Origin of the sequence: Arthrobacter castelli DSM 16402, from assembly GCF_000430705.1 — a bacterium.
GTDB classification, from domain to species: Bacteria; Actinomycetota; Actinomycetes; order Actinomycetales; family Micrococcaceae; genus Arthrobacter_C; species Arthrobacter_C castelli.
Window position 1 is genome coordinate 1 of the sequence record NZ_AUMN01000022.1, and the last position, 56533, is coordinate 56533.

Genomic DNA, 56533 nt, shown 5'->3' on the forward strand with positions numbered 1-56533 from the left:
GGAGTGCTGGTTATCGGGATCAACAAGGCCACCCGGCTGCTGACCTACATCGTCGGCGTGGATAAAACCTACCGGGCCACCATCCGGCTGGGACAGAGCACCATCACCGACGACGCCGAAGGCGAAGTCACCGGCGGAGCGGACACCTCAGGCGTTGACGAGGCGGCTGTACGCGCCGCCATCGGGGATCTCACCGGCGATCTGCAGCAGGTCCCCAGCAGCGTCAGCGCGATCAAGGTCGACGGCAAGCGTTCCTACGCGCAGGTGCGCTCCGGCGAAGAGGTGAAGCTGGCACCGCGGCCGGTGACGGTCAGCAGGTTCGAGGTGCACGACATCCGCCGGGTGGATGCCGGCAGCAGCAGAGACGGCGGTGCCGGCGGTGCTGGTCAACTGATCGACGTGGATGCCACGGTCGAATGCTCGTCGGGAACCTACATCCGCGCGCTGGCTCGGGATGCCGGAGAGTCGCTGCACACCGGTGGGCACCTGACGGCACTGCGCCGCACCCGGGTGGGACCATACACTCTCGATCAAGCGGCCACCTTGGAGCAGCTGGCCGAAGAACTGCAGGTATTGGACCTCTCGGAGGCCGCCGGTGCCATGTTCGACGGCCGCGAGCTGAGCGCTGACGAGGCGGCCGATCTGTCTTTCGGCCGCCGGATAGCTCCCGGATCCGGCGATGGCGTGTCGGCGGCCTTCGCCCCCGATGGCACCTTGATGGCCCTGCTGCAGAACAAGGACGATGCCGCGAAGCCGGTTCTGGTCTTCGCGCCGGCGTCAGAGCAGCGCGGGTAATGGACGGCTACTTCTGGGCGGTGCTTGCGGTCGGCGTGGCCTCGACCCTTGTCTGCGTTGCCGCAGGCGCCAAGGGATACGGGCCCAACGACATCACCATTTTGTCCGTGGCTGCCGTGGAGCTGACGCTGCTGGTGTACCTGGGCGGTTCAATCGTCAGTGCCGTGGCCGGTGGCGGGCCCGCCGGGCCGGCGTGGGAGTTCTGGGGCTACCTGCTCACCGCTCTGGTGATCCCGTTCGCCGCGGTCTACTGGTCGCTGCTGGAACGCAGCCGATGGAGCAACTTCGTGCTGGCCGCCGTCGGGCTGGTCGCCCTGGTGATGACGGCACGGATGAACCAGCTCTGGTACGGGCCGGACCTGATGAATGCCCTCGGCTGGCCGGGCTAGGAAGGACGCTATGGCGCCGCAGCGCACCAAACCCCCGACGCCGGGCAAGTCGGCACGCTCGAGTGGCCCGGGCCGGCTGATCGTCGCCGTCTACGCGGTGTTCGCCATCGCCGCCACCGCGCGGGCGGGGTTCCAGATAGCGGTCGGGTTCTCCCATGCGCCGGTGGCCTACAGCCTGTCGGCGTTTGCCGCCGTCGTCTATATTCTTGCCGCCGTGTCGCTGGCCAGGGCAGGGACACGGTGGTTCTGGACCTCGGTGGCGGCCGTCGGCGTGGAACTGGCCGGGGTGCTCGCCGTCGGCGCCTACAGCGTGTTCCGCTCCGTGCCGCTGCCGGATGCGACCGTGTGGTCAGGCTTCGGGCAAGGGTACGGGTATGTGCCGCTGGTACTGCCGCTGGTCGGTCTATGGTGGCTGTACCACAACCGTGCGGAGCGGAAACATTAAGAAGGGGACCATGAAGGACGACGGCGTCATCACCCTGCGCCGGCTTCGTGTCGACGACGCCGAGGCATTCGCGGCGCTGGCAGCCGACGCGGATGCCTCAGCGCCGGTCAGCCGTCCCAACGGCCGCCCGGATTATTCCGCTGCCGACGCTGCGCTGTTCATCGCCTCGGAAGTGGCCGAGGGATGGCGCACGGGCCATACCCTGCGCTGGGCCGTGGTGGATCGCGCCTGCGACCGGCTGCTAGGCACGGTGGCGTTGCACAAGGTGGACACCAGCGGTGCCGAGATGGGCATCCGGATGTCCGCCGCCGCCCGCGGCCAGGGCCACGGGCACCGGGCAGTTGAGCTGGTGCTGGAATACGCCTTTGACCATCTCCGCCTGTCGGTGGTGCATTGGTACGCCAAGGTGGGCAACTGGGCCAGCCGGAACCTCGCCCACCGTGCCGGTTTCGTGCTCGAGGGCACCGTCCGTGCCCTGGCGTCGGCGGACGGGCCGCGGGCCGACTGCTGGATCCTGACACTGACGGCCGCCGATTACAGGATCGTCACTGCCGCGGCCGGCGCGCCGGCCGACGGTGGGGACTTGGCGGCCGGGATACCCGCCGTCGTCCCGGTGCTTTGTGACGGCACAATCCGGCTGCGCCAGCTGGCAGGGGCGGACGTGATGCCCCTGACCGCTAATTGCCAGGACCCGGCAGCGGTGCGGTGGACAACGATTCCAGAGAACTACACCGAAGAGGACGCGCGGAACTATATCTTCGGCCACGTCCCGGCATGCTGGGCCAACGGTTCTGAACAGAATTTCGCGGTGGCCGATGCCGCCTCGGACCAACTGCTGGGCACGATCGGCCTGCACCGGTTCCAGGCGGGCACCGCCGAGGTCGGGATCAACATTGGAGCCGGCGCGCGGGGGAGCGGAGCCGCCGAACGGGCGGGGAGGCTGCTCATCGACTATGCGTTCGAACAGCTGAACCTGCAGTACCTGTACTGGCAGGCCGCAGTATCCAATTGGGCCAGCCGTAAACTGGCATGGAAGCTGGGTTTCCGGCACGAAGGCACTATCCGCGGGTACTTCGTCCAGCGCGGGGTTCCCACCGACGTGTGGCTGCTCTCGCTCGCTTCGACTGACCCGCGGCACCGGCGCGCACCGTGGGACGGTGCGCATCTGCCCCGCCTGGATCAGCCATAATGTAAAAGGCCCCTCCCAACGACGGGCCGCGGCAGAAGCTTGCAAGGAGATACGTGCACTACTGGAAAGATCCGGCCGAGGTTCCGGATGGCTTCGGTCCATCGGTGGTAACGATTGGCAATTTCGACGGCGTCCACCAGGGGCACCAGCAGGTCCTGGCTCAGCTGATAGCTGCTGCCCGGGGCGCCGATGCCGCCGCCGTCGCCGTGACCTTTGAACCGCATCCGGCCCAAGTGCACCGGCCGGAGACCGCCCCGGAGCTGATCATGGGGCTCGAAGACCGGTTGGAAACGCTTCAGGCCACCGGGCTCGATGGTGTGCTGGTAATGAACTACACGCTGGAATTGGCGGCCCAGACTCCCGAGGAATTTGTCCGTTCGGTATTTGTCGACACCCTCGCGGCTTCCCAGGTCTTCATCGGCCACGACGTGCGTTTCGGCAAGGACAACAGCGGCGACCTGGCCACCATGCAGCAGTTGGGCACCCAGTACGGTTTCGACGTCGTCGTCATCGATGAGTTCGGTTCGGGAGCCACCGGGGCAGAGGTGGGGGCCATATCCCCGCAGAGCGGATCGGCCAATCGGCGCTGTTCGTCCACTTGGCTGCGTGAACTGCTGCGCGAAGGCGACGTCAAGACTGCCGCACGCATTCTGGGCCGTCCCCACCGGGTCCGCGGCGAGGTGGTCCGCGGCGCAGCCCGGGGACGCGCCCTGGGCTTTCCCACGGCCAACCTGGCGCCGGCGGCCACGGGTTTCATCCCCGCCGACGGCGTATATGCCGGCTGGATGACCGATGCATCCGGACGACGGTGGCCGGCTGCCATATCGGTCGGTTCCAATCCGACCTTCGAGCACGTGCCGCGGCAGGTGGAAGCACATGTGATCGACCGCCCGGACGAGGAACCGGAGGATTTCGATCTCTACGACGAGCAGGTGGTTGTCGAATTCCGTGAGCGGCTGCGGGGCATGGTTGCCTACCAGGGCCCCGAGGCACTGGTCGAGCAGATGCGGCTGGACGTCGTGCAGGCCCGCGACGTGCTGGGGATTTAGCAGCGCTGCATCGGACGCCCGGGCAGTGCTGCATCGGGCGCCTGATCAAGCAGCGCCCGATGGGCAGCCGCTGACAGACGACGGGCGTATTTCGACATATGAGTCTGCCTGCACGTAAACTAGGCAAGGATCCGGCGGCAGTCCGTGGCGGCTGGATTTTGTTATGCATATTGACACGGCACAACTCTAGGAGTTTCTGTGGCCCTTGACGCCGCTGAAAAGCAGGAAATCATCAGGCAGTTCGCCACCAGCGAGTCGGATACCGGCTCCTCAGAGGTACAGATCGCGATGCTCACCAAGCGCATCAGCGGTTTGACCGAACACCTCAAGGAGCACACGCACGACCATCACACTCGTCGCGGACTGATGGGCTTGGTCGGCCGCCGCAAGCGCCTTCTGACCTACCTGAAGAAGACTGACATCGAAGGCTACCGCGCGCTCATCGAGCGCCTTGGCATCCGCCGGTAGCCAGCGTGAGGGCGGCGCTTCGACCGCCGGTATGAACTGACGGTTCCATCGCCCCCATGGGCGAGCCGACGGGCCGGTCAGGTTTTCGGAGGGCCGCCTTCGAGCATTACAACTACACACATATGGAGCGGTAACAGGCACCGTGCATTCGCGGTCCTCGGTAGTGGCCTCCGGGACGTCGGCGCAGGCATTGCGCCGAGCGGCCCGTGGGCCTCGATCGAAGACCGGGTGAAGCATCAAGTGTTGTGCTTTCCGCCTCCATCAGCATGAATGGAGGTGACTCTCTTGGAGGGTCCCGAGGTTAAATACTCCGAAGCAATTATCGACAACGGGCGTTTCGGCAAGCGGACTATCCGGTTCGAAACCGGCCGTGTCGCCAAGCAGGCCGCCGGTGCGGCAATGGTCTACGTCGATGAAGAAACATCCCTGCTGTCGGCCACCGCAGCCGGCAAGCAGCCCCGCGAAGGGCTCGACTTCTTCCCGCTGACGGTCGACGTCGAAGAGCGCATGTACGCCGCCGGTCGGATTCCCGGCTCTTTCTTCCGGCGTGAGGGCCGTCCTTCCACGGACGCCGTGCTGGCATGCCGTTTGATCGACCGCCCGCTGCGTCCCTCGTTTGTCAGCGGGTTGCGCAACGAGGTCCAGGTCGTCATCACCGTGCTGACGATCAACCCGGACGAGCTCTACGACGTGGTGGCCATCAACGCCGCTTCGATGTCCACGCAGATTTCCGGTCTGCCCTTCTCCGGCCCCATTGGCGGTGTCCGGGTGGCACTGGTGGATGGCCAGTGGGTTGCCTTCCCGAAGCATTCTGAGCTGGAACGCGCCGTCTTCGACATGGTTGTCGCCGGTCGCGCCGTCACCAACGCCGACGGATCCGAAGACATCGCGATCATGATGGTCGAGGCCGAGGCGACGGATAATTCCTGGAACCTGATCAAGGACGAAGGCGCCACCGCCCCGACCGAGGCCATTGTTGCCGAAGGCCTGGAAGCGGCCAAGCCGTTCATCAAGACCCTGGTCGATGCCCAGGCCGATCTGGCCGCCCAGGCCGCCAAGCCGGTCGCCGAATACCCGCGCTTCCTCGACTACGAGGATGACGCCTACGCAGCCGTTGAGTCCGCGGCGTCGGCGAAGCTGGCCCAGGTCTTTTCGATTGCAGACAAGCAGGAGCGCGACGACGCCTCCGACGCGCTCAAGAACGAAGTGCTGGAGAACCTGGCCGCTGAATTCGAGGGCCGCGAACGGGAACTGTCGGCCGCATTCCGGTCACTGACCAAGCAGGTCGTGAGGCAGCGCATCCTGACCGAGCAGGTCCGCATTGACGGACGTGGCCTGGCCGACATCCGCCAGCTGACCAGCGAGGTCGAAGTGCTGCCGCGCGTGCACGGATCGGCCATCTTCGAGCGTGGGGAAACCCAGATCATGGGCGTGACCACCTTGAACATGCTCAAGCTCGAACAGCAGATCGATTCGCTGTCGCCGGAGAAGTCCAAGCGGTACATGCACCACTACAACTTCCCGCCGTACTCCACCGGAGAGACCGGCCGCGTGGGCTCGCCCAAGCGCCGCGAAATTGGCCATGGCGCACTTGCCGAACGCGCCCTGGTGCCGGTGCTGCCCAGCCGCGAGGAATTCCCCTATGCGATCCGGCAGGTGTCCGAGGCGCTGGGCTCCAACGGCTCGACGTCGATGGGCTCGGTCTGCGCGTCGACGCTGTCGTTGCTCAACGCCGGTGTGCCGCTGCGCGCCCCGGTGGCAGGCATCGCCATGGGCCTGGTGTCCGACGAAGTCGATGGCCAGACCCGGTACGCCGCGCTGACTGACATCCTCGGCGCCGAAGATGCCTTCGGCGACATGGACTTCAAGGTCGCCGGAACCGAAGAGTTCGTCACGGCCATCCAGCTCGACACCAAGCTCGACGGCATTCCAGCCTCCGTGCTCGGTGCGGCCCTGACGCAGGCACGTGAGGCACGGCTGCACATCCTCGGCGTGATCAACGCCGCCATCGAGGCACCGGACGAACTGTCCGAGTTCGCCCCGCGGGTGATCAGCGTCAACGTGCCCGTGGACAAGATCGGCGAGGTCATCGGCCCGAAGGGCAAGATGATCAACCAGATCCAGGAGGACACCGGAGCCGACATCTCCATCGAGGATGACGGCACCGTGTACATCGGCGCCACCGATGGGCCGTCGGCCGAGGCCGCGCGCTCCTCGATCAACGCCATCGCCAACCCGACCGTCCCCGAGGCCGGCGAACGCTACCTGGGCACCGTCGTCAAGACGACCACCTTCGGCGCATTCGTCTCCCTGACTCCGGGCAAGGACGGTCTGCTGCACATCTCCGAGCTGCGCAAGCTCGCCGGCGGCAAGCGGGTGGACAGCGTTGACGACGTCGTCTCCGTCGGCCAGAAGATCCAGGTGGAGATCACCAAGATCGACGACCGGGGCAAGCTGTCGCTCTCGCCGGTGGTGGCCGAAGAATCCGCCACCGACGAGGACCGGGTGCACAGCGAGGAACCTGCAGAGGGTCCTGTCAGCTAAATGCCGGTTGTTCCGTTGCCATTGGCCGCTGCAGGCAGCCAGGCTCCCGCGGGCGGGGCGGTGGACTCTTCCACCGCCCCGCCCATTGCGGGCTCCGAGCTCGACATCGTCATTGGCTCCGCAGACGGCGCCCAGGTCCGCCGGTCCGTGCTGCCCGGCGGCGTGCGGGTGCTGACCGAATCCATGCCCGGGCAGCGCTCGGCGACTATCGGATTCTGGCTGGGCGTCGGGTCCCGCGACGAGCTCGACGGCGAACACGGCTCCACCCACTTCCTGGAGCACCTGCTGTTCAAGGGCACCTCAAGCCGCAGCGCCTTGGACATCGCCTCGGCCTTTGACGAGGTGGGCGGCGAGTCGAATGCCGCCACCGCAAAAGAAAACACCTGCTACTACGCCCGGGTGCTGGACAGCGACCTGCCCATGGCCATCGACACCATCGCCGATATGGTGACCTCTGCGGTGCTGGATCCTCAGGAGCTGGAGGCCGAGCGCGGCGTCATCGAAGAGGAAATCGCGATGGACCGCGATGACCCGGCCGATGTGGCCCATGAGTCGTTTGTGAAAGCCGTGTTCGGCGACCATCCGCTGGGCCGACCCATCGGCGGAACCGAGGAAGCCATCGCCTCCATCACCCGCGACGCGGTGATGCGCCACTACAAGCGTTACTACCGCCCGGACGAACTGGTGGTCACCGCTGCCGGCGGGCTGGACCACGACGAGGTCTGTGCCCGGGTGATGGAAGCGCTGCGCCGTTCCGGATGGGAACTGGCCGAAGGGGCCGCTCCGGTTTCGCGGCGCACCGCCATCGAGGCCGCACGCGAGCCTCAGACCACCGTCGAAGTGGTCGAACGGGCTGTGGAGCAGGCCAACATCATCGTCGGGTGCCCCTCGCTGGTTGCCACCGATGACCGAAAATTCGTGATGAGCGTGCTGAACGCCATCCTCGGCGGCGGAATGTCCTCCCGGCTGTTCCAGGAGATCCGCGAAAAGCGGGGCCTGGCGTACGCCACCTATTCGTTCTCCGTCGGATACGCCGACGCCGGCTACTTCGCCATGTATGCCGGGTGCGCGCCGGCCAAGGCCAGGCAGGTCATCGACCTGCTGAACGCGGAGCTGGAGAAGCTCGCCGCGGAAGAAGTTTCGCCCACCGAACTGAAGAAAGCCGTCGGGCAGTTGTCCGGCGGCATCGTGCTGGCCCTGGAGGATTCCGGATCCAGGATGTCGAGACTGGGACGAGCCGAACTGGTCACCGGCGAATTCGTCGACATCGATGAAACCCTTGCCCGGATCGATGCGGTCACCCCCGCACAGATCCGTGAACTGGCGGCAGAACTGGCGGCCGCGCCACGGACCACCACAGTCGTCGGCCCGTTTCCGGACGCCGGCGAGTTCACCAACTAAGCGCCGTCCGTAACCGGACGCGGAGTCCCGGTGGTCCGGCCGCCGGCAGGAAGGAGCCAAGAATGAGCCAAGCCCCTGATGCCTTCGGCGAACTGACCCGGGACGGGGATGCGGTCGATGTCCGCCTCACGATGAACTACGACGTCGCCGCCGAGAACCTGTGGCAGGCCATCACCACCGCCAGTCATCTGGCCAGCTGGTTCGCCACCGTCGAAGGCGAGCTGACCGAAGGTGGACGCTGCCATGTGGTCTTCAACGAGGACAATCCCGAGCAGCGGATCAACGGCACCATCGAAGAATGCGTGACGGCCCAGCGGCTGGTCCTCGGCTGGGAAATGGAGAGCCACCCTGATTCGACGGTTATTGCCGAATTGTCAGATGCCGGATCGCCAGGCTCCGGACCCGGCACCACGCTGGTCCTGGAACACCTGCGGATGCGCGATGACACCGCCGCAGCCTACGCTGCCGGGTGGCAGGCATACCTGGAGGCGTTGGAAGGACATCTGGCCGGGCGCACGGACATCAAGGACCGCTGGGAAACGCGCTGGCAGGCACTGCTGCCGGTCTACCTGCACAGTGTCAGCGAACTGCAGCACTGAAGTCCAGTACTGCACCGCTCCCTACCCTCCGGCGAACGGGGGCAGGATGTCGATCACGTCGTCGTCGGCCAGCGGCGCCGTGCGATCCCTGAGCGCCACCTCATTGCGCAGGAAGCTGCTGCGCGCCACGACAGAAGCCATGGCCGGTTGGCCGTTCCCCGCGTCCGGATGCAGGGATTTCAATGTGTCCACTACATCGTTCAGGCTGGTGCCCGGCTGCACGTCAAGCTTTTCCTGATCCATTCCGGCCGCGGCACGCGCGGCCCCGAAGTACCTGACCATCATCGGGCGTTCCCAACCTCCATCGGCATCGGGCGTAAGCTCGTCACATTCAGGCTATCCCACCACTGACAGAGGCCACGACCGCTCGCGTTGGCTCATGGCAAACCTCCGGTTTGAACCAATCCGCGCGTACCGTCGGCAACGAATGAAACTATGCTGGATGTATGCCTCGCAGAAGGCATGCGCGTCGATGAGGAATGCGGGGAAAACCCAATGACCAGGACGCAGGGCTGGGCGGCCGTCGCCGGCGTCGTCGCGGTCGCTGTCACTGCCGTGGCCGGTCAGTTGCTTGCCGCTCTTTTCAGCCCGGAGGCTTCGCCGATCTCCGCGGTGGGCACTATCACCATTGACGTGATGCCACAGCCGCTCAAGGAGTGGGCCATTGACACCTTCGGCACCGCCGACAAACTTGCGCTGGTGGTGGCAATGGTGCTGGTGATCGGCGTGCTGGCCGTGGTGGCAGGAGCGGGGGAGTACCGGCGCCGCTACACCGGCGTCGCGCTCATCGTGGTATTCAGCGCGCTCGGGGCGGCCGCCGCGGTGTCCCGTCCCGCGGCAGGGGCGGCCGCAGCCATCGCGCCGCTGCTGGCCGGCGCGGCCGGTGCGCTGCTTTTGGCCGGGCTGGTGAATCAGCTCCGCCTGTCCGTGCAGGAAGCCCAGGCAGCCCAGGAAGCACAGGAAGCACAGAAGTCCTCGGTGGCCCCGGCAGCACATGAAGCCCCGCACGCCCCGGCAGCGCCGCAAGCACCGGCAGCCCGGCAACCGCTGAGCGCCGGCGCAGGCATGCAGCGCCGGAAGTTCCTCGGCGCGACCGCAGTGTCAGCGGCCGCCGGCGTCGTCGGAGGCCTGGTCAGCGGGTCGCTGCGGCAGGCGCAGAGTGCGGCCACGGCGTTGCGTTCTGCGGTGCAGCTGCCCCGGCCCGCCTCGGGCAGCAAGCCGATACCGGACGCCGCGACCTTGAAGCTGGACGGTATTTCGGCCCTGGTGACGGACACGGATACGTTCTACCGGATCGACACCGCATTCACCGTTCCCCGCATCGACCCGACGACCTGGCGGCTGAAGGTCACCGGGATGGTGGAGCAGGAAGTGGAAATCGACTTCGGCCAACTGAGAGCCAGGCCGCTGATCGAGCGCTACATCACCCTGGCCTGCGTCTCCAACCCCATTGGCGGGGAGCTCATCGGTAACGCCAAGTGGCTGGGATGGCCGATCCGGGACCTGCTGGCACAGGCTTCACCGGCGGCCGACGCCGATATGGTGCTGTCCACCAGCGCCGATGGGTGGACGGCAGGCACCCCGCTGGAGGTGCTCACCGACAATCGGGACGCCATGCTGGCCATCGGGATGAACGACGCGCCGCTGCCGTTTGAACATGGGTTCCCGGTCCGGATGGTGGTGCCCGGGCTTTATGGGTACGTCTCGGCCACCAAATGGGTGACTGAACTGAAAGTCACCCGGTTCGCCGACGACGTCGCCTATTGGACCACCCGTGGATGGGCGGCCCGCGGCCCGATCAAGACCTCGTCGCGGATCGACACCCCGCGCAACGGGGCGAACCGCCCGCCCGGCAGGCTGCGGCTGGGCGGCATGGCCTGGTCGCAGCACGTCGGGATCCGTGCTGTTGAGGTGAAGGTCGACGACGGCGAGTGGCAGCCGGCCGAACTGGCGGCCGCGATCTCGACGGACACCTGGCGGCAGTGGGTGGCCGACGTCGACCTCGAACCCGGCGAGCGGGAGCTGACCGTGCGGGCCATCGACCGCAACGGGGACGTGCAGATCGGCGAATTCGCCCCTCCGATCCCCAGCGGGGCGACCGGGTACCACAGCATCACGGTGCAGATTGGCTGATGCGCCGGCCCAAAGGACGTAATCTGGAGCCGTACACTCACCGTCCCTTCCGAAAGCCGTAAATGAGCACCGTCGCCGAACACTGCCGCAAGGTGGCCCACCTTTTGCGCCGGCTGCATGATGCCACACCCGAACAGGTGCCCCTGGCCGAGGCACGCGGCCGGGTGCTGGCCAGAGACGTGACCGCGCCGGTCTCGCTGCCGCCGTTCGATAATTCGCAAATGGACGGCTACGCACTGCGGACGGCGGACCTGGACTCAGCGCGTACCGGCGTGGCGGTTCGGCTGCAGGTGGCGTCCCCGATCCCCGCCGGCACCGCGCCCGCGGACCTGCGGCCGGGGTCGGCCGCGCCGATCATGACCGGTGCCATGCTGCCCGCCGGCGCCGACGCCGTCGTCCCCATTGAACAGGCAACTCCCGACAGGTTTTTCGCCGACGACGGCGGCACACGGACTGTCGAGCTCCCCGCCGGCGTTCCGGCCGGGCAATATGTACGCGTCGCCGGCAGCGACATCGGCGCCGGGGATCCGGCGCTTCCGGCCGGCACGCTGCTGCTGGCGCCGCAACTGGGACTGCTGGCCGCCCTCGGCATGGGGACAGTGCCCGTCCGGCCACGTCCGGTGGTCTTGCTGCTGTCCACCGGAGACGAAGTCGTGGCGCCGGGAGCAGAGCTGCCGCCCGGAGGGATATACGACGCCAACACCACGATGCTGCGCGCCTGCCTGGAGGACGCCGGGGCCGTGGTGCGGCACAGCCGGCTGGTGACCGACGACGTCGAACGCTTCCAGGGCCGGCTGGCGGAGGACCTCGCCGAAGAACCGGTCGACCTGGTCGTGACCGCCGGCGGCATCAGCAAGGGCGCGTATGAAGTGGTCCGCCAGGGGCTGGCCGACCACCCGGTCGAATTCGGAGCCGTGGCGATGCAGCCGGGTGGCCCCCAGGCCATCGGCAGCATCGACTCGGTGCCTTTCCTCGGCTTTCCCGGCAACCCGGTCAGTTGCCTGGTCTCCTTCGAAACGTTCCTCCGCCCGGCCCTGAGCGACATCATCGGATACCCGCGGCCCCGCCCCGAAGTTGCCGCGCGGCTGGCCGAACCGGTGTCTTCGCCGGAGCACAAGCTCCAGGTCCGACGCGGCCGCTATTTCGACGACGGGACCGTGCAGCTCATCGGCGGCGCCGGCTCCCACTTGGTGCACGCGCTCGCCGAAGCCAATGCGTTGGTCCAGATCCCGGAAGGCACCTCCGAGCTGGATGCGGGAGACGATGTACAGGTCCGGTTGCTTGATGCGCCGGCCGACGCAACGACGAAAGGCAGCAACCAATGAACCGCCGTGCCGAAGACGATGCCCAGGCCGGCGGCCCGGGATCGCTGACCCACCTGCGCGAGGACGGCACCGCCCACATGGTCGACGTGTCGGACAAGTCGCAGACCGCGCGGAAGGCCACTGCCGAAGCCTGGCTGCGCACCCGCGCCGACGTCGTCGACATGATCGCCGCCGGCGACCTGCCCAAGGGCGACGCCCTGGCCGTTGCCAGGGTGGCCGGCATCATGGGCGCCAAGCAGACGTCGTCGTTGATCCCGCTGTGCCACCCCTTGCCGCTGAGCAAGGTCACCGTGGACTTTGAGCCGGCCGCCGACGCCGTCCGTATTGAGGCCAAGGTCAGTACGACGGCGGTGACCGGTGTGGAGATGGAAGCGCTGACGTCGGCGTCGGTGGCGGCGCTGACGCTCTACGACATGGTCAAGGCCGTGGACAAGCATGCTCAGATTTCCGGCATCCGGGTGCTGGCCAAGAGCGGCGGCAAAAGCGGAGACTGGACGGCATGAGGAGCGCCGCCGTCATCATCGCGTCCACCCGCGCCGCTGCGGGCACCTACCAGGATGAATGCGCGCCGCTGATTACGGCCTGGCTGGCCGAACGCGGCTACCAGGCCGCCGGCACCGACGTCGTCGCCGACGGTGACCCGTTCCGGCAGGCGCTGGCCGAAAGGCTGGCCGAAGGGCACGCGGCCGTCATCACCAGCGGCGGGACCGGTTTGAGCCCCGACGACCTGACGCCGGAGATCACAGCGGAATTCCTGGAACGGCACCTGCCCGGCATCATGGAAGCGATGCGGGAGGCCGGACGCGCCAAGACGCCGATGGCCAGCCTCAGCCGGGGGTACGCGGGGACATCCGGTACCAGTTTCGTCATCAATCTTCCCGGTTCGCCATCGGGAGTCGGCGACGGGCTGGACGTCCTGGCGCCGTTGCTGGACCATGTTTGTGCGCAATTGGAGGGCCGTGATGCACACATCTGAACGAGAAGAGGCGGCCGCTGGAGCCGTCCTCGCCGCGGCAGTCAGCGACGAGCCGCTGAACCTGGACGCGGCGATCGCCGCCGTCGAATCGGACGAATGCGGTGCCGTGGTCAGCTTCAGCGGCGTCATCCGGGACCACGACGGCGGGCGGCAAGTGGACCGGCTCAGCTACAGTTCCCACCCGACCGCCGGCGCCGTTATCGCGGCGCTCGCCGACGAGGTCGCGGCCTCCCATCCGGGCATCCGGCTGTGGGTGGGGCACCGGGTCGGAGACCTGCGCATCGGTGATCCGGCGCTGGTCTGCGCGGTGGCATCGGCACACCGCAAGGAGGCCTTCGATGCCTGCGCCACGCTGGTGGAACGCGTCAAGGCCGAGGTGCCGATATGGAAAGAGCAGTTCTTCACCGACGGGACGATCGAATGGGTCGGCATCGCCTGACGCTTGGACTGGCAGTTGGCGCTGGACTGTCGGCTGCCGCGTTAGTGACCACCTCCTGCACTCCGCCCGCCGCGGAACCGGAGGGGTCGACGTCGTCCGCGTCCGCTCCGTCGGGCAGCTTGTCAACGGCTGCGTCCGGCATCTCCTCAACGGCACAGCCGGGCACATCATCAACGCCTCCGGTTACGGAGCCGGAGATCGATCCGGCGAACAGGGCCGAGGTTCAGACGCTCACCTGCGACGCTCCGATTGACGAGGTGGCATCCGTGGATGAAGTTTCCAACGATCCGCTGGCCACCGATGTGATGGCACTGGCCGGCGGTGGGCCCGGAAAACCGGATCAACCGATCAAGTGGTACGACGGCCACGTGTATCAGGGGATGCACTTCATCAAGGTGGGGCTGGCGGTGCACCGCGGCGCGGAGTTCACCCTTGCGGTCCCGTCGTCGTGGCAGGAGCGGATGCGGATCGGCTGGGGCAATGATGATGGTTATACCCTGGCAAACACATTGAAGGTTTCTGGATGCCTTCCGGAGGCGGACGGAGCCCAATGGCTGGTCTTTCCGGGCGGCTTCTGGTTGGAGGAGTCCGGCTGCGTGCCCCTGGATATTACGACATCCGGGCGCACGCAGTCCATACACGTGCCCGTCGGTGAACGCTGTCCATGAGGGCGGCCGGAGAGCAGCCTTCTGAATTACGTCGCTCCGCTTCGATGCCGATGGCGTGGATCCGCTAAGGTATACACCATGAACTTCAACGGATCCGCATGGTGGCGGCTGCGATAGCGGCCGGTTGAAGTTGAAACATGTTCACGGGCTGCATGGCGGCCCGCGAACAGTGCTTGGGATCTGACGTGCAGCTCCATATTCCAGGAGCAATGCACGAAATCATTCACAGCAACGACCAACCGTTCCGCCGAGGTGGCAGCGGCGGTTGAACGTAATCCGGAGACGTTCCGGGTGCTGACCGGTGAACGGCCAACCGGACCCCTCCATCTGGGCCACTACTTTGGAACAGTTCTCGAACGTGTCCGCCTTCAACAGGCCGGCGTTCAGACGTTCCTGGTGTTGGCCGATTACCAAGTCATCACCGACCGCGATACGACAGCTAACGTGCAGGACAATGTCTACGGCGCTGTCCTCGATTACCTTGCCGCCGGGCTGGATCCGGAACAGACGACGATCTTTACCCATTCGTCCATTCCCGCCCTGAACCAGCTGTTGCTGCCGTTCCTGAGCCTCGTCACCGAGGCCGAATTGCACCGGAATCCCACGGTGAAGACTGAGCTGGCAGAGTCACATCGTGCACTGAGCGGACTGTTGCTGACTTATCCGGTGCACCAGGCAGCGGACATCCTGTTCTGCAAAGGCAATCTTGTCCCGGTGGGGAAAGACAACCTGCCGCACGTTGAAATGACACGGGTGATCGCGCGGCGCTTCAACGACCGGTATGGCAACGTCTTTCCCGAACCAGATGCCCTTCTCACCTCGGCGCCGGAGCTGGCCGGCGTCGACGGCCGCAAGATGTCCAAGTCGTATGGCAACGCTATAACGCTGGCGATGAGCGAGGACGAGACGGCCAAGGTGGTCCGCCGGGCCCGCACCGACCAGGACCGGCGGATCACGTTTGACCCGCAGACGCGGCCGGGAGTCTCGGCGCTGCTGTCAACCGCAGCCTTGTGCCTCGGAGCACAGCCGGAACAACTGGCCGAAGACATTGGCGACGCCGGCAGCGGACGCCTGAAACAGATCACCACCGACGCCATCAACGACTTCCTGAAGGGACATCGCACCCGGCGCCGTGAACTCGCCCAGGACAATGAGCTCGCCCGCCGGGCCCTGGTACGGGGCAATCAACGGGCCAACGAAATTGCAGAACGGACTTTGGACGAAGTGCGGTCGGCCATGGGGACCATTTACTGAGTCGCCAGACATCCGGCACCCGTGCCCCTCGGCGCCCCCTGCCGTTAGTGGTCCTCGCCACGGTGGAAATCCGCACCCGTTTCGCGCCGGTACGCTGGATACATGACTAATCGAGTGCGCGTAGCAGTGATGGGAGCAGGCGGCCGGATGGGGTCCGCCGCCGTCAAGGCAATTGAGGCGGCCGAGGACCTGGATCTCAGCGCGCAACTTGGCCGCGGAGACCGCCTGGACAGCCTCGAGGAGACTGGAACCGACGTCGTCGTCGATCTCACCGTTCCCGAGAGCACCGAGAGCAACGTTCGTTTCGCCGTCGAACACGGAATGCATGCGGTGGTCGGCACCAGCGGCTGGGACGCCGACCGGTTGTCTTCGCTGCGGGAGCTGCTTGGCCGGCATGAAAATACCGGCGTCTTGATTGCGCCGAACTTCGCCCTCGGATCCGTGCTGGCGACGAGCTTCGCAACCAAGGCGGCGAAATACTTCGAGTCGGTCGAGGTGGTTGAACTGCACCATCCCAACAAGGTGGACGCCCCCTCAGGGACAGCTGTCCGGACGGCGCAGCAGATCGCCGCGGCACGCGACGAAGCCGGGATAGGCCCTGGCCCGGACGCCACCCGCACAGCGATGGACGGCGCCCGCGGGGCCTCCGTCGACGGCGTTCCCGTGCACAGCGTGCGGTTGCGCGGATTGGTCGCCCATCAGGAGGTCCTCCTCGGGTCGGCCGGTGAACAGCTGACCATCCGGCATGATTCCTTTGACCGGGAATCTTTCATGCCCGGTGTTCTGCTCGGAATCCGGTCTGTGGCCGGACACCCGGGCCTGACAGTGGGGCTCGATGGCTACTTGGACCTGGAGGCGTAGGCCGCTTCGATGAAAACGAAAATCTGGGTGGCGCTGGTTGCTCTGCTGCTGGTCTTCTACCTGATCGTCACGGCCCACCGCGGCTGGATCCTGTTGATGGCTCCGGAGCCGGTGGCCAAGCTCCTCGGAGCCGCGGTGTTCCTGTTGCCCGTGGTCGGTGTGTGGGCCCTGGTGCGCGAGGTGATGTTCGGCGCGCGGATGGAGAAACTCGCGAAGATCCTCGAGGCCGAGGGTGGTTTGCCTCCGGACACGCTGCCCCGCACCGCCGGCGGGAGGATCGTACGCGAGGCAGCCGACGCGGAGTTCGAAAAATATCGCGCCGCTGCCGAATCTGAACCGGACGACTGGAGGTCCTGGTTCCGTCTGTCGTGTGCCTACGATGCCGCCGGCGACCGGCGGAGGGCCCGCAAGTCGATGCGCGACGCGATTGCGATGTACCGCCGGAGCGCCGCCACGGTCTAGGACAGGCACGATCCTGTCTTCGACGGTATATGAGAGTCCATCCCTCTCCGCCGACCGTCCCTGGGAATCCATTCCGCTCCGCTATGGGACATTTGACCGCCGGCGCCGGTGGTTGAATGTCCCATAGCGGAGGGAAATCGGGTGTGCGAGGTATTTCCCGCGGTCACCTGGACTCAGGCGTCGCGGGCGGCCGTCGCCAGCGTCGACGTGAACGCCTCCAGGGGCCCGCGTTTCTTCATCAGGAACACGGCGGAACCTATCGCCATCGCGCCTGCGGCGTAGAGCCAGTAGATCACCGCCGGCTCCAGCGACGATTCGTCCACGGGAGCCACGGACAGCAGCACGACGTGAGCCGTGTAGAGCGTCAGCGTCATGGCACCGGCGCCGGACAATGGCAGCAGCAGTGTGCGGTTCCAATGTGTGATGAACAGGCACAATCCGATGACGGCGGCCGCCACCGCGCTGGTGTGCAGCAGGTCCAGGGTGGTTCCCGAGTGCGGTGCCGCGGCCGCCAGCCACCACCAGGATCCGGATTGCTCCACCGGTGACAGGCTGACCTGCATGAGCGCCTCCAAGGGGATCTCGTTGCCCTGTTCCGTCGCCAGCAGCGCGTTCAGGCCACCGAGCTGGTGCATCAGGTAGGAAGCCAGCGCGGATGCGGCCACCGCCGTTGACGCCCCTGCCGCCAGCAGCGTCAACTGGGTCCGCACGGAGTCCAGGTTCAGCCGGCCGATGGCCAGCCCGATCAGCACATACCCCAGCCATTGGGCCACCGGGTAATAGCCGGTGAAAAAGATATCGGAGAAGAAAACGGCCGGGGTGAACAAATCCAGCAACACCGGGTTGTGCCCTAACTGAGCCTCACCCAGCCATTGGCGCAGCAACGGGCGGACCAGATAGGCCACGGCGGGGGAGGCCAGCAGCCATCCTGACGCCCAGAGCGCCAACGGTCGCAGTCGCATACCGGCGAAGGGCAAAGCGACCAGGAACAGCACGCCATAATGCACCAGGATGATGGCGATGGTCGATTCCATCCCTCCGATGACGAAGCCGATGAACGCGATCACCAGGGCACGCATGGCCAGCCCCCGCCGGTCGGCCCGCAGGGCGTCTCCGGTGTGGGGATGCCCCCGGCCGGTGTACAGGGCCAGCGACAGCCCGGCCAGCACGGCAAACAACGCCGCCGAGCGTCCCGAAAAGGCGCTGCCCACAAACGTCGGAACGCCTGCTTCATACAGCGGCATGATGTGGCAGGCGATCATCCCCAGCAGCGCCGCCCCACGGGCGGCATCAATCCCGGTCAGGCGCGTGCGCGAGGCAGGACCGGAAGCTGGAAGCATAGCTAGATGCTCTCACGCGAGGTCGGGCCGATTGGCGGCCAGGTGCGTGTTGGGAAGTAATGTTGAGCGGTGCGATGTGTCTTACAGTGAGCCGATATCCTCAAATGCCGCCACGACGGGTAACGTTTTACGTATGGTTGACTCGTCCATCGTCCCCGGTGAATCCCTGTTTGGTTCCCTGCTGACGGCCATGGTTACCCCCATGAAGGCCGACGGCAAGGTTGATCTGGCGGAAACCGGGCGATTGGCCGAGAAGCTCGTCGACGACGGGTGCGACGGGCTGGTGGTCGCGGGTACCACCGGCGAGAGCTCCACGCTCGACGACGAAGAGAAGATTTCGCTGTTCCGTGCCGTGGTCGAGGCGGTGGGCGGCCGGGCCAAGGTCGTCGCCGGAACCGGCAGTAACGACACCGCCCACTCCGTGCTGTTGTCCCGGATGGCGGTCGAAACCGGCGTCGATGGCTTGCTGGTGGTCACCCCCTACTACCTGAAGCCGACCCAGTCGGGTATCCAGGCGCACTTCGAGGCCGTCGCCAATGCCACCGAGCTGCCGGTGATGTTGTACGACATTCCCGGCCGCTCTGCCGTGCCCATCACCGTGGAGACCATGCTCCGGCTGGCCGATCATCCACAGATCGTCGCGGTCAAGGACGCCAAGGCGGACTTCGCAGCCGGCACCCGGGTGATGGCCAACTCGTCCCTGCAGTTCTACTCGGGCGACGACGGGCTGACCCTGCCATGGATGTCGGTGGGCGCCCAGGGCGTCGTCGGCGTGACAACCCATGTGGCAACCGCCCGGTTCCGGCAGATGGTCGACGCTGCCGCCGTCGGCGACCTGCAGACCGCACGGGCGATACACCTGGAACTTGAACCTGTAATCCGTGCGACCATGACCCGTGTACCGGGCGCGGTGGCGGCCAAAGAGATCCTGCATTGGCGCGGGACCCTGCCCCGTCCCACCGTCCGGTTGCCGCTGGTCGGTCCCACATCCACCGAAAGCAAGCTGATACGCGAAGATCTCGCGGAAGCTGGAATGGAATCGCTTCAATGACTCAAACGGCTATGTCACGCCTGGTGACCCCGCCTGAACTGACCGATGGAACCATGCGGATAGTGCCGCTGGGCGGCTTGGGGGAGGTCGGCCGGAACATGGCCGTATTCGAACTCAACGGCAAACTGCTGATCATCGACTGCGGCGTGTTGTTCCCCGAAGAGCACCAGCCGGGCGTGGACCTGATCCTTCCGGATTTCACCTACATTGAAGACCGGCTGGACGATATCGTCGCCATTGTCCTGACCCACGGGCACGAGGACCACATCGGCGCGGTGCCGTACCTGCTCAAGCGGCGGGCGGATATTCCGCTGGTCGGATCCCAACTGACGCTGGCGCTGATCGAAGCCAAGCTCACCGAACACCGGATCAAGCCCTACACCTTGACCGTCACGGAGGGGCAGATCGAGCGGCTCGGCCCGTTCGAATGCGAATTCGTGGCCGTGAACCATTCGATCCCGGATGCCCTGGCCGTCTTCCTCCGCACCGAAGCGGGCAACGTGCTGCACACCGGCGACTTCAAGATGGACCAGTTGCCGCTGGACGGCCGGATCACCGATTTGCGTTCCTTTGCCCGGCTGGGAGAAGAGGGCGTCGACCTGCTGATGGTGGATTCAACCAACGCGGACGTGCCCGGATTCACAACGGCCGAACGTGAAATCGGGCCCACGCTGGAGGGCATCTTCGGTTCTGCGGATAAGCGGATCATCGTCGCCTCCTTCTCATCCCACGTCCACCGGGTCCAGCAGGTGCTGGATGCCGCCGAGAAGGAGGGGCGCCAGGTGGCGCTGGTGGGCCGTTCCATGGTGCGCAACATGAACATCGCCGCGAAGCTCGGCTACCTGAGCGTGCCCGAGGGCATCCTGGTCGACATCAAGAACGTCGGCAACATCCCCGACCACAAGATTGTGCTGATGTGCACCGGTTCGCAGGGCGAGCCGATGGCCGCGCTGTCGCGGATGGCCAACAAGGACCACCGGGTCGACGTCGGCAGCGGCGACACCGTGATTCTCGCCTCATCGCTGATCCCGGGAAACGAGAACGCCGTCTTCCGGGTCATCAACGGGCTGCTTAAGCTCGGGGCCGAGGTCATCCATAAGGGCAGCGCCACAGTCCATGTATCCGGCCACGCCGCCGGTGGCGAACTGCTGTACTGCTACAACATCCTGCAGCCGGCCAACGTGATGCCGGTCCACGGCGAGACCCGGCACCTGATCGCCAATGCCCGGCTGGCGGCCGATACCGGCATCGAGAAGCAGAACATCCTGGTGACCGACGACGGCTCAGTGGTCGACCTGGTGGGCGGGAAAGCCCGGATCGTCGGCGAAGTCGACTGTGGATATGTCTACGTCGACGGCTCCACTGTGGGCGAAATCACTGACGCCGACCTGAAAGACCGCCGGATCCTGGGGGACGAAGGATTCATCTCGATCATTACGGTGGTGAACCGCTCCACCGGCAAGATCGTCACCGGCCCCGAGATCCATGCCCGCGGCTTCGCCGAAGACGACACCGTCTTTGATGAGGTCATCCCGAAGATCAACGCTGCCCTGGAAGACGCGGTGATGAGCAGCAACGACCACACGACACACCAGCTCCAGCAGGCCGTGCGGCGCGTGGTGGGTACCTGGGTGAACAAACGGTACCGCCGGCGTCCGATGATTATTCCGGTCGTGCTGGAGGCCTGAGGCGCGTAAATCCAGCCGCCGCCCGCTCCGACGGAGTACCGTAGGTAGCATGGCGACTCGTACTTCCCCTGCCCGTCAAACAGGCACGCAGTCGCGCAGCAAGAGTTCAAACAGCGCTGCGCGAGGCAACGCTGCCCGTTCGACGTCCAATTCCAAGCAACCGTCCAAGGCGTCCTCCAGGCAAACCGAGCCCGCTGCCGAACCGCACCGCCCGCCGTGGCCGGTGCGGGCCGTGGCAGGTGGCTGGATGGGACTGTCGCGCCTGACCGGCGGAGCCATCCGCCGGATGGGCCATGACGTCAGCGATGTCGACCCGGCGCTCAGGCGTGACGGTGCCGGCTTCTTCCTGTTGCTGCTCGCCGTGCTCGTCGCTGCCGTCGAGTGGTGGGCCCTGACTGGATGGTTCGCCCGCGGCGTGCATGCGGTGGCCGCCGGAACGTTCGGTTGGATGGCGCTGGTGGTGCCGTTCATCCTGCTGATTTGCTCGGTCCGGTTGATCCGGCACCCGCAGGATCCCCGGGGCAACAACCGGGTCGGTATCGGCATGCTGGTGATGCTGTTCACCGGAAGCGGCATAGCGCACATCGCCGGAGGCCAACCTCCCCTATCAGACGGTTTTGAACGGCTGTGGGAGGCCGGCGGAATGGTCGGTTTCCTGATGGCTGCGCCCTTGGCCGCGGCCATCACCAAATGGGGCGTGCTGCTGCTGCTGGCCGTGCTCTGCTTCACCGGGCTGTTGATCGTCACGGCGACCCCATACCGCGCCATACCTTCCCGGCTGCGGGCGCTGTACGAGCACCTGATGGGTCAGGACCTGAGCGACGGTCCGGCGGGTGCTGACGACGGTAGCGAGCACGACCAGAGCTATTTGTACGACGACGGCAAGTCCGGCAAGCAGGCGAAGGCGAAGAAGCCCAGGAAGCTGCGCGGACGGAAGAAGGACGCGGAAGCGGAGGATCCCGAGGGGTACTACGGCGACGAAGCCTTCCAGCAGGCAGCGGTGCTCGACAAGCCGGAACAGGATGGCTCGGGGCCGCCCCCGGGAGTCAAACGCCCCACGGCGGCCGAGCTGGCCACGCAGAAGCTCAAGGACCAGCAGGGACTGGGCAAGTCCGGCGGCGAGGCGCCGACCGAAGCAATCTCGGTGGTGCCCGGGCAGGCGGGGCAGGGGCAGGACAGCGGCCCCGGCACCCAGCCGGTGCCGGCTGTGCCGTCGGGGTCCGCGGCGCCGCAGGCCCCCAGTGCCCCCATCCCGCAGCGCACCGAACAACTGCAGCTGGCCGGAGACGTTGCCTACACGCTGCCGGCCGCAGATACGCTGACGCCGGGGACGCCGCCGAAGGAACGTTCCGCAGCCAACGAGGCCGTGGTCGAGGCGCTGACCAAGGTGTTCAAGGAATTCGGCGTGGATGCGGCCGTCAGTGGATTCTCCCGTGGCCCCACCGTGACGCGCTACGAGATTGAACTCGGCCCCGGGATCAAGGTCGAACGTGTCACGGCGCTGACCAAGAACATTTCCTATGCGGTGGCAAGCGCCGATGTGCGGATCCTTTCGCCGATCCCGGGCAAGTCCGCCATCGGCATCGAGATCCCGAACACCGACCGGGAAACCGTGTCCCTGGGCGATGTGCTGCGCTCGACGGTGGCACGCAAGACGGACCACCCGATGGTGATGGGCGTGGGCAAGGACGTTGAAGGCGGGTTCGTCGTCGCCAACCTGGCCAAGATGCCCCACCTGCTGGTGGCAGGTGCCACCGGGGCCGGTAAGTCATCATTCGTTAACTCGATGATCACCTCCATCCTGATGCGCGCCACACCGGACGATGTGCGGATGGTGATGGTGGATCCCAAGCGGGTGGAACTGACCGCCTATGAGGGCGTTCCGCACCTGATCACCCCGATCATCACCAGTCCGAAGAAGGCGGCCGAAGCGCTGCAGTGGGTGGTCCGCGAAATGGACACCCGGTACGACGACCTGTCCACCTACGGATTCAAGCACATCGACGACTTCAACAAGGCGGTGCGCAACGGCAAGGTGACTCCGCCGCCAGACAGCAAGCGCGTGCTCAAGCCCTACCCCTACCTGCTGGTGATGGTCGACGAGCTGGCGGACTTGATGCTGGTCGCCCCTCGCGACGTGGAAGATTCCATTGTGCGCATCACCCAGCTGGCCCGTGCGGCCGGAATCCATTTGGTGCTGGCCACCCAGCGGCCCTCTGTCGACGTCGTCACGGGGCTGATCAAGGCCAACGTGCCGTCCCGGCTGGCGTTTGCCACCTCCTCCGTCACGGACTCCCGGGTGGTGCTGGACCAGGCCGGCGCGGAGAAACTCATCGGGCAAGGCGACGCGCTGTTCCTGCCGATGGGCGCCTCCAAGCCGATGCGTGCGCAGGGGGCGTGGGTGACCGAGTCGGAGATCCACCAGGTCGTCGACCACGTGAAGGGCCAGCTGCAGGCGGTCTACCGCGACGATGTCACCCAGGCCGCGCCGAAGAAGCAGATCGACGATGACATTGGTGACGATCTGGAGGAACTGCTGCAGGCCACCGAACTGGTGGTCACCACCCAGTTCGGCTCGACGTCGATGCTGCAGCGGAAGCTGCGGGTCGGTTTTGCCAAGGCCGGGCGCCTGATGGACCTGCTCGAATCCAGGGGCGTGGTCGCCGCCTCCGAGGGCTCCAAGGCCCGCGATGTGCTGGTCAAGCCGGATGATCTGGCGGCCACGATGGCCGCAATGCGCGGCGACGATCCTCCCGAGTCGCAGCAGCCGGCCTCCGACGACGCAGCCACCCAGGCCATGCCCGCTGCCGGGCCGGCGGCCGGGCCGGTGGATGAGGTGGAAGCCTCGCTGCAGCACACCGCCACTGACTACGGCGATGATGACGATGACGGGTCATCGGAGGACGCCTGGGGTCTCACCGGGCGCTGAGGGGCATTAGTCTGGGTATGTGACTTCCAGCCAGCCCGCGGATATCCCGACCCTCAACATCGCCAACGTGCTCACGGTGATCCGTGTGCTGCTGGTGCCGCTGTTTATCTGGCTGATGCTGCTCGACGGCGGTGACTACTCGCTGGCGCGCTGGATGGCAGTGCTGGCGTTCGCCGTCGCCATCTACACCGATAAGCTCGACGGCGACATCGCCCGCAAGCGCGGCCTGATCACGAACTTCGGAAAGATCGCCGATCCCATCGCGGACAAACTCCTGATCGGCTCGGCGCTGGTGCTGCTGTGCGTGATCGACGGCATGGCATGGTGGATCACCATCGTCATCCTCGGCCGTGAACTGCTGATCACGCTGCTGCGGTTCGTGGTGATCCGCTATGGGGTGATTCCGGCCTCCCGCGGCGGCAAATTGAAGACCGTGCTGCAGACGGCGGCCGTGCTGCTCTACCTGATGCCGCTGGCCATCGTGGTGGGCGGCTGGTATGACGTCGTGGCCTACGTGGCGATGCTGGCCGCGGTGGCGGTGACTGTGGTGACAGGTGTGGATTATGTGGTCCAGGCGGTGCGGATGCGTTCTGCGGCAGGGGACAGGAAGGACTGACGATGATTCACCAACCCGGCCACCAGGTGGCCGCGCCGGATGTGGAACGTATCGTGGCTGACGCGGCGTCGGCCTCGCTGACGGTCGCCACCGCCGAGTCGCTGACAGCGGGAATGGTCTGCGCCGAACTTGCCGGCGTCCCCGGAGCCTCGACCATGCTGGTCGGAGCCGTGGTGGCGTACCAGAACCCGTTCAAGGAATCGGTGCTGGGCGTCAGCGCCGAACTGCTGTCTCGTGCCGGGTCCGTTGACGCCGAGGTGGCCCGGGCGATGGCGCAGGGAGTGCGCCGCCTTTCGGGCGCCTCGCTGGGCTTGTCCACCACCGGAGTGGCCGGTCCGGAGCCGCACGATGGTCAACCCGTGGGCACCGTGTTCATAGCGCTGGCCGATGAATACGGCGCCTGGTGCGCGCAGTACTCATTCGAAGGCGACCGCGCCGCCATCCGCCGCCAGGCCACCGCACATGCGCTGCTGGAGCTTCAACAGGCCATCGACGCGGCAGGGCCGCCAGCGGTAGATTAGCCTTTACGGGAACAATTTCGTTATCGCAACAGTTAGTACTAGTGTCGGCACTCAACGTGCCGGAAGGCATAAGATGTACAAAGACGGCGCAACCGGGAAGCAGATCTTTCACAGAGTGCGTCCGTACAGTAAGGGAGCAAGGCGATCCAGATGGTAAAGCAACCCGTATCCGTAAACGGGGTCGTCCGTTGGCGTGATGTGGGTCTGGCAGAAGATGCCCAACCAGAGCAGAAGGAGCACAAGATGGTGGTTCTGCGCCACGAGATCGGTGATGTGCTGCGCCAGGTCCGGCAGCGCCAGGGCCGAACCCTCCGTGAAGTTTCACATAATGCGCGTGTTTCTCTGGGGTATCTCAGCGAAGTCGAGCGTGGGCAGAAGGAAGCCTCCTCCGAGCTCCTGTCATCGATCTGCTCCGCGCTGGATGTGCCGCTGTCATTAATGTTGCGGGAAGTCAGCGAGCGTCTGGCCGAAGCCGAAGGCGTGGCAATCCCGGACACCGTCCCTCAGGAGTTCTCCAGGGAATTCGCCCGGGATATTTCCAGCGACCTCACCGAGGAGCTGGACCGGGGCCTGGCACCAAGCAGCTACTAGCAACTCAACACACGATAGGCTCCCTGCCGGATCCGGCGGGGAGCCTATCGTGTGTTAATCAGGTGCTCATCAGGCCTCGTTGGTGTACTCCTCATTGAGCCTGGTCAGCAGCGCCGCCAATGTCTCGACGTCGTCGGCGGACCATCCGGCCAGCCGGTTGCGGAATGCTTGCTTGCGCGCCAGCTGGGTTCTGGCCAGCTGAACAGACCCTTCCTCGGTCAGGGTGAGCGTCTGGGCGCGGCCATCGAAGGGGTCTGCCTGTTTGCGCACCAGCCCGATATCTTCCAGCAGGCTGATTTGGCGGCTGACCGAGGGTTTGCCGATACCGATGTTGGCTGCCAGGTCGGTCAGGCGCATGGCGCCCTCCTTCTGCAGGATCACCAGCAACCCGTAGGCAGCCGGTTCCATCTCAGGGTGCACATCGCGGGCCACCCGCTGGGAAATGGATCTCGATCGGCGCCACAGCATGCTCAGTTGCTGTTCCAGGTGCTCGATAGGGTCGCTCAGAGCGGACCCGGCAGGCCCGGCGGACCCGGCGGACCCGGCAGGCTCAGCGGGGCCACCCGGGGCACCGGTCGATGGCGACTCGTCGGTCTCGTTCATGCGACTATTCTAGAGGTGTGCTGCCGATCTGGCCGCAGGCTCTGGTCCGTGAGAGACTTTTGTACGTGCGATTGAGTGAATTCTGGCGCCTGATGGATGACGAGTTTGGAGCCGGCTACTCCCGGGTCCTGGCCGACGAGCTGGTGCTCGGTGACCTGGACGGGCGGACGGCGGCAGCTGCCCTCCGCGACGGCGAAAGCCCGAAAAGAGTCTGGTCGGCCGTGTGCGACGTCCAGGACATTCCACCCGAGCGCCGCTGGGGCAGGGACATCAAACCACGGAGCGCGTAGCCGACACGCCCCGCATCTTCTTCGAATACGTGTTCGGCCACCACTAAGCTGATAAACGGAAAGGATTCCGGGCCTGCAGGCAAGGTTATCCACAATCTGAGGGATGACAACTTGTTCTGTCGGCGGCAGGGTCTAACGTCGTAGTCGGACACATCAACGGCCCACGGCCACACAAGACATTAGAGGTGAATCATGCCGGCACCAGCAGATCGCGAGAAGGCTCTGGAAGCCGCTCTGGCGCAGATCGACAAGCAATATGGCAAGGGGTCGATCATGCGCCTCGGCGACGATACGCGCGCCCCGGTCGAGGTGATCCCCACTGGTTCCATCTCCCTCGACGTCGCCCTTGGGGTTGGCGGGCTGCCGCGCGGCCGCGTGGTTGAGGTCTACGGTCCGGAGTCATCAGGTAAGACCACCGTGGCCCTTCATGCGGTGGCCGGTGCCCAGCAGACTGGCGGAATCGCGGCATTTATCGACGCCGAGCACGCACTTGATCCGGACTACGCCCAGAAACTGGGGGTGGACACGGACGCATTACTGGTTTCCCAGCCCGATACCGGTGAGCAGGCGCTGGAAATCATGGACATGCTGGTCAGCTCCGGCTCCCTGGATGTCATCGTGATTGACTCTGTCGCCGCACTGGTGCCCCGCGCGGAAATTGAAGGCGAAATGGGCGACAGCCACGTCGGTCTCCAAGCCCGGCTGATGAGCCAGGCACTGCGCAAAATAGCCGCCCGGCTGAATCAGACCCAAACCACCGCGATCTTCATTAATCAGCTCCGCGAGAAGATTGGCGTCTTCTTCGGCAGCCCGGAAACCACCACCGGTGGCAAGGCGCTGAAGTTCTACGCATCGGTGAGGATCGATGTCCGCCGCATCCAGACCCTGAAGGAAGGTGCCGACTCCGTCGGTAACCGGACCAAGGCGAAGATCGTCAAGAACAAGATGGCGCCGCCGTTCAAGGTCGCGGAGTTCGACATCATCTACGGGCAGGGAATCTCCCGCGAGGGTGGAATCATCGACATGGGTGTCGAACACGGCCTGATTAAGAAGTCGGGTTCCTGGTTCACCTATGACGGTGACCAGCTGGGCCAGGGGATGGAAAATTCCCGGCGCTTCCTGCGCGATAACCCGGAACTGGCCGATGAGCTGGAGCGGTTGATCAAGGAAAAGCTGGGAATTGGAGTCAAGCCGGCAGAGAATCCGGAGGAGACGGAGCCGCAGCTCAAGGCTGTCGGCAGCGACGACACGTTCTAACCGCCCATGGCTTCATCGCGTCCGGATGGTCCCGCGGCCGGCAGCGGTGGCCACGACGCTGTCGAGCCGGACCCGCACGAGGTGGCCCGATCGATCGTGCTGCGCCAGTTGACGGCTGCCCCCAAGAGCCGGTTGCAGCTTCAGCGGAAGCTGGCGGAGCGCGATGTTGCCCCGGACGTCGCGGCCGCGGTGCTCGACCGCCTCGAAGAAGTGCAGCTGGTCGACGACGCCGAGTTCGCCAGGATGTGGGTGCGCAGCCGGGCACAGACCAAGGGACTGGCCGCGCGGGCCCTGGAGCGTGAGCTGGCGGACAAAGGGATTACCGGCGACACCGCGGCCGAGGCGCTGGGCCAGCTGAGCGCCGACGACGAGCTGGCCGCCGCACGGAGCCTGGTGGAGGCGAAGCTGAAGACCAACGCCGACTACACCGACCGGAGCGTCAGGGACAAGCACACCCGGCGGCTGGTCGCAATGCTCGGCCGGAAGGGGTATTCACCATCGCTGGCGTTCCAGGTGGTCACCGAGGCCATCGACGCCCTGGCGTGATTGTGGCTGCCGCCCCGACAGGTCTTACCCTTGTAGGGTGACTGCAACAACCTCCGCCGAACCATTGCCTGCCGCCGTGCCGGATGCGCGCACCTATCAGGTCCGCACCTACGGGTGCCAAATGAATGTCCACGATTCCGAGCGGATGTCGGGCCTGCTCGAAGAGGCCGGGTACGTCGCCGCCGACGACGACCAGGCCGACGTCGTGGTGTTCAACACCTGTGCGGTCCGGGAGAACGCCGACAACAAGCTGTACGGGAACCTGGGCATGCTGGCGCCCGTGAAAGAACAGCGGCCGGGGATGCAGATCGCCGTCGGCGGATGCCTGGCGCAGAAGGACCAGGACGAAATCCTGCGCAGGGCGCCGTGGGTGGACGTGGTGTTCGGCACCCACAATATTGGCTCCCTGCCCACGCTGCTCGAACGTGCCCGGCATAATAAGCAGGCCGAACTGGAAATCCTCGAATCGCTTGATGTTTTCCCCTCGACGCTTCCCACCAAGCGGGACGCCGTGTATTCAGGGTGGGTTTCCATATCGGTGGGCTGCAACAACACGTGCACATTCTGCATCGTGCCGTCCCTGCGGGGGAAGGAACGCGATCGCCGCCCCGGCGACATACTGGCCGAGATCCAGGCCCTGGTGGACGACGGCGCCATCGAAGTCACGCTGCTGGGCCAGAACGTCAACTCGTACGGGGTCGAGTTCGGCGACCGCGGCGCCTTCGCCAAGCTGCTGCGCTCCTGCGGCGAGATTGAAGGGCTCGAACGCGTCCGTTTCACCAGTCCGCACCCGGCGGCCTTTACCGACGACGTCATCGATGCGATGGCCGAGACACCGAATGTGATGCCGCAGCTTCACATGCCGCTGCAGTCCGGATCCGACAAGGTGCTCAAGAGCATGCGCCGCTCCTACCGTTCCAGGAAGTTCCTCGGCATTCTGGAGAGGGTGCGGCAGCAGATACCCCATGCCGCCATCACCACTGACATCATCGTCGGTTTCCCCGGCGAAACGGAAGAAGACTTCCAAGCCACCCTCGACGTGGTCGAAGCCTCCCGCTTCTCCAGTGCGTTCACCTTCCAATACTCCAAGCGCCCCGGCACCCCGGCCGCTGAAATGGAAGACCAGATCCCCAAGCCCGTCGTGCAGGAGCGCTACGAACGGCTCACGGCCCTGCAGGACCGGATTTCGGCCGAGGAGAACGGCAAACAAGTCGGCCGGATGGTGGAAGTGCTGGTCACGGCCGGCCAGGGCAAGAAGGCCGCCGAAACGCACCGGCTCAGCGGACGGTCCGCAGACCAGCGCCTGGTTCACTTCTCCGTGCCCGAATCGGCCGACAGGCCACGGCCGGGTGACGTTGTAACGGTTCCGATTACCGCAGCGGCTCCGTTCCACCTGATTTCCGATCCATCCGTTGCCGGCGACTATCAGCTCCGCCGCACCACCGCCGGCGACGCCTGGGATCGCACACAGGCGGACTCCTGTGGGACGCCAGTGCCCGGAACCACCGGCGGCAAGGGCGTCTCGCTGGGGATGCCGGAGATGCCTGCTGCCGGCGGTGCTGCCACGCCTTGAGCGCTCATTCCGGAGGCAGCCGGCCGCATCCGGTGGTCGCCGTCGTCGGCCCCACCGGTTCAGGCAAGTCCGAGCTGGCGGTGCGGCTGGCGCAACGGATCGGCGGCGAGATCATCAATGCCGATGCCATGCAGTTCTACCGCGGCATGGACATCGGCACCGCGAAGATCCTTCCCGGCGACCGGGGCGGCATCGACCACCACCTGCTGGACATCCTGGACGTCACCGACGAGGCCAGCGTCTCGGCCTACCAGCGGCAGGCCCGCACGACTATCGATGAGATCGCCTCCCGCGGAGCCGTGCCGATCCTGGTCGGCGGCTCCGGCCTCTACGTCCGCTCCGCCCTCGATGTCCTGGAATTTCCGGGCACCTCGCCGGAGATCCGCGCGTCCCTGGAGGAGGAACTTGCCCGCCACGGGACCACGCAGTTGCGTGAGCGGTTGGCCAGGGTCGATCCGGCGTCAGCCGACCGGGTGCAGGACGACCGCAGACTGGTGCGGGCACTTGAAGTATTCGAAGTCACCGGCAAGCCTTTCAGCTCCTTCATGCCCCGGCGCCAGTACCACCAGCCGGCGGTGCAGATCGGGCTGGACGTGGACCGCGCCGAACTGCGGCAACGGCTGGCCGGGCGCGTGGACCGCATGGTGGCCGCCGGGCTCGAGCAGGAAGTGGCCCGATTGGCGCAGCACGGCCTGCGGCAGGGCAAAACCGCCTCCCGCGCACTTGGCTATGCGCAATTCCTGCAGGTGCTGGACGGCACCCTCAGCCTCGAGGCGGCCACCACGGATACGGTGGCTGCGACCCGCAAGTTCGCCCGCCGCCAGCGGACGTGGTTCTCGGCCGACCCGCGGATCGAGTGGCTGCCGTGGAAGGCACCGGACCTGGTGGAGCAGTCCGTGCAGCACATAACCCGTACGCTGGAATCATGACTGTGGATGCAACCCGGAGCCCGTGGGGCTCCCTGTCCTTACTGCCCTGGAGCAAGGGCCACGGCACCGGAAATGACTTCGTGCTGGTGGCCGACCCGGATGACACCTACCGGATCGACGCGGAAGCCACGGCCCGCATTTGCGACAGGCACCAGGGAATCGGCGCCGACGGATTGATCCGCGCGGTCAGGTCGCAGCACGTCCCCGAGGGCGGCCCGCTGCTGCGGACGACGCCGGAGGCCGAATGGTTCATGGACTACCGCAACAGTGACGGAACCGCCGTCGAAATGTGCGGCAACGGCGTCCGGGTGTTTGTGCACTTCCTCATCGACCAGGGCCTGGTCGAGCTGGCCGAGGGGGGCGAAATCATTATCGGCACCCGGGGCGGTCCCAGGGCCGTGAAACGCCAGCAGGACGGATACGTCGTCGACATGGGGCCCTGGGACTTGATCTTCCCCGACACGGCGGCCGGCCAGGGCACCGATTCGCTCGTCGAGGCCGGCGGAATGGCGGTGGCCAGGCCCGCGCTGTCCATCAGCATGGGAAATCCGCATACGGTGCTGGCCCTTGCCCACGCCGATGAACTGCGCGGACTCGACCTGCACAGGCAGCCGCAGGTGGATCCGGTGCCGCCGGCGGGCACCAATGTCGAATTCGTGCTCCCGTCCGAGCCGCTGGTCACCGACGGCACCGGCGTCATTACCATGCGGGTGCATGAACGCGGAGTGGGGGAGACCCAGTCCTGCGGTACAGGCGCCTGTGCGGCCGCTGCCGCGATCCGCTACTGGGCCGGTCGGGGAGCACCCGACGACTGGGCCGTCCAGGTGCCCGGCGGGGTGGTCTCGGTGACATTCTTTGACGCCGACGACGGCGTCGAGCACGTGTTGCTTGGCGGCCCGGCCGAGCTGGTGGCGACCGGGGTGCTGTCCTGACGGTTATCCTGTGCGCTTGACCTTCAACAAGCGGAAGCCCTTGGAACTATGGGCCCGGGAGACGGTGAACTGATCGCTGAACTCCGCCGTCATCCAGCGCTGCAGCGAGTCCGAACCGAGATTGCGTTGGACCACAAGCCAGGCGGTTCCGCCGGGAGCCAGCCGGTTGATCCACAAGTGGAGCAGCCCATGCAACTCCGGCTTGCCCACCCGTATCGGGGGATTTGACCAGATGGTGTCAAAACGCACCCCAGGGTCGATGTCCGCCGGGGCTGCGGCCGTGACGTTCGACAATCCCAGCGCCGCGGCATTGTCCCGCGTCAGCCCCAGCGCCCGCTCGTTGACGTCGACGGCGTAGACATTCGCCTGCGGGCTCTTCAGCGCCATGGTCAGCGCCATCGGGCCCCAGCCGCACCCGACGTCGAGCAGATTGCCCGACGTCGGCGGGTCGTCCGCCGCCTTCAGCAGCACCGCCGTGCCTTGATCGATCCGGCCGGGACTAAAAATGCCGTTTGCAGTGTTTAAATCCCTGACGGCCCCCGCGAGGACAACCTGCAACGGCCGGCGGGATTCCTGCCCGCCCGGCTGGGCACTGAAATAGTGGTTGGACGCCATAGTGGCACACATTAGCCGCAGAATCGCCTGCTGCGGTATTTAGGCGCCCCTGACTTATCCACGTATCCACCCAGGCACCTATGGACCCGTCGCGGCGGGGACTAGAATGAAAGCATCGATGCCTCTTCAAAGGAGAACATGACCCAGAACCGCACCCCGCAATCGACGGATTCGGATATGAGCCACGAGGACGTCCAGGCGGTGATTGACCGTATCCTGTCCAAGGAACCGTCCGCCTCCGAGCGGAGCAATCCGTCGGACAGCCGGGCGGGCAACGGGGCACTTGGCGACAGCGCGCAAGAGTTGTCGCAGCTCAATGAAGAGCACAGTGAGTTCGACGGCGACCAGCAGGAGCTGGCCGAACGCCGGGCGTTGCGCCGTGTCACCGGGTTATCGACCGAGCTCGAGGACGTCACAGAAGTTGAGTACCGGCAGCTGCGGCTGGAACGGGTCGTGCTGGCCGGATTATGGAGCGACGGGCCATATGAAGCGGCCGAGAATTCGCTGCGGGAACTGGCATCGCTGGCTTCAACTGCCGGCTCCGAGGTCCTTGACGGCATTATCCAGCGCCGGATGAAGCCCGACCCGGGCACGTTCCTGGGATCCGGAAAGGCCGAGGAACTCAAAGACATTGTGCTCTCCACCGGGGCCGATACCGTCGTGGTGGACGGCGAACTGGCGCCATCGCAGCGGCGCGGCCTGGAGGACATCATCAAGGTCAAGGTCATCGACCGGACCGCCTTGATTCTGGACATCTTTGCGCAGCACGCGAAATCCAGGGAGGGCAAGGCCCAGGTTGAGCTGGCCCAGCTCGAGTACCTGCTGCCGCGCCTGCGCGGGTGGGGCGAGTCCCTCTCCCGGCAGGCTGGTGGACGCGTCGGCGCGGCCGGCGGAGGCATCGGCGCCCGCGGCCCCGGCGAGACGAAGATCGAACTTGACCGGCGCCGGATCCGCAACCGGATGGCAAAGCTGCGCCGCGAAATTGCCGCGATGAAGCCGGCGCGGTCCACCAAACGGGCCAACCGCCGTCGTCATTCCGTTCCCTCAGTGTCCATCACCGGGTACACGAACGCCGGTAAATCCTCGCTGCTGAACCGTTTGACCGATGCCGGCGTGCTGGTGGAAAACGCGCTGTTCGCGACCCTGGACCCGACCGTGCGCAAGGCCGAAACCGCCGATGGAATCGGCTATACCCTCGCCGACACGGTCGGCTTCGTCCGGTCGCTGCCCACTCAACTGGTGGAGGCGTTCCGCTCCACCTTGGAAGAGGTGGCCGGATCCGACCTCATCCTGCATGTGGTCGATGTCTCACACCCTGATCCCGAGGGGCAGATAGCCGCAGTGCGGGAGGTGCTGGCCGATGTTGAGGCCCGGCAGATTCCGGAGATCATCGTGCTGAATAAGGCCGATGCTGCCGATCCGTTCGTGATCGACCGGCTGCGCCGCCGCGAGCCGAACCACGTGGTGGTCTCTTCGCGCACCGGTGAGGGCATCAACGAGCTGCTGCAGGCGATCAGTGACGGCATCCCGCGACCAACGGTGAAGCTTGACTTGTTGATTCCCTACCAGCGCGGCGACGTGGTGAACCGGCTGCACGAACAGGATTCGGAGATCCTGGACACCGAGCACCTGCCCGAGGGCACACACCTGAACGTCATGGTCCGTGAATCGTTGGCGGCCGAACTGCAGCCGTTTGTCCAGCATGGGTGAGGGGTCCGGATACACCGGAGAGAGCCTGCACCTGCTCGATACCGCCGTGACGGCCATGGGCGGGACGAACCGGCAGGGCCAGCATGAGATGACCCGCCGCGTGGCCGGGGCGATCGGCGGTGACGGGCACCTGCTCGTCCAGGCCGGAACCGGAACCGGGAAGTCATTGGCCTACCTGGCCCCGTTGATCGCCCATGCCGTCAACAGCGATAAGCCATCGGTGGTGTCCACGGCCACGCTGGCCCTGCAGGCCCAAATCGTGGGCCGCGACCTTCCCCGGCTGCTGGAGGCCCTGGAACCGCAACTGGAACAGCCGGTCAACGTGGCACTGGTCAAGGGCCGCGGCAACTACGTCTGCAAGCACAAGCTCGACGGCGGCTTCGGCGATGATGATGGCGCCGAGGCGGCGTTGTTCCAGCTCGGCGAGGACGTCGGGGCCGCCCACCCGGCCCCGGAATCAGCGGCTGCGTCGGGGCCGACGTCGGCCCTGGGACGGGAAGTGGTTCGGCTGCGGGAGTGGGCCGGGCAGACAGACACCGGTGACCGTGACGATCTTGTGCCGGGGGTCAGCGACCGCGCCTGGAAGCAGGTTTCGGTCAGTGCCATGGAATGCCTGGGCGCCTCCAAATGCCCGTTGGCGGATGTGTGCTTCAGCGAACTGGCACGGGCCCGGGGCGCAGAGGCCGATATCGTCATCACCAACCACGCCATGCTGGCCATCAGCGCCTTCGAGGGGCTGGCCGTACTGCCCGAGTACGACGTCGTCGTCATCGATGAGGCGCACGAACTGCAGGACCGCGTCACCGGCGCGGTGTCCGGCGAGCTGTCGGCGGCCATGGTCCATTCAGCCGCGTCCAGCGCCCGCAAACATGCATCAATCAGCGTGGAGGCGCTGAATTCCGCCGCGTCCAACCTGGACGCCGCGCTGGAGCCCATAGCGTCCGGTCTGCTGGCCGGCGGGCTGAATGAAGAGCAGCAGAGCGCCATCGGCCAGCTGCGCCAAGCCTGCCGGACTGCCTTGTCAGACTCCAAACCGGACAGCGCCAACTCGGCCGACGGCGGCCGGCAGATGGCCCGCTCACGGCTGACGGTGCTGCTGGAGGTGTGCGAACGGATTATTGCTGCCGGCCACGCGGGGGAAGTGGTCTGGGCCTCCAGGCCCGCCTCCCTGCAGCAGGCAGGCTGGACGGTCGACGAAACGCAGCCGGCCACCCTCCACGTGGCCCCGCTGTCGGTGGCCGGACGATTGCGCGAAGGGCTGTTCGAAGACCACACCGTGGTCTTGACCTCTGCCACCCTGGCCATCGGTTCGGCCTTCGAACCCGTGGCCGGCTCGCTGGGGCTGTTGGGCGACGGCGCCCCCAGCTGGACCGGCGTCGACGTCGGAAGCCCGTTCGACTATCCCAAACAGGGCATGTTGTACGTGGCGGCTCATCTGCCGAAACCGGAACGGGGAGTCTCGGACGCGCAGCTCGACGAGCTCGCCGAACTGCTCAAGGCCTCCGGGGGAGCCACCCTGGGGCTGTTCTCGTCCCGGCGGGCGGCCGAGCAAGCGGCCGAAGAGATGCGGATCCGGACGGATCTGAACGTGCTGTGCCAGGGGGACTCGTCGATGTCCGCGCTGGTGAGACAGTTTGGTGAGGAGCCGGACAGCTGCCTGTTCGGCACCATGTCCCTGTGGCAAGGCGTCGACGTCCCCGGTGAGGCATGCCGACTGGTGGTCATCGACAGGATTCCTTTTCCGCGCCCCGACGATCCGATGATGACCGCCCGCACCCGGGCCGTGGCCAAGGCGGGCGGCAACGGATTCATGAGCATTGCGGCCACGCATGCCGCCGTACGGTTGTCCCAGGGGGCCGGGCGGTTGATCCGGACCAGCCAGGACCGGGGAGTGGTGGCAGTGCTGGATTCGAGGCTTGCCACCGCACGGTACGGGGGATTCCTGCGGGCGGCCCTGCCGCCGTTTTGGAGCACTACCGATCAGTCAATCGTGCTCTCTGCGCTGGGGAGGCTCGCACCGGCGGATGCCTGAGGTGCGCGCCCGGCATACGGCGGTAGCGCAGCTCAGAGGCTGCGCATCACCGACACTACCTTGCCCATCACAGTGGCATGGTCGCCCAGGATTGGCTCATACCTGGTGTTCTGCGGCAGCAGCCAGGTATGGCCGTCGCGTTGCCGGAACGTTTTGACAGTTGCCTCATCGTCGAGCAACGCGGCCACAATGTCGCCGTTGTCAGCAGTGTTCTGGCGCCGGACCACCACCCAGTCCCGGTCGCAGATCGCCGCGTCGATCATTGAATCGCCGGTGACCTTGAGCAGGAACAACTCCCCGTGGCCGACCAGCTGGCGCGGCAATGGAAGCACGTCCTCCACCGATTGGTCGGCCAGCACCGGCCCGCCCGCGGCGATGCGGCCCACCAAGGGAACCATTGCGGTATCGGTGGCACTGGTCAGCTCGGAAATTGATCCGCCGGCCGCGCTGCGCAACCGGGCCGGTTCGTCGACGCCTTCGACCGGGACCGTGTCGTCGCCGAGCGTCAGTGGAATCAGCACTTCCATGGCCCGGGGGCGTTTGGGATCCCGCCGGATGTAGCCCAGCCGCTCCAGCTGGGAGAGCTGGTGCGTCACGCTGGAGAGGCTGGCCAGTCCCACGGTGTCGCCGATTTCGCGCATCGACGGCGGGTAGCCTTTTTGGTCGACTGAGCGCTGCACGGTTTCCAGAATCTTCTTCTGCCGCAGGGTCAGGCCGCGGGAGGCGCGGTGCTTGACCTCCTTGCTTTTGCCGGTGGCGCCCGGACCGGCGGCACCGGCCGGATCTGTATCTGCTGTATCCACCATCGCCTGCGGATCCTTTCATCCAAGCTGGCAGCGCCAGCGGCATCTGTGCCGGTCCTGCATCCGTCAATCAAAAAATGTCAGTGGTCGCTGATGCACTGATTTCAGCGGCCGGCTTTGATGTAAACGCTAAGCCAGCCGACGAGGAATTTCAAAGATTTGTTCTAGCGAGTCTCGACATTGTTCGTCAATGCGTGCTAAAAGTTGGAACAGGCGAAAGTCGAATGCGTGTTCGAGGCGCACACCGCATCCGGTGTGGGATGTCGAAACACAGGAAGGTTGGCAATCATGACGGCACAGGCAATAGACCAGAGTGCTTTCCCGTATGTCCCGAAGGGGCCGCAGCCGGCGACGCGCGAGGTGCTGCCGAATCACTCAACGCGGCTTCACCTGACCCGTCGGGGCCGCCTGCTGCTGATCGGCATCCCGCTGATGGCTGCAGCCGCCTGCCTGGTGTTTTCCCTCGGGTTCTTCAACTCGCCGGCGACCGCTGCCAGCGAAGCGCCGCCGGAGCCGGCCGGGAGCGTCACCTACACCGTCGCCCCGGGAGACACCGTCTGGACGATCGCGGCCGTGGTGGCCGGCGGGGGCGACACCCGGGATGCGGTGCAGGCGATCATGGACCTGAACCAGCTTGAAACGTCGACCATCCAGGTGGGCCAGCAGTTGTTCCTTCCTGCAGGTGACTGAGGTGTGGGCGGGTGCTGTACCGATGCGGCAGGTTATTACGGCCGCGATAGCGTTCAGGGTAACGATTGCCGCCTGCGGAGGCGGCACGGATAAGCTGGACGGGTGAATGATCAGCTCCAGCGACTGAGCGACCTGCCGTTGCGTGAAGACCTCCAGGGGAAAAGTCCCTACGGTGCCCCCCAAATCGATGTGCCGGTCATGCTGAACGTCAACGAGAACACCCATCGCCTGCCCCCTGAGGTGCACCAGGCTATTGTGAATGCGGTCGGCGAAGCGGTGGCCGGTATTAACCGGTATCCCGACCGGGAGTTCGCGGAACTGCGTCAGGCCCTGGCCGGGTATCTGGGCCACGGACTGACCCGCGAAAACATGTGGGCGGCCAATGGCTCGAATGAAGTGCTGCAGCAGATTCTGCAGGCATTCGGCGGTCCGGGCCGCACCCTGATGAGCTTCCCGCCGACCTACTCGATGTACCCGCTGCTGGCCAACGGAACCGGCACCACCTACATTGCCGGTGATCGCAGCAGCGACTTCACCCTCGGCGCCCGCGAGGCGGCAGATCAGGTCAGGGCCGCGGCGCCGAGTGTAGTGATACTCTGCTCGCCGAATAACCCCACCGGTACGGCGCTGTCGCTGGACATCGTCGAGGCGGTCTACGATGCCGGCCGGGATTCGAACACGATTGTGATCGTCGACGAAGCTTATGCCGAATTCGCCCACGCGGGCACCCGGAGCGCCCTGACGCTGCTGCCGGGCAGGCAGCGCTTGATTGTCTCGCGGACCATGAGCAAGGCCTTCGCGCTGGCCGGTGCGCGTGTCGGGTATCTCGCCGCAGCACCGGAAATTGCAGACGCCTTGCGGTTGGTGCGGTTGCCGTACCATTTATCGGCCATTACCCAGGCCACCGCGTTGGCCGCGTTGGCGCACGCACCGGCGTTATTGGCACATGTCGAAGACATTAAGGCCCAGCGGGACCGGATCGTCACCGAGCTGACAGCCATGGGCCTGTCGCCGGCGCCGTCCGACTCAAACTTCGTCTTCTTCAGCGGTGTTGAAGACCCCGGCGCCGTGTGGCGTGCCCTGCTCAACGAGGGTGTATTGATCCGGGACGTTGGCATTTCCGGCTATTTGAGGGTCAGCGCCGGCACGGAAGCCGAAACCACCAGGTTCCTGACGTCGCTGCGCCGGCTCCTGGGCACTTGAACTGGCCATAGAATGGAGGGGGGCCGACGCCCTCCGGACCTGCCTGCCGGCCGGCCGGCTGCTACACCGAACCGCGAAGGAAGCTGCGAAATGACTGCTCAGACCACCGCCGGCACCCGGCGCACCGCCCGCCGGGACCGGACCACCAGTGAGTCCTCGGTCGTGGTGGAGGTCGACCTGGACGGCACCGGCGCAGCGCAGGTCGATACCACTGTGCCCTTCTACGATCACATGCTGACGTCGCTGGCGAAGCATTCCTTGATTGACCTGGTGGTCACGGCCAGCGGCGACACCCACATCGACGCGCACCATACCGTCGAAGACGTGGCGATCACCCTGGGCGAGGTGCTCAAGGAAGCGTTGGGGGACAAGAGCGGAATCCGCAGGTTCGGCCAGGCGGCTGTTCCACTGGATGAGGCGTTGGCCGAGGCGGTCGTCGATGTTTCGGGACGGCCATACCTGGTCCACTCCGGCGAACCTGAGGGGCAGCAGTACCACCTGATCGGGGGACACTTCACCGGGTCGCTGACGCGTCACGTGTTTGAGGCAATTACCTTGCACGCCCACATCTGCCTGCACATGAATGTGGCCGCCGGCCGGGACCCGCACCATATCGTCGAGGCACAGTTCAAGGCGTTCGCCCGTGCGCTGCGGACCGCCGTCGAACCTGACCCGCGAGTCGAAGGAATTCCATCGACCAAGGGGAGTCTGTGAATCGGCAGACACACCAATCGCGGCCGTCCGTGGCGGTCCTCGATTATGGGTCTGGCAATGTTCATTCGGCCGTCCGCGCCCTGGAGCGCGCCGGTGCGGACGTAGAACTGACCGCCGAGCACGACGCCGTGCTGCAGGCCGCAGGACTGGTGGTCCCCGGCGTCGGCGCGTTCGCGGCGGTGATGCGCGGGTTGCAAGCCGCCGACGGGCTCCGGCTGATCGGACGCCGGATCGCCGGGGGGCGCCCGGTGCTGGGCATCTGCGTGGGGCTGCAGGTCCTCTTCGAAGGAAGCACCGAGCATGAGAGCACCGAACCCGGGATGGCTGAGTGGCCCGGCACCGTTGAGCGGCTGCCCTCGGAGGTGGTGCCGCACATGGGCTGGAACACTGTCAGGGCCGCGGAGGGCAGCCGGCTGTTCGAGGGCATCGAGGACGAACGGTTCTATTTTGTCCATTCGTACGCCGTGCAACAGTGGGAGTTCGACGTCAACCAGCCGCGGATGGAAGCACCGCAGGTGACGTGGGCCGAACACGGCGTCCCGTTCATCGCCGCCGTCGAGAACGGAGCCTTGTCGGCAACTCAGTTCCATCCCGAGAAATCCGGAGACGCAGGAGCGGCGCTGCTGGCCAACTGGGTCAAGTCGCTGTAGGGAGAAGAAAGACATGTGGACAGTCGCCCTGATGGGGCTCGCCGGGCTTCTTGCCGGAGGAGCTATTTCATTGCGCCGCCAGGAGAAGCCGCGGTTGCTGGTGGCCGCCTTCTGGATTGTGGCGGCCATGGCGGTCGTGGTCGGCTGGCTGCTCACCCTGCCTGAATCCGGCTAAGCGCCGCGCGCACAACCACCAACCACAGTTCAAACAGAGACGGAAAGTCGAGTATCAGACGTGAACCACAGCGAGTCCCCCCACCTGCAGCTGCTTCCGGCCGTCGACGTCGCTGATGGCCAGGCAGTGCGCCTGGTGCAGGGCGAGGCAGGCAGCGAGACCCGTTACGGGTCTCCGTTGGATGCGGCACGGAACTGGCAGAACGACGGCGCCGAGTGGGTCCACTTGGTCGACTTGGATGCGGCGTTCGGCCGCGGAACGAACCGTCAACTGCTCGGCAGCGTGGTGAAGCAGCTGAACATCAAGGTTGAACTCTCCGGAGGTATCCGTGACGACGAGTCGCTGCAGGCTGCGCTTGATCTCGGAGCGGCCCGGGTCAATCTCGGCACCGCGGCGCTGGAGGATCCCGAGTGGACGGCACGGGCCATTGCGACCCACGGCGACGCCATCGCGGTGGGGCTGGATGTCCGCGGCACCACGCTGGCCGCCCGGGGATGGACCCGGGAAGGCGGTGATCTGTGGGAGGTGCTGGACCGGCTGGAGGCGGCAGGGTGCCCGCGTTACGTGGTCACCGACGTGACCAAGGACGGTACGTTGCGCGGCCCGAACGTGGACCTTTTGGCCGATGTGCTGGCCAAAACCGGCAAGCCTGTGGTCGCGTCGGGCGGCATCTCCAGCCTGGAAGACATTGTGGCCCTGCGCGAGCTCGTCCCCGCCGGGCTGGAAGGGGCCATCGTGGGCAAGGCGCTGTATTCAGGCGCCTTCACCTTGGGTGAGGCGCTCGAGGCCGCGGGCCGGCCGGGACACTGATCCACTGGTGTCGGAACGTAAACTGCCCTCTCATATAGCCGACGCGCTTGCTGCCTCCGGCGGTGCGACAGACTCTGCGGACCGGCCCTGGGCCGGAAGGGACTTGAGCTCCACCGGGGAAACAGTCCATCAGTTCGGCAACGACGACGGCGCCAGCGACCCTGAGTACGTGCGCACCCTGGAGGCCCTGAACGCCGGCCGCGGAACCGAGGCGGACGTCGTGGCGCAGCTGGCCACCGTGCGGCTGTTCGTCCCCATCGTTGCCGAGGTTGCAGCTGCCGCGCCCGAGGCTGATTCGCCGGTCGACGACAAGGAATCGGATATGGCCATGGTCAGCCTGCGGGCACCGGACGGGCGGAAGGCACTTCCGGTGTTCAGTAACGTGGCGGACTTGGAGCGTTGGCATCCGCAGGCGCGGCCGGTAGCGGTCGTGGCTCCGCGTGCTGCACTGTCGGCCGCCGCCGAAGATGCCCAGCTGATGGTGGTGGATCCTGGCGGAGCCCAGACATTCGTGGTGCGGCGTCCGGCGGCCTGGTCCCTGGCTCAACAGCTGCGCTGGACGCCGTCCTATCTAAACGACCAGGTACAGCAGGCAGTGCGCCGCGCGGTCGAGGATCTTCAGGCTGTGACCGCTGCGGGAGTCACGGCCGGTTCCGGAGTGGCTTCCAGTCTGGGCGACGGCCGCACGGTCCATGGCGGCGGCCCAGGACCGGAACTGCGCATCAACGTGACCTTGATACCAGGTCTGGATGAACGCCAGGTCCAGTCAGTCGTATCCGAAATGCAAACACGGCTGGCGGCGGATCAGGAATTCGTCGATCTGGTGGACTCGCTCGAGATCAAGCTGGCCGCGTCTGTGCCGGAACACTGAGGCTTTCGGCAGTCAGTGCTGCCCTGATGTCCGGCGAAGACGGCAACTGACGACAAGATCAGGCTACTTAGGCTGCTTAGGCTGCACAGCCTAGTTGACCGGGCCGGTCCACTTCTCACCCGGGCCTTGGCCGGGAGTGTCCGGGTGGGACGATTCCTCGCGGAACGCCAACTGCAGCGAACGCAAACCGTCCCGTAATGGGCCGGCATGCTGGCTGCCGATTTCCGGTGCGGCTGCGGTGACGAAGCCGCCGAGCGCGGTGATCAGCTTCCGGGCCTCGTCCAGGTCCTTTAGCTCGGCGGCGTCTTCGCTGGCTGCGAGCCCGCATTTGATGGCCGCGGCACTCATCAAATGGACGGCGGCGGTGTTAATGACTTCAACGGCCGGCACGTCGGCTATATCACGGATTTCCTGCTGGACGGCCGGGTCTTCGTACACGTGGTGCGGATCCTGTCCGGTGGGCTGATTACTGTCGGAGGAGGTCATAATGGTAAGCTTGTCACAGACCAACTGGGTGTCGATACTTTCGTGTGCGGAATCATGCCGATGAACCGCCGGAGGGTCGGGAGCCAGTGCGCAAGCGGAGTCTTTCCCACCTGAGTTACTCGTTCCACCGTTCCGGCGGCGGATGGCAGGTATCCGGGTATGGTCGGTGATTTTCCGTGGTCCCTGTGGGGGCGACGGACTTCGGTTCCGCGGACCGTATTGTCACCGTTCCGGCAGGCCTTCGATTGCGTCAGCAATTGGAGGCCTTCTTCATATGCTGGGGTGACCATTTCCAGAGTAAACAGGAGCGACACATTAGCGAGCCACGAATCAATGACCGGATCCGCGTCCCGGAGGTGCGGCTGGTTGGGCCGGCAGGCGAGCAGGTAGGCATTGTCCGGATCGAGGATGCCCTGCGTCTGGCCGGTGAATCAGACCTCGATCTCGTCGAAGTCGCGCCGATGGCCAAGCCACCGGTGGCGAAACTGATGGATTTTGGCAAGTACAAGTACGAAGCTGCGGTCAAGGCCCGCGAGGCCCGGAAGAACCAGACGAATACTGTACTGAAGGAAGTGCGTTTCCGGCTCAAGATCGATACACACGATTACGAGACCAAGACCGGTCATGCTCGCCGCTTCCTGTCTGCCGGAGACAAGGTCAAGGCCATGATTCAGTTCCGTGGCCGCGAACAGCAGCGTCCCGAAATGGGAATCCGGCTGTTGCAGAAGTTCGCCGAGGACGTCGCGGACGTGGGCAGCATTGAGTCGAATCCCAGGCTCGACGGCCGCAATATGGTGATGGTGATCGGGCCGGTCAAGAACAAGGCGGAAGCCAAGGCCGAGGCGCGGCGTGCCCAGAAGGCATCCGACAAGGAACAGGGCAAGGAACAAGGCAAAGAGCAGGATAAGAACCAGGGCAAGGAGTCGAAAGGCGGCAAAAAGAACGTCGATGTCTCCAAGGGCGAACCTCCCATGACCCAGAGCGTGGGGGAGACGATGCCCGAAGGTTTGAAGTCGATGGGTACGGAGGCCGGGCAGGACAATGAGTCTGCCGCAGCGCCGAAGCCGCCCAAATCGTCGGCTCCTGCCTCCGGTGATTCCGCAGGCAGGAACAGCTCGGACGAGAGCGGGCCGGACAACAGCTAGCTGGCTGCACCGGCCCGTCCGGCTATTGGAAATCAGTCAGCCGTCCCGCGAGGACGGCTGCAGATCCCGGGGCAGCGCCCCGGCGACAACACGTAAGGAGATCGGTAGTCATGCCGAAGATGAAGACCCACAGCGGCGTTAAGAAGCGTTTCAAGCTGACCGGCAAGGGTAAGCTCAAGCGCCAGCAGGCGAACCGCCGTCACTACCTGGAGCACAAGTCCTCCAGGCTCACTCGGCGGTTGGCCAGCGACGAGCTTGTCTCGTCGGCAGATGCCCCGAAGCTCAAGAAAATGATGGGTAAGTAGAACTTTCCCTCATGACCGCCACCGGCGGTCCTGCATCTATCAACAGCCTTCCCAAGGCACGTTCGCAGTGCCGTTGATGGGAAACGATTTGAAGGAGTACGCACGTGGCACGTGTGAAGAGGGCGGTTAACGCCCACAAGAAGCGTCGGGTCATTCTGGAGCGCGCCAGCGGCTACCGCGGGCAGCGGTCGCGCCTGTACCGCAAGGCCAAAGAACAGGTCATCCATTCGTTCGTCTACAACTACAACGACCGCCGCAAGCGCAAGGGCGACTTTCGGCGGCTGTGGATCCAGCGCATCAACGCCGCTGCCCGGGCCAACGGGATGACCTACAACCGCTTCATCCAGGGTCTCAAGGCCGCTGAGGTTGAGGTGGATCGCCGGATGCTGGCCGAATTGGCTGTGCATGACGCCACTGCGTTCTCCGCATTGGTGCAGCTTTCCAAGAGCAACTTGCCGGAGGACACCTCGGCACCGGCCGCAGCCGTCTCCAGCTAACTGAAGACCGTGCGCGACACAGGGCGCCCGCAAGCAATGTCCAATCCCCGGGCTGACCGGGTCAGGAATGTGGCAAAGCTTGCCGGGCGCCCCGCGCGTTTAAAGCGGGGGCAGTTCCTCGCCGAGGGCCCGCAGGCGGTCCGCGAAGCGCTGGCCGCCCACCGGAAGGGCCCGGCACCGGGCGGCCGGCCGGTGATCAGCGAGATGTACATCACCGGCAGCTGTCTTGACCGCTTCGGCGAATTCGGAGCCGACTCGGCCGGCACCGGGTACCGGTTGGTGACCGAGCCGGTCATGGCAGCCATGACCGACACGGTCCACTCCCAAGGGGTGGTGGCTGTGTGCAACAGTATCGACCTGACGCTTGACGAAGTAATGGTCCGCCGTCCGCGTCTGATGGCCGTTTTCTGCCGCATGCGGGACCCGGGAAACGCCGGCACGGTGCTGCGCGCCGCCGATGCGGCCGGCGCCGACGCGGTCGTCCTGACCTCATCGAGCGTGGACGTCTATAACCCCAAGGCGGTCCGGGCCACAGCCGGGTCCTTGTTCCACCTTCCCATCGTGCTGGGACAGGATTACCAGCAGCTGACCGCCCGGCTGCGGCACCACGAGCTGCCCCTGCTGGCCGCCGACGGGCAGGGGGACCAGGACCTCGATCTCCTGCAGGACCGCAGCGCCTGGCGGCACCATCGGCACACTGCTGCAGCCTTGGACACCGCGGCCGATCAGACAGCCCCACTTGTGCTGGAGGCTCCTGCGGCATGGGTCTTTGGCAATGAAGCCCAGGGGCTCAGCCCGGAGGAACTCTCGTGGTGCGATTACAGCGTGGCCGTGCCGGTCTATGGGGCTGCCGAGAGCCTCAACCTGGCAACTGCCGCCACACTCTGCCTGTACGCCAGCGCCCGGGCACAACGCCGCGGGCGCTAGCGGACGCCACCGTCGTGGCGGATGCTTCGGCCCGGAAGCCATTGAATATCGGCCGATAGCTAAGCATACTGATGCCAGTGGTGCCGACGCATTCGACCCCACCAGCCCTCCACGGGCGCCGGGCGGCAACCGGGTCCGGTACACTTTCGATTCTGGGAAGCAGGTGGCTGTCAATGGCAGGAAGTGGCGGCACAAAGGCGGTCATCGCGGCGCTCTTGGCGAATATGACCATCGCCCTGTTCAAGTTCATTGCTTACATTCTGACCGGATCCTCGTCCATGCTGGCCGAAGGAATCCACTCGGTGGCTGATTCGGGCAATCAGGTGCTGCTGCTGGTCGGCGGCAAGAAGTCACAACGGCGGGCCAGCCCTCAACACCCCTTCGGGTACGGCCGGGAACGGTATATCTACTCGTTCCTGGTGGCGATCGTGCTGTTCAGCGTGGGCGGCCTGTTCGCACTGTACGAAGCATACGAGAAGTTCCAGCACCCGCACCCCATTGAAGGCTTCTGGTGGTGGGTACCGCTGGCGGTGCTGATCGGAGCGATCATCGCCGAATCCTTCTCCATCCGGACCGCCATTATCGAGACCAACAAGGTGCGTGGCGAACGGGGCTGGGTGGAATTCATCCGCACCGCGAAGTCGCCGGAACTGCCGGTGATCCTGCTCGAAGACTTCGGGGCACTGCTGGGCCTGGTGTTCGCCCTGTGCGGGGTCAGCCTCACCCTGATGACCGGTGACAGTATCTGGGATGCCGCGGGAACCGGCATGATCGGCCTGCTGCTGATCATGATCGCGGTCGTGCTGGGGCTCGAGACCAAATCCTTGTTGCTGGGAGAATCCGCCAGCCGGGAAGACGTCCGGAAGATCGAAGAGGCGCTGACTGCTTCGGCCGGCACGCAGATAATCCACATCAAGACCCTGCATCTGGGGCCGGACGAGTTGCTGGTTGCGGCCAAAATATCGGTGAACCGGTCAGCCGCCGGCGAGGACATCGCCGCCGAAATCGACGCCGCCGAGCGCCGGATCCGCGACGCGGTGCCCATCGCGCGGGTGATCTATCTGGAGCCGGATATCCGCTCGGCCTCAACGGCGGCAGAGGCGTGAGTGCGCCGCTGAAGTCGTCCGCTGATAAAGGCTATGAGCAGCCCGAGGACGGCCAGCGCCGCTCCAACCCGGGCCGGAGCCGTCAGGCCCCATCCGGCGCTGATGACGACCCCGCCCAGGAACGCGCCGAGCGCGTTCGCCACGTTGAGCGCGGCGTGGTTCAGCGACGCGGCCAATGACTGAGCGTCTCCGGCGACGTCCATCAGCCGGGTCTGCAGCGCCGGAATCAGGGTGGCGCCTGAGGCGCCGACCAGGAACACCATCAGCACAGCGGGCCAGACGAACTGAACCGCCCAACTGAAGGTCAGCAGCACCAGCGCCACTGCCGTCATACATACATAGATGCTGCCCATCACGGAACGGTCGGCAATGCGGCCACCCAGAATGTTGCCGGCGATCATCCCCGCGCCATACAGCCCGACAATCAGTGGCAGCGTCGCTCCCGGCAGACCGGTGACCTGCGTGATGGTGGGGTCGATATAGGAATACACGGCGAAGAATCCGCCGAATCCCACAATTCCGATCAGCAACGTCAGCCACACCTGGCCACGCTTCAGCGCCCCGAGCTCGGTGCGCATGCTGGAGCCGGCGGCAGCGCGTTCGAAGGGTACATAGCGGGTGATCAATACGATGGTGAGCAGGCCGATCACCCCGACAAAGATGAACATCAGCCGCCATCCGAACTGCTGTCCGAGCCAGGTGGCCAGCGGCACCCCGGCCACGTTGGCCACGGAGAGCCCAAGCATCACCCAGGCAACGGCCCGTGCCCGCATGGTGGGCGCCACCAGGGAGGCGGCAATCAGGGCCGCGACACCGAAGTATGCGCCGTGCGGCAGCCCGGAGACGAAGCGGGCCACCAACAACCACTCGTAATCCCGGGCGAAGTACGATGACACGTTCGCGGCTGTGAACAAAATCATCAGTGCCAGGGCCATGTGTTTGCGCGGCCACCGGGCCCCAACCATTGCCAGCACCGGCGCCCCCACCACCACGCCCAAGGCGTAGGCCGAGATCAGGTAGCCTCCCTGCGGCAGCGAGACCTCAAGCTCCTCGACTGCGTCGGAGAGCAGCCCCATGATGGCGAATTCGGTGGTGCCGATGCCGAACCCGCCGGTCGCCAGGGCAATGATGGCCATGGCCACCCACCCGCGCCGCCGTTCAACAGAGCCCACCACCGGGGCGGAGGGCGCGGCAGAGCTGTGCGCGGAAGATGACATAGACGTCCTTGGGAAGATAGAAAACAGGAGGGCCACTGGGTGCAACAACGTCCGGCGGAATTTGTTCCTTTCCCATATTACCGGCCCGGGCCGGCTGTACACCGCTGCAGCGGCGTAGACTCGTGCGCGTGAACCGGAACAATGCGCCTTTGAAACAGATCGTCGGGGCAGCCCTCCTCGACTCCTTGGAACGCCCGCAGCAGTTGCTCGCCGCCCGGCGGAGCGCACCGGCGAAGCTGGCCGGACTGTGGGAATTTCCCGGCGGCAAGGTGGAGGCGGGCGAAGGATGCGTGCCTGCCCTGCAGCGCGAACTGGCCGAAGAACTCGGCATCACCGTCCGGATGGGGCAGGAGATACCCGGACCACACGCCCAGGGGTGGCCGCTCAATGAATCAGCGGCGATGCGGGTGTGGCTGGCCAGTCCGGTGTCGGGAAGCCCCGAACCACTCGAGGACCACGATCGCCTGCTGTGGGTCGACGTTGACCGCCGGGCCGATGTCCTCGGCCTCGACTGGATTCCGGCCGACCTTCCCATCGTCTCGGCTCTGCTGTCCGTACTGGCTGGTGGGGATCAGCAGGGGCCGGGCACCGCGGCGGGCCGCGAGGCAGCTGATGCGGCGGGACGCTCCGGAGGTTCGGGCTAAAACAGCGCGGGCTGCTGGTTCCGCTCCGGCTGCCGCGTGGGCTGCTCTCCGTGCCGACCCGGACGCCGCGCCTGTTCATCGCCGGGATGCCGGTCCTGTTCACTGCCGCGATGCCGGTCCTGCCGGATGAACCGGGCGCCGCCGCTGAAACCGTGCACCTTCTTGAAATAGGCCACCCGCGACTCCAGCCATTGCCGGTATTCCTTGGGCGCGTAGGCACCGCGCCCGTACAGCCGCCGGTACCGCCCCACCAGCTGCGGGTGCTCCTTGGCCAGCCAGGTCATGAACCACTCGCGGGCCCCCGGTCTCAGGTGCAAGGGCCCGGCCGTTACGCCGGTCGCCCCGGCAGCGGCGAGCCGGGCGAAGAGCGAATCCAGCGCCTCGTCGCCGTCGGTGAGCCAGGGCAGGATAGGCATTGCCATCACACCGCAGGGCAGGCCCGCGTCCCGCAGCCGGCTGACCAGTTGCAGACGGGCCTTTGGCGCCGGCGTTCCCGGCTCGAGCCGTTTGGCCAGCGAGGGGTCTGTCAATGCCAACGAGATACCCATGCCGATGTCCACCTGCCGGGATGCTTCCTTCAGCAATGGAATATCGCGCCCGAGCAGCGTCCCCTTGGTCAGGATCGAGAACGGAGTCCCCGAATCGGCCAGGGCCGAAATGATCTGAGGCATCAGCTGGTACCGGCCCTCGGCGCGCTGGTAGGGGTCCGTGTTGGTCCCCATGGCCACGTGGGCGCCCCGCCACGATGGTTTGGCCAGTTCGGCGGCCAACACCTGGCCCGCGTTCACCTTAACCACCAGCTGGCTGTCGAAGTCCGGCCCGGCGTCGAGATCCAGATAGGTGTGCGTCTTGCGCGCAAAGCAGTATACGCAGGCGTGACTGCACCCGCGGTAGGGGTTAATGGTCCATTCGAACGGCATCGAGGAGGTGGCCGTGACCCGGTTCAGGATGCTTTTGGCCTGCACCTCATGGAACGTCACACCGGCGAAATCCGGCGTCTGGACGGATCTGAGGAACCCCGACATGGGCAGCAGGGCCGGCTCCGGCCCGGATTCCTCTTCCTGGTTGCTCCACCTCATGATGATATTCGAACATAGTTTCGATTCCCGGGCAAGGGTATTGTCGAAGACATGGCGACAACAGTCCTGCTCACCGGCTTCGAACCGTTCGATGGACAGCAGACCAATCCCTCAATCGAAGCCGTCGGCGGTGCGGCGGAAGCCTTGGCTCGAACGGGCATCGAGACGGCCGCCGTCGAACTGCCGTGCGTGTTCGGTGAGGCAGCACGAAGGCTGCTGGCCGAAATCAACAATCATCGGCCCGGGCTGATTATCTGCGTGGGCCAGGCCGCCGGCCGGGCGAAAATCGGTCTGGAGCGCGTGGCGGTGAATATCGATGATGCCCCTATTGCGGACAATGCCGGAGCCCGTCCTATTGATCTGCCGATTGTGGACGGTGGACCTGCAGCCTACTTCAGCACCCTTCCGCTGAAGGCATGCCTGGCCGGGCTCACCACCGGGCAGATTCCGGCTGAGGTGTCCCAGTCGGCCGGCACCTATGTGTGCAACCACGTTTTCTACGCCCTGATGCATGAGCTGGCAGGGGAGCAAGGCCCGGCCCTTCCCGGTGGCGATGCTGTCCGCGGTGGATTCGTCCACATTCCGGCCTCGCCGGAACAGGCCGCCGGCCGCAGTATCCCGGCCATGGAGGTGACGACGGCGGCAGCGGGCATAGAAGTCATCGCCCGCCGGGCACTGGGCACTGTCGAAGACCTCCCGGTGCCCGCCGGCGCCGTGCACTGACCCACAACGGGAGCAGAAAGCTTGCAGAAGGGGAGCAGTTGGCTCTTGTGCCGAGGCGCACGATGCCGGTATGAATGCTTCTATGGGGCAACGAAGCTGACATCACTCGAAGGAGTCATCCATGTCCAACCTGGCAAACATCCTGACAAGGTCCGCATCCACGGCGCAGGATAAGGTGGCCATCAAAATGGATGACATCGAGCTGAGCTACGGCGTCATCGACGGCCTCAGCCAGCGGGTGGCGGGCCTGCTGCGGGCGAGCGGCATCCTGCCAGGGGACCGGGTGGCATTGGTCAGTCCCAATATCCCGGCCATGCCGGCGGTGTACTACGGAATCCTCCGCTACGGCGCCATCGTGGTTCCGCTGAACCCGCTGTTGAAGGGCCGCGAGGTTGAGTATCATCTGGACGATTCGGGCGCGAAGCTGGCTTTCGCCTTTGAGGGAGTGCTTGAGCAGGTTCGCGCCGGCGCCGCGGCCAGCGGTATCGACGTGGTCAGCATGGATGCCTCGTTCGCCAAACTGCTGGGGGAGTACGAGCCCATCGCCGACGTCGCACCGGCGGATCCATCCGGCACCGCGGTCATCCTCTACACCTCCGGCACCACCGGCCGGCCCAAAGGCGCCGAGCTGACGCACCACAACCTGCTTTCCAACGCCGAACTGTCCCGCCGGTTGTTCCGTATCGATGCCGACGACGTGTTGTTCGGCGGACTGCCGTTCTTCCACATCTTCGGCCAGACCTGCGCGCTTAACGCCGCCGTCTCGGCCGCAGCCACTCTTACCATCCTGCCCAAATTCGACCCGGTGAAGGCGATGGACATTCTCCAACGCGATCACGTGACCATCTTCCTTGGCGTTCCCACCATGTACATCGGTCTGCTGGGGGTCCCTGACCGGGACAGCTACGACGTGTCGGCTTTGCGGGTGGCCGCATCCGGTGGTGCGGCGCTGCCGCTCGAAGTGCTGCATGAATTTGGGTCCGCCTTCGACGCCACCCTGCTTGAAGGGTATGGGCTGTCCGAGACCTCCCCGGTGGTCTCGTTCAACCAGCTCGACGGTATCCGCAAGCCCGGATCCATCGGAACAGCGGTCAGCGGTGCTGAACTGAGAATAGTCGACGACGACGGCGCCCCGGTGCCGACCGGCGAGGTCGGAGAACTCGCTGTGGCCGGCGAGTACGTGATGAAGGGCTACTGGCGGAATCCGGAGGCCACCGAGGCAGCCATATCCGATGGATGGTTCCGCACCGGGGACATGGCTCGCATGGACGCTGACAACGTCTTCTTCATCGTGGACCGGAAGAAGGACATGATCCTGCGTGGCGGGTACAACGTCTACCCCCGCGAAGTCGAAGAAGTCCTCTACGAGCACGAAGCCGTCTCCGAGGCAGCCGTGCTGGGCCAACCGGACGACACCCAGGGGGAGGAGGTCGTCGCCGTCGTCGTGCTCAAGGAAGGTGCAGCGGCGGTGACCGAAGACCAGATCCGGGACTTTGTGGCCGAACGTGTCGCCGCCTACAAGTATCCGCGACGGGTGGTCATCGCCGACGAACTCCCCAAGGGGCCGACGGGGAAGATCCTGAAGCGCGACATCAAACTCTGAACCAGGGAGCTTCAGGCCCCGCGGCGTCAGCGCCCGGCGGGCCGTCCGCGCCACTGCCCCGGGAAGTCATGTTGCCTGAGCCCGCGCCGATGTCTATTAGACTGGCGTCAAGCCCGACGCAACTTCGACGTGAGAATAGTGATGCCTGAAACCACGACCGAACCCGGCGCCGTCGAACCGACGGACGAAGCAGCGGTGACGGCCGCCGTCGACGCTGCGCTCGCCGCCATAGCCGGCGCCGGTGACCTCGACGAGCTGAAAACGGTGCGCATCGCCCACGCCGGCGACAAGTCACCCCTGAGCCTGGCCAACCGCGCGATCGGCTCGCTGCCCAAGGACCAGAAGGCCGTCGCCGGCAAGCTGGTCGGTGCCTCCCGCGGCAGAATCAACCAGGCGATGGCCGCGCGGGCCACTGAGCTGGAGGCCGAGCGGGACGCCAACATCCTCGTCGAGGAAGCGGTCGATGTCACGGCCGCGCCACGGCGCCGGGCCGCAGGGGCACGTCATCCGCTGTCCATCCTGCAGGACCGGGTCAGCGACATTTTCGTCGGCATGGGCTGGGAGATCGCCGAAGGACCGGAAGTGGAGTCCGAGTGGTTCAACTTCGATGCTCTGAACTTCGCACCGGACCACCCGGCTCGCGCCATGCAGGACACGTTCTTCATCGAACCGCCCGAGGCACATCTGGTGCTGCGCACCCACACCTCCCCCGTGCAGGTGAGGGCAATGCTTCAGCGGGACCTTCCGGTGTACGTGCTGTGCCCGGGCAGGACCTTCCGCACTGATGAGCTGGATGCCACCCATACTCCGGTCTTCCACCAGTTCGAGGGGCTGGCCGTGGACAAGGGACTGAGCATGGCCGACCTGCGCGGCACACTGGAGCACTTCGCCCGGGTGATGTTCGGGGCCGAGGCGATGATCCGGCTGCGCCCCGCGTTCTTCCCGTTCACCGAACCGTCGGCCGAGATGGATATCTGGCATCCCGGGGCCAAGGGCGGCCCGCAATGGATCGAATGGGGCGGCTGCGGCATGGTGCATCCGAACGTGCTGCGAGCCGCCGGTATCGATCCTCAAATATACTCGGGATTCGCTTTCGGCATGGGGGTGGAACGGACCCTGATGTTCCGCAACGACGTCGGAGACATGCACGACATGATCGAAGGCGATGTCCGGTTCAGCACACACTTCGGGATGGAGATTTAGATGCGGGTCCCCCTTTCATGGCTGCGCGAGTACGCCCGGGTTCCGGAGGGCGCCTCCGCCGAAGACGTGATGGCGGACCTCGTCCGGGTCGGCCTCGAGGAAGAGGATGTCCATCGTCCCTCCGACGAGCTGCACGGGCCGATCGTCGTCGGCCAGGTGCTCTCCGCCGAGGCCGAAGAGGCGTCCAACGGCAAGACGATCATGTGGTGCCAGGTCCAGGTGGCGCCGGAGGGCACGACGGCGGCCGACGGCGGCGATGCGGTGCACGGCATTGTGTGCGGGGCAGACAATTTCTCCGCCGGAGACAAGGTCGTGGTCACGCTGCCCGGCGCCGTGCTGCCCGGTGACTTCAAGATTGCCGCGCGCAAAACCTATGGCCACATCTCCGAGGGGATGATCGCCTCGGTTCGCGAGCTCGGCATCGGTGATGACCACGACGGCATCCTGGTGCTTGGCACTCTGGGACTCGATCCCGACGTCGGCTCCGACGCGCTTAAACTGCTGGGCCTCGACGACGAAGCAGCCGAACTCAACGTCACGCCCGACCGCGGCTACTGCTTCTCGATCCGTGGTGTCGCACGGGAGTACTCGCACGCCACCGGCACCGGCTTCACCGATCCCGCTGACGCTGTGTCCGCGCCATCGGGCGTCCCGGACGGTTTCGGCGTGCGGCTCGAGGACAACGCGCCGATCCATGGCAGGGAAGGCTGCGACCGATTCGTCACCCGCACCGTGCGTGGCGTCGATGCTGCCGCCCCCACGCCGCCGTGGATGGCGGCGCGCCTGAGGCTGGCGGGAATGCGGTCCATCTCGCTGGTGGTCGACGTCACCAATTATGTGATGTTGGAACTGGGCCAGCCGCTCCACGCCTACGACCAGGATCAACTCTCCGGAGCGATCACGGTCCGCCGCGCGGTTCCGGGGGAGGGGCTGAAGACCCTGGATGACAAGGAACGGCAGCTCGATCCCGAGGACCTGCTGATCACCGACGACGCCGGAATCCTCGGCATTGCCGGTGTGATGGGCGGTGAACGCGGCGAAAGTTCGGTGTCGACCAGCAACGTGCTGATCGAGGCCGCCCACTTCGAGGAAGTGGGCATCGCCCGCTCCGCGCGGCGCCACCGGCTGCCGTCGGAAGCCTCCAAGAGGTTTGAGCGCGGCGTCGACTGGCAGGTGGCCCCCATCGCGGCCGAGCGTGCCGTTGAACTGTTGGCCAGGTTCGGCGGCGGTACCGCTGATGAGGCAGCGACCGACGTCGGGCAGGCCCCGCAGCCGGTCTCGATCTTTCTGCCGGCTGACTACGCGTCCGGCCGGATTGGCGTCGACTTCACCGATGAGCAGATCACTTCGACCTTGGCCATGCTGGGCGCAGAAGTGCAGCCGGCCGGCGAGGGCTGGAACGTCACGCCTCCGTCCTGGCGGCCCGACCTGGTTGAAAAGGCCGACCTGTCCGAGGAAATTGCCCGCCTCGTGGGTTACGACAAGATCCCTTCCCGGCTTCCGGTCGCACCCCCGGGCCGGGGTCTGACCCGTGCCCAGCAGCAGCGCCGCAGGGTGGTCCAGGCATTGGCCGATGCCGGCCTGGCCGAAGTGTTGTCCTACCCGTTCGTCAGCGCGGAGGCGAACGGACTGTTCGGAACCGCCGAAGCGGATGAGGAGCTGCCCGCCGTCCGGCTGGCCAACCCCATCAGCTCCGAAGAACCCTTCCTGCGCCGGTCCCTGTTGCCCGGGTTGCTGGAGGTGCTGAAGCGGAATGTGAGCCGCGGGTTCCGGAACACGGCGCTGTACGAGTCCGGGCTGGTGTTCCTGCCTGATGGTCGGTACGGAAGTGCCGGCATTCCGCCGCTGGGCGAGCGGCCCCCGCAGCAGGTTATTGATTCGATGCTGGACGGAATCCCGGACCAGCCGCGGCGGCTTGCGACGGTGATGACCGGGACCGACTCACCCGAGGGCGCCGGGCACTCGCCGCGGCCCTGGGACTGGGCGGACCCGCTGGATACCGCCGACCTGGTGGCCTCGGTGCTTGGGGTGACGGTGCTGCGCAGGCAGGGTCAGCACCAGGCATTCCACCCGGGCCGGACGGCAGAGCTTTACCTGCCCTCGGGTGCCGTCGCAGGATATGCCGGTGAACTGCACCCGAAGGTGCTGGCCGCACTGGATGCCCCGGCGCGCACTGTGGCCCTGGAGCTGGACCTGGACGTGCTCTTCGCCGCCGCCGCGGATGTGATTGTGGCCAAGCCGATATCCACCTTCCCGATTGCCACCCAGGACGTGGCACTGGTGGTCGACGCCGGCATCCCCGCCAGCGACGTGCTGACGGTGCTGCGTGAAGGCGCCGGTGACTTGCTGGAGGATGCGGCGCTATTCGACGTCTACTCCGGACGTGGGATCGAAGAGGGGCGCAAATCGCTGGCCTTCGCGCTGCGGTTCCGGGCCCCGGACCGCACGCTGACCGCCGAGGAGGCCTCGACTGCCCGTTCGGCCGCCGTGAATCTGGCGGCCGAACGCCTTGGAGCCGTACAGCGCGCATAGTCCCCGGGTCTCCCGCGCGGCGGGTCTCCACGCGGCGCGGGGCGCCTTGGTCGACCACCGGTGGTCGAGTAAGCGAGGGACGAGCACACCGAGACCCGCACCGAGACCCCGGGAGGCTACGGCACCAGCAGCACCTTCCCGGTGGTCTTGCGTGCCTGCAGGTCCGCGTGGGCCTGCGCGGCGTCGGCCAGCGGGTAGCTGGCCCCGACGTCCACCGAGAGTTCACCGGAGAGGATGGCATCGAACAGTTCCGACGAACGCCACCTGCGCTCTTCGATATCCAGCAGGTAGTCGGCCAGCTTGGGCCGGGTGACGTACAGCGAGCCGGCGGCGTTGAGCCGTTGCAGGTCGAATTCCGGAACGGGTCCGCTGGCTGCGCCGAAGAGCACCATGGTGCCGCGGGTGCGCAGGCTGGCCAGCGAGTCATCGAAGGTTGACTTTCCGACGCCGTCGAACACCACATCGACGCCTGTGCCGTCGGTCAGCTCGTGGACGTTGGAGACCAGCCCCTCGTAGCCCAGCACCTCATTGGCCCCGGCCTTGCGCGCCAGCACCTCTTTGTCCTCGGTGGAGACGGTGGTGATGACGCGGGCGCCGGCGGCCTTGAGCAGTTGCGTGAGTAACAGCCCGACGCCGCCCGCCCCGGCGTGGGTGAGCACTGTCTGCCCGGACTGCACCTTGTAGGTCGAATTGATCAGGTAATGGGCCGTCATGCCCTGCAACGGGATGGCGGCGGCCACCTGGTCGGAAATTCCATCGGGCACCGGCAGCGCCTTGGCGGCGTCGATGAGGGCGTGTCGCGCATAGCACGCGCGTCCTTCACCGGTGGCGACCCGGTCTCCCACGGAGTAACCGTCCACCCCGTCTCCGACGGCGATGACTTCGCCGGCAGCTTCGGCGCCCGGCGTGAACGGAAACGGCACAGGGTAG

General features: G+C 65.8%; 58 protein-coding genes (1 of these 58 cut by a window edge). 49 read left to right on the forward strand and 9 right to left on the reverse strand.

What is annotated here, in order from left to right; genetic code table 11:
• The 9 genes from H535_RS0118185 to H535_RS0118225 all read left to right on the forward strand — a co-directional run.
• The coding region (locus H535_RS0118185) for a tRNA pseudouridine synthase B (protein ID WP_026820666.1) at window positions 1-795 on the forward strand (795 nt) is incomplete at its 5' end.
• Window positions 795-1184 (forward strand): hypothetical protein, encoded by a 390-nt coding sequence (locus H535_RS26530; protein WP_051299518.1) that lies wholly within the window; start codon window positions 795-797, stop codon window positions 1182-1184. The genes H535_RS0118185 and H535_RS26530, both read left to right, overlap by 1 nt.
• 10 nt (window positions 1185-1194) lie before the next feature.
• Entirely contained in the window at window positions 1195-1629 is a 435-nt protein-coding gene (locus tag H535_RS0118195) for a hypothetical protein (protein ID WP_026820667.1), read from the forward strand.
• Window positions 1630-1639: 10 nt separating this feature from the next.
• A complete protein-coding gene (locus H535_RS28650; protein WP_162144911.1) occupies window positions 1640-2818 on the forward strand; it encodes a GNAT family N-acetyltransferase in 1179 nt (392 codons plus the stop codon).
• A 53-nt stretch (window positions 2819-2871) separates the two neighbouring features.
• Window positions 2872-3867: a bifunctional riboflavin kinase/FAD synthetase gene (locus tag H535_RS0118205; RefSeq protein ID WP_026820668.1), complete on the forward strand. Its 996-nt coding sequence runs from the start codon at window positions 2872-2874 to the stop codon at window positions 3865-3867.
• A gap of 198 nt (window positions 3868-4065) precedes the next feature.
• Complete coding sequence (rpsO, locus tag H535_RS0118210; protein WP_026820669.1) at window positions 4066-4335, forward strand: 30S ribosomal protein S15; 270 nt, start codon at window positions 4066-4068, stop codon at window positions 4333-4335.
• A gap of 285 nt (window positions 4336-4620) precedes the next feature.
• The gene (locus H535_RS0118215; RefSeq protein ID WP_026820670.1) at window positions 4621-6879 is read left to right on the forward strand and encodes a polyribonucleotide nucleotidyltransferase; all 2259 of its coding nucleotides are present in this window, start codon (window positions 4621-4623) and stop codon (window positions 6877-6879) included.
• Window positions 6880-8280 (forward strand): M16 family metallopeptidase, encoded by a 1401-nt coding sequence (locus H535_RS0118220; protein WP_081416801.1) that lies wholly within the window; start codon window positions 6880-6882, stop codon window positions 8278-8280.
• Window positions 8281-8342: 62 nt separating this feature from the next.
• A complete protein-coding gene (locus H535_RS0118225; RefSeq protein WP_026820672.1) occupies window positions 8343-8879 on the forward strand; it encodes an SRPBCC domain-containing protein in 537 nt (178 codons plus the stop codon).
• 21 nt (window positions 8880-8900) lie between these two features.
• Here H535_RS0118225 and H535_RS0118230 read toward each other — a convergent pair whose 3' ends face one another.
• Complete coding sequence (locus H535_RS0118230) at window positions 8901-9164, reverse strand: MoaD/ThiS family protein (RefSeq protein WP_026820673.1); 264 nt, start codon at window positions 9162-9164, stop codon at window positions 8901-8903.
• 210 nt (window positions 9165-9374) lie between these two features.
• On the opposite strand from H535_RS0118230, the gene H535_RS0118235 reads away from it, so the two are divergent.
• The 9 genes from H535_RS0118235 (at window position 9375) to H535_RS0118275 (ending at window position 16997) form a co-directional block, all read left to right on the forward strand.
• Window positions 9375-11012, forward strand: coding sequence for a molybdopterin-dependent oxidoreductase (locus tag H535_RS0118235; RefSeq protein ID WP_026820674.1), 1638 nt, complete (start codon window positions 9375-9377; stop codon window positions 11010-11012).
• 62 nt (window positions 11013-11074) lie between these two features.
• Window positions 11075-12337, forward strand: a complete 1263-nt coding sequence (locus H535_RS26545; protein ID WP_051299519.1) for a molybdopterin molybdotransferase MoeA — start codon at window positions 11075-11077, stop codon at window positions 12335-12337.
• Entirely contained in the window at window positions 12334-12840 is a 507-nt protein-coding gene (gene moaC, locus H535_RS0118245) for a cyclic pyranopterin monophosphate synthase MoaC (protein ID WP_026820675.1), read from the forward strand. Before H535_RS26545 ends, moaC begins: the two co-directional genes overlap by 4 nt.
• Window positions 12837-13313, forward strand: coding sequence for a molybdopterin-binding protein (locus tag H535_RS26550; protein ID WP_035770136.1), 477 nt, complete (start codon window positions 12837-12839; stop codon window positions 13311-13313). The genes moaC and H535_RS26550 overlap by 4 nt, the downstream gene beginning before the upstream one ends.
• On the forward strand, window positions 13300-13752 hold the full coding sequence (locus H535_RS0118255) for a molybdenum cofactor biosynthesis protein MoaE (RefSeq protein WP_026820676.1): 453 nt from the start codon (window positions 13300-13302) through the stop codon (window positions 13750-13752). The genes H535_RS26550 and H535_RS0118255 overlap by 14 nt, the downstream gene beginning before the upstream one ends.
• Entirely contained in the window at window positions 13734-14420 is a 687-nt protein-coding gene (locus H535_RS28000; protein WP_051299520.1) for an RAD23 family protein, read from the forward strand. Before H535_RS0118255 ends, H535_RS28000 begins: the two co-directional genes overlap by 19 nt.
• Window positions 14421-14672: 252 nt before the next feature.
• A complete protein-coding gene (trpS, locus tag H535_RS0118265; protein ID WP_245580375.1) occupies window positions 14673-15674 on the forward strand; it encodes a tryptophan--tRNA ligase in 1002 nt (333 codons plus the stop codon).
• Window positions 15675-15776: 102 nt separating this feature from the next.
• Window positions 15777-16535, forward strand: a complete 759-nt coding sequence (dapB, locus tag H535_RS0118270; protein WP_026820678.1) for a 4-hydroxy-tetrahydrodipicolinate reductase — start codon at window positions 15777-15779, stop codon at window positions 16533-16535.
• 9 nt (window positions 16536-16544) lie between these two features.
• On the forward strand, window positions 16545-16997 hold the full coding sequence (locus tag H535_RS0118275) for a tetratricopeptide repeat protein (protein WP_026820679.1): 453 nt from the start codon (window positions 16545-16547) through the stop codon (window positions 16995-16997).
• A 173-nt stretch (window positions 16998-17170) separates the two neighbouring features.
• Here H535_RS0118275 and H535_RS0118280 read toward each other — a convergent pair whose 3' ends face one another.
• On the reverse strand, window positions 17171-18337 hold the full coding sequence (locus H535_RS0118280) for a heparan-alpha-glucosaminide N-acetyltransferase domain-containing protein (protein WP_026820680.1): 1167 nt from the start codon (window positions 18335-18337) through the stop codon (window positions 17171-17173).
• Window positions 18338-18470: 133 nt separating this feature from the next.
• Between H535_RS0118280 and dapA the strand changes: the two genes are divergently transcribed.
• The 6 genes from dapA (at window position 18471) to H535_RS0118310 (ending at window position 25733) form a co-directional block, all read left to right on the forward strand.
• Window positions 18471-19388, forward strand: a complete 918-nt coding sequence (gene dapA, locus H535_RS0118285) for a 4-hydroxy-tetrahydrodipicolinate synthase (protein WP_026820681.1) — start codon at window positions 18471-18473, stop codon at window positions 19386-19388.
• Window positions 19385-21076 (forward strand): ribonuclease J, encoded by a 1692-nt coding sequence (locus H535_RS0118290; RefSeq protein ID WP_026820682.1) that lies wholly within the window; start codon window positions 19385-19387, stop codon window positions 21074-21076. Before dapA ends, H535_RS0118290 begins: the two co-directional genes overlap by 4 nt.
• A 49-nt stretch (window positions 21077-21125) precedes the next feature.
• Window positions 21126-24005, forward strand: a complete 2880-nt coding sequence (locus tag H535_RS0118295) for an FtsK/SpoIIIE family DNA translocase (protein ID WP_026820683.1) — start codon at window positions 21126-21128, stop codon at window positions 24003-24005.
• A gap of 19 nt (window positions 24006-24024) precedes the next feature.
• Entirely contained in the window at window positions 24025-24621 is a 597-nt protein-coding gene (pgsA, locus tag H535_RS0118300; protein ID WP_026820684.1) for a CDP-diacylglycerol--glycerol-3-phosphate 3-phosphatidyltransferase, read from the forward strand.
• 2 nt (window positions 24622-24623) lie between these two features.
• On the forward strand, window positions 24624-25142 hold the full coding sequence (locus H535_RS0118305; protein WP_051299521.1) for a CinA family protein: 519 nt from the start codon (window positions 24624-24626) through the stop codon (window positions 25140-25142).
• 150 nt (window positions 25143-25292) lie between these two features.
• A complete protein-coding gene (locus H535_RS0118310) occupies window positions 25293-25733 on the forward strand; it encodes a helix-turn-helix domain-containing protein (protein WP_026820686.1) in 441 nt (146 codons plus the stop codon).
• Window positions 25734-25802: 69 nt separating this feature from the next.
• On the opposite strand, the gene H535_RS0118315 is transcribed toward H535_RS0118310, so the two are convergent.
• Window positions 25803-26336, reverse strand: coding sequence for a MarR family winged helix-turn-helix transcriptional regulator (locus H535_RS0118315; protein WP_081416802.1), 534 nt, complete (start codon window positions 26334-26336; stop codon window positions 25803-25805).
• 65 nt (window positions 26337-26401) lie between these two features.
• Between H535_RS0118315 and H535_RS0118320 the strand changes: the two genes are divergently transcribed.
• From H535_RS0118320 to dapF, 6 genes are all read left to right on the forward strand, one after another.
• Window positions 26402-26626, forward strand: coding sequence for a DUF3046 domain-containing protein (locus H535_RS0118320; RefSeq protein ID WP_026820688.1), 225 nt, complete (start codon window positions 26402-26404; stop codon window positions 26624-26626).
• Between the two features lie 192 nt (window positions 26627-26818).
• Window positions 26819-27883: a recombinase RecA gene (gene recA / locus H535_RS0118325; protein ID WP_026820689.1), complete on the forward strand. Its 1065-nt coding sequence runs from the start codon at window positions 26819-26821 to the stop codon at window positions 27881-27883.
• A gap of 6 nt (window positions 27884-27889) precedes the next feature.
• Complete coding sequence (locus H535_RS0118330) at window positions 27890-28429, forward strand: regulatory protein RecX (protein WP_026820690.1); 540 nt, start codon at window positions 27890-27892, stop codon at window positions 28427-28429.
• A 37-nt stretch (window positions 28430-28466) separates the two neighbouring features.
• Window positions 28467-30002 (forward strand): tRNA (N6-isopentenyl adenosine(37)-C2)-methylthiotransferase MiaB, encoded by a 1536-nt coding sequence (gene miaB, locus H535_RS0118335; protein WP_026820691.1) that lies wholly within the window; start codon window positions 28467-28469, stop codon window positions 30000-30002.
• Window positions 29999-30931 carry a tRNA (adenosine(37)-N6)-dimethylallyltransferase MiaA gene (miaA, locus tag H535_RS0118340; protein ID WP_035770137.1) on the forward strand — a complete coding sequence of 311 codons (933 nt, stop codon included), beginning with the start codon at window positions 29999-30001 and terminating at the stop codon, window positions 30929-30931. Before miaB ends, miaA begins: the two co-directional genes overlap by 4 nt.
• Window positions 30928-31863, forward strand: a complete 936-nt coding sequence (gene dapF, locus H535_RS0118345) for a diaminopimelate epimerase (RefSeq protein WP_026820693.1) — start codon at window positions 30928-30930, stop codon at window positions 31861-31863. Before miaA ends, dapF begins: the two co-directional genes overlap by 4 nt.
• Before the next feature lie 3 nt (window positions 31864-31866).
• Here dapF and H535_RS0118350 read toward each other — a convergent pair whose 3' ends face one another.
• Window positions 31867-32478, reverse strand: a complete 612-nt coding sequence (locus H535_RS0118350) for a class I SAM-dependent methyltransferase (RefSeq protein WP_026820694.1) — start codon at window positions 32476-32478, stop codon at window positions 31867-31869.
• 138 nt (window positions 32479-32616) lie between these two features.
• Here H535_RS0118350 and hflX point away from each other — a divergent pair, with 138 nt between their 5' ends.
• Both hflX and H535_RS0118360 read left to right on the forward strand, forming a co-directional pair.
• A complete protein-coding gene (gene hflX / locus H535_RS0118355; protein ID WP_026820695.1) occupies window positions 32617-34188 on the forward strand; it encodes a GTPase HflX in 1572 nt (523 codons plus the stop codon).
• The gene (locus H535_RS0118360) at window positions 34181-36220 is read left to right on the forward strand and encodes an ATP-dependent DNA helicase (RefSeq protein ID WP_035770138.1); all 2040 of its coding nucleotides are present in this window, start codon (window positions 34181-34183) and stop codon (window positions 36218-36220) included. Before hflX ends, H535_RS0118360 begins: the two co-directional genes overlap by 8 nt.
• 32 nt (window positions 36221-36252) lie before the next feature.
• Here the strand turns inward: H535_RS0118360 and lexA are convergent, their stop codons facing one another.
• Window positions 36253-37026: a transcriptional repressor LexA gene (gene lexA / locus H535_RS0118365; RefSeq protein ID WP_026820697.1), complete on the reverse strand. Its 774-nt coding sequence runs from the start codon at window positions 37024-37026 to the stop codon at window positions 36253-36255.
• A gap of 285 nt (window positions 37027-37311) precedes the next feature.
• Between lexA and H535_RS0118370 the strand changes: the two genes are divergently transcribed.
• The 7 genes from H535_RS0118370 (at window position 37312) to H535_RS0118400 (ending at window position 42136) form a co-directional block, all read left to right on the forward strand.
• Entirely contained in the window at window positions 37312-37713 is a 402-nt protein-coding gene (locus H535_RS0118370; RefSeq protein WP_051299522.1) for a LysM peptidoglycan-binding domain-containing protein, read from the forward strand.
• Between the two features lie 102 nt (window positions 37714-37815).
• Window positions 37816-38916, forward strand: a complete 1101-nt coding sequence (locus H535_RS0118375) for a histidinol-phosphate transaminase (protein ID WP_026820699.1) — start codon at window positions 37816-37818, stop codon at window positions 38914-38916.
• A gap of 90 nt (window positions 38917-39006) precedes the next feature.
• On the forward strand, window positions 39007-39630 hold the full coding sequence (gene hisB / locus H535_RS0118380) for an imidazoleglycerol-phosphate dehydratase HisB (RefSeq protein ID WP_026820700.1): 624 nt from the start codon (window positions 39007-39009) through the stop codon (window positions 39628-39630).
• Entirely contained in the window at window positions 39627-40280 is a 654-nt protein-coding gene (gene hisH / locus H535_RS0118385; protein ID WP_026820701.1) for an imidazole glycerol phosphate synthase subunit HisH, read from the forward strand. The genes hisB and hisH overlap by 4 nt, the downstream gene beginning before the upstream one ends.
• Window positions 40281-40293: 13 nt before the next feature.
• On the forward strand, window positions 40294-40455 hold the full coding sequence (locus H535_RS29490; protein ID WP_169728274.1) for a hypothetical protein: 162 nt from the start codon (window positions 40294-40296) through the stop codon (window positions 40453-40455).
• Window positions 40456-40515: 60 nt separating this feature from the next.
• Complete coding sequence (gene priA / locus H535_RS0118395; RefSeq protein WP_026820702.1) at window positions 40516-41265, forward strand: bifunctional 1-(5-phosphoribosyl)-5-((5-phosphoribosylamino)methylideneamino)imidazole-4-carboxamide isomerase/phosphoribosylanthranilate isomerase PriA; 750 nt, start codon at window positions 40516-40518, stop codon at window positions 41263-41265.
• Between the two features lie 7 nt (window positions 41266-41272).
• The gene (locus H535_RS0118400; protein ID WP_035770151.1) at window positions 41273-42136 is read left to right on the forward strand and encodes an SseB family protein; all 864 of its coding nucleotides are present in this window, start codon (window positions 41273-41275) and stop codon (window positions 42134-42136) included.
• Window positions 42137-42226: 90 nt separating this feature from the next.
• Here the strand turns inward: H535_RS0118400 and H535_RS0118405 are convergent, their stop codons facing one another.
• Window positions 42227-42622 (reverse strand): DUF1844 domain-containing protein, encoded by a 396-nt coding sequence (locus tag H535_RS0118405; protein WP_026820704.1) that lies wholly within the window; start codon window positions 42620-42622, stop codon window positions 42227-42229.
• A gap of 185 nt (window positions 42623-42807) precedes the next feature.
• Here H535_RS0118405 and infC point away from each other — a divergent pair, with 185 nt between their 5' ends.
• The 5 genes from infC (at window position 42808) to H535_RS0118430 (ending at window position 46602) form a co-directional block, all read left to right on the forward strand.
• A complete protein-coding gene (gene infC, locus H535_RS26560; RefSeq protein WP_245580376.1) occupies window positions 42808-43767 on the forward strand; it encodes a translation initiation factor IF-3 in 960 nt (319 codons plus the stop codon).
• A gap of 110 nt (window positions 43768-43877) precedes the next feature.
• A complete protein-coding gene (gene rpmI, locus H535_RS0118415; RefSeq protein WP_026820705.1) occupies window positions 43878-44072 on the forward strand; it encodes a 50S ribosomal protein L35 in 195 nt (64 codons plus the stop codon).
• Window positions 44073-44176: 104 nt separating this feature from the next.
• On the forward strand, window positions 44177-44569 hold the full coding sequence (gene rplT, locus H535_RS0118420) for a 50S ribosomal protein L20 (protein ID WP_026820706.1): 393 nt from the start codon (window positions 44177-44179) through the stop codon (window positions 44567-44569).
• Between the two features lie 9 nt (window positions 44570-44578).
• The gene (locus H535_RS0118425) at window positions 44579-45496 is read left to right on the forward strand and encodes a TrmH family RNA methyltransferase (protein ID WP_026820707.1); all 918 of its coding nucleotides are present in this window, start codon (window positions 44579-44581) and stop codon (window positions 45494-45496) included.
• Window positions 45497-45669: 173 nt separating this feature from the next.
• A complete protein-coding gene (locus tag H535_RS0118430; RefSeq protein ID WP_026820708.1) occupies window positions 45670-46602 on the forward strand; it encodes a cation diffusion facilitator family transporter in 933 nt (310 codons plus the stop codon).
• Here the strand turns inward: H535_RS0118430 and H535_RS26565 are convergent.
• Window positions 46554-47738 carry an MFS transporter gene (locus H535_RS26565; RefSeq protein ID WP_425387299.1) on the reverse strand — a complete coding sequence of 395 codons (1185 nt, stop codon included), beginning with the start codon at window positions 47736-47738 and terminating at the stop codon, window positions 46554-46556. The genes H535_RS0118430 and H535_RS26565 overlap by 49 nt on opposite strands.
• Window positions 47739-47947: 209 nt before the next feature.
• Here H535_RS26565 and H535_RS26570 point away from each other — a divergent pair, with 209 nt between their 5' ends.
• A complete protein-coding gene (locus H535_RS26570) occupies window positions 47948-48463 on the forward strand; it encodes a (deoxy)nucleoside triphosphate pyrophosphohydrolase (protein ID WP_342667740.1) in 516 nt (171 codons plus the stop codon).
• Here the strand turns inward: H535_RS26570 and H535_RS26575 are convergent.
• On the reverse strand, window positions 48460-49542 hold the full coding sequence (locus H535_RS26575) for an Rv2578c family radical SAM protein (protein ID WP_081416804.1): 1083 nt from the start codon (window positions 49540-49542) through the stop codon (window positions 48460-48462). The genes H535_RS26570 and H535_RS26575 overlap by 4 nt on opposite strands.
• A 51-nt stretch (window positions 49543-49593) precedes the next feature.
• Between H535_RS26575 and pcp the strand changes: the two genes are divergently transcribed.
• The 4 genes from pcp (at window position 49594) to pheT (ending at window position 55603) form a co-directional block, all read left to right on the forward strand.
• On the forward strand, window positions 49594-50265 hold the full coding sequence (gene pcp / locus H535_RS0118450; RefSeq protein WP_035770140.1) for a pyroglutamyl-peptidase I: 672 nt from the start codon (window positions 49594-49596) through the stop codon (window positions 50263-50265).
• 121 nt (window positions 50266-50386) lie between these two features.
• Entirely contained in the window at window positions 50387-51868 is a 1482-nt protein-coding gene (locus tag H535_RS0118455) for a long-chain-fatty-acid--CoA ligase (RefSeq protein ID WP_026820710.1), read from the forward strand.
• Between the two features lie 141 nt (window positions 51869-52009).
• Window positions 52010-53071, forward strand: coding sequence for a phenylalanine--tRNA ligase subunit alpha (gene pheS, locus H535_RS0118460; protein WP_026820711.1), 1062 nt, complete (start codon window positions 52010-52012; stop codon window positions 53069-53071).
• On the forward strand, window positions 53072-55603 hold the full coding sequence (gene pheT, locus H535_RS0118465) for a phenylalanine--tRNA ligase subunit beta (RefSeq protein ID WP_026820712.1): 2532 nt from the start codon (window positions 53072-53074) through the stop codon (window positions 55601-55603).
• Window positions 55604-55719: 116 nt separating this feature from the next.
• Here the strand turns inward: pheT and H535_RS0118470 are convergent, their stop codons facing one another.
• Window positions 55720-56533: the 3' portion of a quinone oxidoreductase family protein gene (locus tag H535_RS0118470; protein WP_026820713.1), read on the reverse strand. 152 nt of this gene lie beyond the right edge of the window; only the last 814 of its 966 coding nucleotides appear in the window; the start codon falls outside the window, past its right edge; the stop codon is at window positions 55720-55722.

Excerpts from the sequence above, each read along its gene's own strand:
- H535_RS26530 (WP_051299518.1), top strand. The coding sequence starts at position 795 with ATGGACGGCTACTTCTGGGCGGTGCTTGCGGTCGGCGTGGCCTCGACC.
- H535_RS0118195 (WP_026820667.1), top strand. The coding sequence starts at position 1,195 with ATGGCGCCGCAGCGCACCAAACCCCCGACGCCGGGCAAGTCGGCACGC.
- H535_RS28650 (WP_162144911.1), top strand. The coding sequence starts at position 1,640 with ATGAAGGACGACGGCGTCATCACCCTGCGCCGGCTTCGTGTCGACGAC.
- H535_RS0118220 (WP_081416801.1), top strand. The coding sequence starts at position 6,880 with ATGCCGGTTGTTCCGTTGCCATTGGCCGCTGCAGGCAGCCAGGCTCCC.
- H535_RS0118225 (WP_026820672.1), top strand. The coding sequence starts at position 8,343 with ATGAGCCAAGCCCCTGATGCCTTCGGCGAACTGACCCGGGACGGGGAT.
- H535_RS0118230 (WP_026820673.1), bottom strand. The coding sequence starts at position 9,164 with ATGATGGTCAGGTACTTCGGGGCCGCGCGTGCCGCGGCCGGAATGGAT.
- H535_RS0118235 (WP_026820674.1), top strand. The coding sequence starts at position 9,375 with ATGACCAGGACGCAGGGCTGGGCGGCCGTCGCCGGCGTCGTCGCGGTC.
- H535_RS26545 (WP_051299519.1), top strand. The coding sequence starts at position 11,075 with ATGAGCACCGTCGCCGAACACTGCCGCAAGGTGGCCCACCTTTTGCGC.
- moaC (WP_026820675.1), top strand. The coding sequence starts at position 12,334 with ATGAACCGCCGTGCCGAAGACGATGCCCAGGCCGGCGGCCCGGGATCG.
- H535_RS26550 (WP_035770136.1), top strand. The coding sequence starts at position 12,837 with ATGAGGAGCGCCGCCGTCATCATCGCGTCCACCCGCGCCGCTGCGGGC.
- H535_RS0118255 (WP_026820676.1), top strand. The coding sequence starts at position 13,300 with ATGCACACATCTGAACGAGAAGAGGCGGCCGCTGGAGCCGTCCTCGCC.
- H535_RS28000 (WP_051299520.1), top strand. The coding sequence starts at position 13,734 with ATGGGTCGGCATCGCCTGACGCTTGGACTGGCAGTTGGCGCTGGACTG.
- dapB (WP_026820678.1), top strand. The coding sequence starts at position 15,777 with ATGACTAATCGAGTGCGCGTAGCAGTGATGGGAGCAGGCGGCCGGATG.
- H535_RS0118275 (WP_026820679.1), top strand. The coding sequence starts at position 16,545 with ATGAAAACGAAAATCTGGGTGGCGCTGGTTGCTCTGCTGCTGGTCTTC.
- H535_RS0118280 (WP_026820680.1), bottom strand. The coding sequence starts at position 18,337 with ATGCTTCCAGCTTCCGGTCCTGCCTCGCGCACGCGCCTGACCGGGATT.
- dapA (WP_026820681.1), top strand. The coding sequence starts at position 18,471 with ATGGTTGACTCGTCCATCGTCCCCGGTGAATCCCTGTTTGGTTCCCTG.
- H535_RS0118290 (WP_026820682.1), top strand. The coding sequence starts at position 19,385 with ATGACTCAAACGGCTATGTCACGCCTGGTGACCCCGCCTGAACTGACC.
- H535_RS0118295 (WP_026820683.1), top strand. The coding sequence starts at position 21,126 with ATGGCGACTCGTACTTCCCCTGCCCGTCAAACAGGCACGCAGTCGCGC.
- H535_RS0118305 (WP_051299521.1), top strand. The coding sequence starts at position 24,624 with ATGATTCACCAACCCGGCCACCAGGTGGCCGCGCCGGATGTGGAACGT.
- H535_RS0118310 (WP_026820686.1), top strand. The coding sequence starts at position 25,293 with ATGGTAAAGCAACCCGTATCCGTAAACGGGGTCGTCCGTTGGCGTGAT.
- H535_RS0118315 (WP_081416802.1), bottom strand. The coding sequence starts at position 26,336 with ATGAACGAGACCGACGAGTCGCCATCGACCGGTGCCCCGGGTGGCCCC.
- recA (WP_026820689.1), top strand. The coding sequence starts at position 26,819 with ATGCCGGCACCAGCAGATCGCGAGAAGGCTCTGGAAGCCGCTCTGGCG.
- H535_RS0118330 (WP_026820690.1), top strand. The coding sequence starts at position 27,890 with ATGGCTTCATCGCGTCCGGATGGTCCCGCGGCCGGCAGCGGTGGCCAC.
- dapF (WP_026820693.1), top strand. The coding sequence starts at position 30,928 with ATGACTGTGGATGCAACCCGGAGCCCGTGGGGCTCCCTGTCCTTACTG.
- H535_RS0118350 (WP_026820694.1), bottom strand. The coding sequence starts at position 32,478 with ATGGCGTCCAACCACTATTTCAGTGCCCAGCCGGGCGGGCAGGAATCC.
- hflX (WP_026820695.1), top strand. The coding sequence starts at position 32,617 with ATGACCCAGAACCGCACCCCGCAATCGACGGATTCGGATATGAGCCAC.
- H535_RS0118360 (WP_035770138.1), top strand. The coding sequence starts at position 34,181 with ATGGGTGAGGGGTCCGGATACACCGGAGAGAGCCTGCACCTGCTCGAT.
- lexA (WP_026820697.1), bottom strand. The coding sequence starts at position 37,026 with ATGGTGGATACAGCAGATACAGATCCGGCCGGTGCCGCCGGTCCGGGC.
- H535_RS0118370 (WP_051299522.1), top strand. The coding sequence starts at position 37,312 with ATGACGGCACAGGCAATAGACCAGAGTGCTTTCCCGTATGTCCCGAAG.
- hisB (WP_026820700.1), top strand. The coding sequence starts at position 39,007 with ATGACTGCTCAGACCACCGCCGGCACCCGGCGCACCGCCCGCCGGGAC.
- H535_RS29490 (WP_169728274.1), top strand. The coding sequence starts at position 40,294 with ATGTGGACAGTCGCCCTGATGGGGCTCGCCGGGCTTCTTGCCGGAGGA.
- H535_RS0118405 (WP_026820704.1), bottom strand. The coding sequence starts at position 42,622 with ATGACCTCCTCCGACAGTAATCAGCCCACCGGACAGGATCCGCACCAC.
- rpmI (WP_026820705.1), top strand. The coding sequence starts at position 43,878 with ATGCCGAAGATGAAGACCCACAGCGGCGTTAAGAAGCGTTTCAAGCTG.
- H535_RS0118430 (WP_026820708.1), top strand. The coding sequence starts at position 45,670 with ATGGCAGGAAGTGGCGGCACAAAGGCGGTCATCGCGGCGCTCTTGGCG.
- H535_RS26565 (WP_425387299.1), bottom strand. The coding sequence starts at position 47,738 with ATGGCCATCATTGCCCTGGCGACCGGCGGGTTCGGCATCGGCACCACC.
- H535_RS26575 (WP_081416804.1), bottom strand. The coding sequence starts at position 49,542 with ATGAGGTGGAGCAACCAGGAAGAGGAATCCGGGCCGGAGCCGGCCCTG.
- pcp (WP_035770140.1), top strand. The coding sequence starts at position 49,594 with ATGGCGACAACAGTCCTGCTCACCGGCTTCGAACCGTTCGATGGACAG.
- H535_RS0118455 (WP_026820710.1), top strand. The coding sequence starts at position 50,387 with ATGTCCAACCTGGCAAACATCCTGACAAGGTCCGCATCCACGGCGCAG.
- pheS (WP_026820711.1), top strand. The coding sequence starts at position 52,010 with ATGCCTGAAACCACGACCGAACCCGGCGCCGTCGAACCGACGGACGAA.
- pheT (WP_026820712.1), top strand. The coding sequence starts at position 53,072 with ATGCGGGTCCCCCTTTCATGGCTGCGCGAGTACGCCCGGGTTCCGGAG.